36 protein-coding genes are annotated in these 44,404 nt (G+C 42.4%); 15 read left to right on the top strand and 21 right to left on the bottom strand.

The features are described 5' to 3' along the window. Nucleotides 1–742: 742 nt before the first annotated feature. The 3 genes from C900_RS25160 to C900_RS25150 all read right to left on the bottom strand — a co-directional run bounded on the left by C900_RS25160 (nt 743) and on the right by C900_RS25150 (nt 2,280). Nucleotides 743–1,015 carry a hypothetical protein gene (locus C900_RS25160; RefSeq protein ID WP_245558489.1) on the bottom strand — a complete coding sequence of 91 codons (273 nt, stop codon included), beginning with the start codon at nt 1,013–1,015 and terminating at the stop codon, nt 743–745. A gap of 161 nt (nt 1,016–1,176) precedes the next feature. After that, a complete protein-coding gene (locus C900_RS25155; RefSeq protein ID WP_009583207.1) occupies nt 1,177–1,482 on the bottom strand; it encodes a hypothetical protein in 306 nt (101 codons plus the stop codon). A gap of 519 nt (nt 1,483–2,001) precedes the next feature. Further along, nucleotides 2,002–2,280 carry an HTH domain-containing protein gene (locus C900_RS25150; protein WP_009583206.1) on the bottom strand — a complete coding sequence of 93 codons (279 nt, stop codon included), beginning with the start codon at nt 2,278–2,280 and terminating at the stop codon, nt 2,002–2,004. 174 nt (nt 2,281–2,454) lie between these two features. On the opposite strand from C900_RS25150, the gene C900_RS28985 reads away from it, so the two are divergent. Together C900_RS28985 and C900_RS25140 are read left to right on the top strand one after the other, a co-directional pair. Continuing rightward, complete coding sequence (locus C900_RS28985; protein WP_009583205.1) at nt 2,455–2,952, top strand: helix-turn-helix domain-containing protein; 498 nt, start codon at nt 2,455–2,457, stop codon at nt 2,950–2,952. 694 nt (nt 2,953–3,646) lie between these two features. Further along, nucleotides 3,647–4,612: a DMT family transporter gene (locus tag C900_RS25140; protein WP_009583203.1), complete on the top strand. Its 966-nt coding sequence runs from the start codon at nt 3,647–3,649 to the stop codon at nt 4,610–4,612. Between the two features lie 156 nt (nt 4,613–4,768). Here the strand turns inward: C900_RS25140 and C900_RS25135 are convergent, their stop codons facing one another. Beyond that, the gene (locus C900_RS25135; protein WP_009583202.1) at nt 4,769–5,143 is read right to left on the bottom strand and encodes a DUF2784 domain-containing protein; all 375 of its coding nucleotides are present in this window, start codon (nt 5,141–5,143) and stop codon (nt 4,769–4,771) included. A 104-nt stretch (nt 5,144–5,247) separates the two neighbouring features. Here C900_RS25135 and C900_RS25130 point away from each other — a divergent pair, with 104 nt between their 5' ends. Continuing rightward, complete coding sequence (locus C900_RS25130; protein ID WP_009583201.1) at nt 5,248–5,664, top strand: DUF1801 domain-containing protein; 417 nt, start codon at nt 5,248–5,250, stop codon at nt 5,662–5,664. A 49-nt stretch (nt 5,665–5,713) separates the two neighbouring features. After that, nucleotides 5,714–6,133 (top strand): hypothetical protein, encoded by a 420-nt coding sequence (locus C900_RS25125; protein ID WP_185114000.1) that lies wholly within the window; start codon nt 5,714–5,716, stop codon nt 6,131–6,133. A gap of 12 nt (nt 6,134–6,145) precedes the next feature. Here C900_RS25125 and C900_RS25120 read toward each other — a convergent pair whose 3' ends face one another. The 3 genes from C900_RS25120 to C900_RS25105 form a co-directional block, all read right to left on the bottom strand. Next, nucleotides 6,146–9,109, bottom strand: a complete 2,964-nt coding sequence (locus C900_RS25120; RefSeq protein WP_009583199.1) for a PD-(D/E)XK nuclease family protein — start codon at nt 9,107–9,109, stop codon at nt 6,146–6,148. Between the two features lie 515 nt (nt 9,110–9,624). Next, a complete protein-coding gene (locus C900_RS25110; protein ID WP_245558488.1) occupies nt 9,625–10,011 on the bottom strand; it encodes an endonuclease domain-containing protein in 387 nt (128 codons plus the stop codon). A 40-nt stretch (nt 10,012–10,051) separates the two neighbouring features. Then, nucleotides 10,052–13,216 carry a UvrD-helicase domain-containing protein gene (locus tag C900_RS25105; RefSeq protein ID WP_009583196.1) on the bottom strand — a complete coding sequence of 1,055 codons (3,165 nt, stop codon included), beginning with the start codon at nt 13,214–13,216 and terminating at the stop codon, nt 10,052–10,054. A gap of 96 nt (nt 13,217–13,312) precedes the next feature. Between C900_RS25105 and C900_RS25100 the strand changes: the two genes are divergently transcribed. Next, nucleotides 13,313–13,837 (top strand): hypothetical protein, encoded by a 525-nt coding sequence (locus tag C900_RS25100; protein ID WP_009583195.1) that lies wholly within the window; start codon nt 13,313–13,315, stop codon nt 13,835–13,837. A gap of 65 nt (nt 13,838–13,902) precedes the next feature. Here the strand turns inward: C900_RS25100 and C900_RS25095 are convergent, their stop codons facing one another. The 11 genes from C900_RS25095 to rocF form a co-directional block, all read right to left on the bottom strand. Further along, nucleotides 13,903–14,757 carry a universal stress protein gene (locus C900_RS25095; protein WP_009583194.1) on the bottom strand — a complete coding sequence of 285 codons (855 nt, stop codon included), beginning with the start codon at nt 14,755–14,757 and terminating at the stop codon, nt 13,903–13,905. A 397-nt stretch (nt 14,758–15,154) separates the two neighbouring features. Beyond that, nucleotides 15,155–16,891: a tetratricopeptide repeat protein gene (locus C900_RS25090; RefSeq protein ID WP_009583192.1), complete on the bottom strand. Its 1,737-nt coding sequence runs from the start codon at nt 16,889–16,891 to the stop codon at nt 15,155–15,157. 401 nt (nt 16,892–17,292) lie between these two features. Beyond that, a complete protein-coding gene (locus C900_RS25085; protein ID WP_009583191.1) occupies nt 17,293–18,969 on the bottom strand; it encodes a tetratricopeptide repeat protein in 1,677 nt (558 codons plus the stop codon). Between the two features lie 173 nt (nt 18,970–19,142). Beyond that, entirely contained in the window at nt 19,143–20,042 is a 900-nt protein-coding gene (locus tag C900_RS25080) for a 1,4-dihydroxy-2-naphthoate polyprenyltransferase (RefSeq protein ID WP_009583190.1), read from the bottom strand. Nucleotides 20,043–20,044: 2 nt separating this feature from the next. Beyond that, the gene (gene argS / locus C900_RS25075; protein ID WP_009583189.1) at nt 20,045–21,838 is read right to left on the bottom strand and encodes an arginine--tRNA ligase; all 1,794 of its coding nucleotides are present in this window, start codon (nt 21,836–21,838) and stop codon (nt 20,045–20,047) included. Nucleotides 21,839–21,890: 52 nt separating this feature from the next. Continuing rightward, nucleotides 21,891–22,145, bottom strand: a complete 255-nt coding sequence (locus C900_RS25070) for a type II toxin-antitoxin system Phd/YefM family antitoxin (protein ID WP_009583188.1) — start codon at nt 22,143–22,145, stop codon at nt 21,891–21,893. 40 nt (nt 22,146–22,185) lie between these two features. Then, nucleotides 22,186–23,730 carry a bifunctional GNAT family N-acetyltransferase/carbon-nitrogen hydrolase family protein gene (locus C900_RS25065; protein WP_040497537.1) on the bottom strand — a complete coding sequence of 515 codons (1,545 nt, stop codon included), beginning with the start codon at nt 23,728–23,730 and terminating at the stop codon, nt 22,186–22,188. 1 nt (nt 23,731) lies between these two features. Further along, nucleotides 23,732–24,706, bottom strand: a complete 975-nt coding sequence (locus C900_RS25060) for a deoxyhypusine synthase family protein (protein WP_009583186.1) — start codon at nt 24,704–24,706, stop codon at nt 23,732–23,734. An 8-nt stretch (nt 24,707–24,714) separates the two neighbouring features. Further along, a complete protein-coding gene (locus C900_RS25055; RefSeq protein WP_009583185.1) occupies nt 24,715–26,169 on the bottom strand; it encodes a Kelch repeat-containing protein in 1,455 nt (484 codons plus the stop codon). 5 nt (nt 26,170–26,174) lie between these two features. Further along, the gene (gene ctlX / locus C900_RS25050; RefSeq protein ID WP_009583184.1) at nt 26,175–27,131 is read right to left on the bottom strand and encodes a citrulline utilization hydrolase CtlX; all 957 of its coding nucleotides are present in this window, start codon (nt 27,129–27,131) and stop codon (nt 26,175–26,177) included. Next, a complete protein-coding gene (gene rocF / locus C900_RS25045) occupies nt 27,131–28,096 on the bottom strand; it encodes an arginase (RefSeq protein WP_009583183.1) in 966 nt (321 codons plus the stop codon). Before rocF ends, ctlX begins: the two co-directional genes overlap by 1 nt. Nucleotides 28,097–28,216: 120 nt before the next feature. Here rocF and C900_RS25040 point away from each other — a divergent pair, with 120 nt between their 5' ends. Together C900_RS25040 and C900_RS25035 are read left to right on the top strand one after the other, a co-directional pair. Continuing rightward, nucleotides 28,217–29,611 (top strand): type III PLP-dependent enzyme domain-containing protein, encoded by a 1,395-nt coding sequence (locus C900_RS25040; protein ID WP_009583182.1) that lies wholly within the window; start codon nt 28,217–28,219, stop codon nt 29,609–29,611. Between the two features lie 7 nt (nt 29,612–29,618). Then, nucleotides 29,619–29,894: a DUF6922 domain-containing protein gene (locus tag C900_RS25035; protein ID WP_009583181.1), complete on the top strand. Its 276-nt coding sequence runs from the start codon at nt 29,619–29,621 to the stop codon at nt 29,892–29,894. A 702-nt stretch (nt 29,895–30,596) separates the two neighbouring features. On the opposite strand, the gene C900_RS30465 is transcribed toward C900_RS25035, so the two are convergent. Further along, complete coding sequence (locus tag C900_RS30465) at nt 30,597–30,788, bottom strand: pinensin family lanthipeptide (RefSeq protein WP_009583180.1); 192 nt, start codon at nt 30,786–30,788, stop codon at nt 30,597–30,599. A 547-nt stretch (nt 30,789–31,335) separates the two neighbouring features. Continuing rightward, nucleotides 31,336–31,839 (bottom strand): D-glycero-alpha-D-manno-heptose-1,7-bisphosphate 7-phosphatase, encoded by a 504-nt coding sequence (locus C900_RS25030; RefSeq protein WP_009583178.1) that lies wholly within the window; start codon nt 31,837–31,839, stop codon nt 31,336–31,338. Nucleotides 31,840–31,972: 133 nt separating this feature from the next. Between C900_RS25030 and C900_RS25025 the strand changes: the two genes are divergently transcribed. After that, complete coding sequence (locus tag C900_RS25025; protein ID WP_009583177.1) at nt 31,973–32,725, top strand: polyprenol monophosphomannose synthase; 753 nt, start codon at nt 31,973–31,975, stop codon at nt 32,723–32,725. 520 nt (nt 32,726–33,245) lie between these two features. Here the strand turns inward: C900_RS25025 and dnaG are convergent. Continuing rightward, complete coding sequence (dnaG, locus tag C900_RS25020; protein ID WP_009583176.1) at nt 33,246–35,165, bottom strand: DNA primase; 1,920 nt, start codon at nt 35,163–35,165, stop codon at nt 33,246–33,248. Nucleotides 35,166–35,294: 129 nt separating this feature from the next. On the opposite strand from dnaG, the gene C900_RS25015 reads away from it, so the two are divergent. The 7 genes from C900_RS25015 to C900_RS24985 all read left to right on the top strand — a co-directional run bounded on the left by C900_RS25015 (nt 35,295) and on the right by C900_RS24985 (nt 43,951). After that, nucleotides 35,295–36,389 (top strand): Mrp/NBP35 family ATP-binding protein, encoded by a 1,095-nt coding sequence (locus tag C900_RS25015; RefSeq protein ID WP_009583175.1) that lies wholly within the window; start codon nt 35,295–35,297, stop codon nt 36,387–36,389. Nucleotides 36,390–36,398: 9 nt separating this feature from the next. Continuing rightward, nucleotides 36,399–36,704, top strand: a complete 306-nt coding sequence (locus C900_RS25010; RefSeq protein ID WP_009583174.1) for a NifU family protein — start codon at nt 36,399–36,401, stop codon at nt 36,702–36,704. Nucleotides 36,705–36,793: 89 nt separating this feature from the next. Continuing rightward, nucleotides 36,794–39,772, top strand: a complete 2,979-nt coding sequence (locus C900_RS28980; protein WP_009583173.1) for a T9SS-dependent choice-of-anchor J family protein — start codon at nt 36,794–36,796, stop codon at nt 39,770–39,772. Between the two features lie 50 nt (nt 39,773–39,822). Continuing rightward, entirely contained in the window at nt 39,823–40,902 is a 1,080-nt protein-coding gene (locus tag C900_RS25000) for a D-alanine--D-alanine ligase family protein (RefSeq protein ID WP_009583172.1), read from the top strand. Between the two features lie 76 nt (nt 40,903–40,978). Next, nucleotides 40,979–41,758 (top strand): PASTA domain-containing protein, encoded by a 780-nt coding sequence (locus tag C900_RS24995; RefSeq protein WP_009583171.1) that lies wholly within the window; start codon nt 40,979–40,981, stop codon nt 41,756–41,758. Between the two features lie 3 nt (nt 41,759–41,761). Next, entirely contained in the window at nt 41,762–43,648 is a 1,887-nt protein-coding gene (locus C900_RS24990; protein WP_009583170.1) for a T9SS type A sorting domain-containing protein, read from the top strand. 6 nt (nt 43,649–43,654) lie between these two features. Then, on the top strand, nt 43,655–43,951 hold the full coding sequence (locus C900_RS24985) for a rhodanese-like domain-containing protein (RefSeq protein WP_009583169.1): 297 nt from the start codon (nt 43,655–43,657) through the stop codon (nt 43,949–43,951). The last annotated feature ends 453 nt before the right edge of the window (nt 43,952–44,404 follow it).

Genomic DNA, 44,404 nt, shown 5'->3' with positions numbered 1-44,404 from the left:
TTCCTGTATTGCCATCTACGGCTTTGCTGCCGTCATAGGCGCTGTTGTAATTACTGCTGGTGAGGATGGGTTTGTTTTGCGCTATATTCTGAGCTATGGTATGGCGGGTAAGTGCTGATGTCCACAGCATAACGAGTAGCATCAATGCTTTGATTATTTTCATAGTTGGTTTTGTTTATGGTTTGATCAAATCAGGTAATACGCTTGATACCGGAGTGTCTCAGCCAGGGGCTGCTTCCATTTTCTCCGGTATCTTCAGAGATGCCTGGCACAGTAAACAAATAGCTCTATAGACCTGATCGGCAGTAGTCATTCCCCCATTGATTTAGAATTAAGCCATGCCAAACGCCAGACAAAACATATAGTAAATCAATAGCTAAGCGGGCAAATACCAAAAAAAGGCACCCGGACAATACTAGTACATATTAAAAAAATATTGTTTTTATGGCGTGAACATTCAATTGCAGACTTCTAAATTATATCCCGATAGTGATATAATGGTCGGAACAGGCCCCGATAGGGAATCGGAGCAAGCCATGGATGAATAATTGGCAGTTGTCAAAAAATAGTCATGAGTACTTAGTGTCTGTAAGAAAACGCCCATGTTTGCGTTACGCTTGTCCCAAAAATGCTCTTCCCGACAACTGTAACAACTGTACGGGACTACTGCTTTTTGGGGACTTTGCAAGCCTTGACCTTGACGTCTCCTTAAAGCCACTTAGAGTTTTCTTACAGACACTAATTAAGGCTCCGAAAACAGGGGGCCTTCCTTTAGCTTGTTAGGAAGCACCAAGTCGGCCAGCATATCATGGTATTTCTTTAAGACCTTGGCATATAGCCGTGAGTTCTCCGAAACGTGAACACACTGATACCGCGACACCAGGAAAAAAAGACTGAGGCTACACCTCGATACCTGTATTATCCTCTGATCCAGGTCTACAAGCACCACTCGCCAGCCTTCCTGTATAAAATAGGTACTTTTCATTACCCGGGTATAATCGTAGATCTTCACCATAATCATAATCTAAATATTGTCTCTAAGAAAACGCCAATGTCTGAGTTGCGCTTGCCCAAAAAGTGCTCATCCCGGCAACTGTACGACAACTGTTACTGAACTTCGTCCCGCCCTTTGGCGGGAAAGTTTTCTTAAAGCCACTTAGAGTTTTCTTACAAAAACTAATTAAGCGGGTAATTAACAATGTCCTGGATAGCCATTATATGTACTTTATCCCTCAAAACAACCAAATCCTGCAGATGGTCCTGAAACTGGCTATGAATTCTTCTGAATTCGGCCTCATAAAACTCGTGGCACTCCACTTTTTTGAGTAGTGGTATCAAGTCATCTCCATACAACTGATAAGCAAAGTCAACATTAGCCTGTTGATAGTGAGCTAATATATTGTTGGTTTCCTCTATTAATGTGTCGAGGCTTTTTAAGAGCAGGTTGTAGTTTGCTCTTGAACTTTCCCATTGTGTTTTCATATGCAGATATTTAGTTTTGAGATATCAGTATTGAGTATTGAGAAATCCGAAGACCGAAGTCGGAAGTCCGAAGTATCGCCAAATACGCCCGACTATAATACATTTCGTTTGCCTACTGCCGGCTATTCATCTCCATCCTCGTATGGCTTTTAGCTTTCCAGTCATTTCATGTGCAGATATTTAGCATTGAAACCTCATTATGTTGTTATTTTGTCGTCCATTTTACCACTCTTCACTCAAGACTCAAGACTAGCTACTCACGACTATATCAGTATTGAGTATTGAGAAGACCGAAGACCGAAGTCGGAAAGTCCGAAGTGTCGTCGAATACGCCCGACTATGACACACTTCGTTTTGCCAACTGTTTTTGCCTACTGCCAACTATTCATGTGTTGCTTGCTGCATGGGGAGATACAATTCGCACCTCCCCTACAGCTATTTCAACCTAAAACCCGCCTAAGGGTTATTTTAAAACATTCAGTCGTACTTCAAAGGCAAAGTAATATTCAAATTTCCGTTTCAAGGATACCCGTTTTCATCACCGGATTTATCCCACCGCTGATTAAACTTTCTATCTCTGAACTTGTAGGTATCTTTAATTTTGTCGAATACAATAGGAGCATTTACCGACTCAAAAAGATTTGAATCTATCAGCTTGTTGATTAAATCTATATCGCGATTCAATGTTCTTACTGATACTCCCAGGCGCTTTGCGAGCAACTTTGGTTTACCCGTATTTTGCAGATTAACCAATGATAATATTTTCATCCACCTGATGATTATATCATCCAATCTCATTAACAGCTCACTGTTATTGAATTACTCTGATTTTCTTTTCCTGTAATTTCAATGCGGATCAAATGCCAAATATTCTTCCTTTTCATTCTTTTTTATATCTTTAAATGTTCCAATACGAAGTTTTTCGTGTTGATGATCTTTTTATCCTTGTTGTAATGCTAAAATAATCATATTTTGACAATAAAGTCAATTTTTGCAAGAAATTTTAAATATTTCCGTGAAAAAGCTCGTATAGGACAAGAAGCTCTGGCGGAAAAAATAGGGGTCAATGTGCGTACAATTTCCGTCTACGAAACGGGAAAGGGGTATCCAAAAGTGGACTTACTGGTAAAAATAAGCCAGGTGTTGCAAGTTCCGGTGGAATACTTTTTTGCAGATGATCCGGAGGCAGTAGAAAGTGGCAGTTCAATTTCGGTAGAAGAGCCTGGCGTATCTTATAAGACCGCAAATGAGCACCTGAACAAAGTAAAGGACTACCGCAGCGTCTTAAATGCCTACCGCCAATTGGTTTCTGATGGAGATATAGAGACTTGTGAAAAGCTGCTGAACACCTGCATGTCTATCATTGATGATCTAGAGGTCGCTTACCTTGAAAATAATCAAGCAGAGGCCAAGCTTAAATTTGCAACTGATCTGATACGTAGTCTGGCCGGGGGGAAACAACTGTTTTAATTACATGGTCTGCTTTTTTTTAGATCAGCCTGCCTCATAGACTCGTAGTGATAGCGTCTTAGAAAGTCAACTATTACAGCTTTCAAAACAACCCACTCCAGAACAAATTACAGCCTCATTCTGAAATTTCCGGTGAGTAACTGAGAAAATTCCAGGATGACGTGGTGGTTTATGATTCTGTTACTCCTCGGTGGTTAATGATGACGTAATGTCATTATCCACAAAATCAACTGAGAGTTGTTATTCTCCTACAGGATGACGGCAAGATGCTGGATTTTATATCGATTTCGCGTTTCTCATCGATACTCTACAAAATAAAAAACAACAGAATTAAAATGATCAACAAAATCGCCACCCACTGAATGCCCCGGCTAAAGCCGGGAAACTCGTAGCCACAAATCGGGCACTCCTTGCTCTTAGCATCGATCTCCATTGCACACGAAGGACATTCTTTCATATATAGTATGAGATATTAGTATTGAGTATTGAGACTAACAATCTCAGTTCTCAGTTCTCAGTTCTCAGTTCTCAGTTCTTAGTTCTCAGTTCTTAGTTCTCAGTTCTCAGTTCTTAGTTCTTAGTTCACTGTTTGTCTGTACTTGTGGCACCACTATCTTCAAAAGCGCAAGAGTAGTGCTACGAATTCACGACCAACGACCAGCAGCCAGCAGCCAGCAGCCAGCAAAGATAACCAATGGTAGTTGAACCACGAAAGGGTGCCCGTTTTGTCAGAAGAAATTATCATTATATTTTTGGGTTTCAACAGCTAAATGCAGATATCCTTTTGAAAGAAAATCACTTCAAACACATCCTGGACCTGAACCTGGCTATGCTCTTAATGAGTACCTCGGGGGCCCTTGGCCGGTTTATAGATATGGCTCCACCCGTTACCATCTGGTGGCGATGTATTTTGGCAGCCATCTTCCTTTGGGTATTTTGCCGTTGGCGAAAGGTAGACCTCTCAGTCAATCTTTCGATAGATGGAAAGGCTTTTATTGTTGCTTCAATTTTACTTGGTGGCCATTGGATCACCTATTTCTATGCCCTACACCTGTCAAATGTTGCCATCGGCATGCTTTCCTTGTTTACCTACCCGGTTTTTACTGCTCTACTTGAGCCGATGTTGTTAAAGACCAAATTTCACCCAACTCATCTATGGCTCGGCATCCTGGCGCTCATTGGCATTTACCTGCTGGCTCCTGACCTTGACCTGTCGAACAGCCATACACGGGGTATTGCATTTGGCTTACTCTCATCACTGCTCTATGCTTTAAGAAATCTCCTGTTAAAGAAAAAAGTATCCCGGTATAATGGTTCTGTGTTAATGTTTTATCAGTTGGCGATCGTCACTTTGTTGCTCTGGCCGGTACTCTTTATTTTCGATTCCCTGGATATTACAAGACAGTGGCCTGCAGTCGTCACTCTTGCACTGATCACTACCGCTATTGGGCATACACTTTTTGTGGTGGGATTGAAACACTTTTCAGTAACAACAGCAAGTATTATCAGTAGCAGCCAACCTATCTATGGCATCATAATAGGTTTTATCTTCCTCAACGAAATTCCGCAATGGCGTACTGTTTTGGGTGGAGCGCTCATACTGGCTACCGTAATCATAGAAAGTACACGCTCATATAAAAGCACTGCAAAAAACCCGTGATTTGTTTTTTATGTGTATGTAATTTAATTTTCAATGGTCACATACCTTACATGTTGTAGTTCATTCGGCACCCAAGCATAGAAAACTGTCCGAAATGCTTTTGATCTTCGGCCTGTCCCCATCACTATATCACTATCGAGGTTGGTATCCTTATGGTCATTTCCTGTATATAAGGTCCCGGTTTTTAATAACAGTCATCGCCAGCGCGAATACGAGGCCGATTATGGCAATGACATCGACTGTATCTGCCGGAATATCGGCATTGAAAAGAATGTCAAGGTAATACTTAATGAATGAATTGGGGATCCCTTCCTCCCCCAGCTCTTCTTTTACATCCCAGTGCCAATCGGTGAGGAAACAATAGCCAAACCCGTAAAAGAAGCCGAGGATCACCCATGACCCCAGGGTAAGCAGGATAGTAACCAGGTGTATACGCTTTAACCTGTTGAAAGCCCAACCAGTAAGATTAAAGAGGGTGAGCCCTATATGCAGGACCGTAAGTACGATATCAGCGGCTTTCAACCAGATCATATCTTAAATTAAAGGAAATAAGCTTACCGTCATAAACGTGTTTTAATTAATATTAATTTTTATCTTGACTGAAGATAAATGTAGCTACTAACCTGACCAAATTTATGGCTGAACTAAAAACAAAAGTCACCGATGACAGTGTTGTGAGCTTTCTGGCTGGTCTCAAAGATGATAAAAAACGGGAGGATGCGCATAGAGTGCTGGCTATAATGAAGGAGATCACCAAGTCTGAACCAAAAATGTGGGGACCAACTATTGTCGGCTTTGGCAGCTATCACTATAAATATGCAAGCGGCCGAGAGGGAGATTGGTTTGTAACAGGCTTTTCCCCCAGAAAGCAAGCGCTCACACTATATATAATGGCAGGATTTAGCCAGTATGATGTGCTCATGCAAAAGCTGGGGAAGTATAAAACCGGAAAGTCGTGCCTGTACGTCAAAAAATTGGATGACATTGATGAAAACATTCTCCGGCAGCTAATTGAACAATCAACAAAATACATTAAAGAAAAGTATCGATGATTACAGGTAAGTCGCTATGAACGTTCACAGGCCATATACTATCCGTACCATGGGAGTAGTAATTGCAGCTTTTGCCGGGTTTGTCGTGTTTGGCGCCACTTTGGGCCTGCTTATTAATTTATCAATTTCAGGCATTGAACAGCCTGGGGCGCCTCCTCCCATGGAAAATCCTTTCTACAGACATTTTAATAGCATTGCTATTTTTTCCCTGATCATAGGGCTATCGCTGCTCATTGGCGGGATTTTTACTTCGAAATATAGAAATTGGGCACGTTTGCTGGTTATCATCAGCGCTATCGTACTAGTAATTGTGACCTGGGTACTTATGGTCCTGATTAGCTTTGACTTGGCGGGTGAATCAGATGTGGTTGATCTATGGCCTTATATTATAGGCATATTCTGGTCTGCTCCTGCCATATTGTTGACATGGTATTTAAACAAAAAAGATGTAAAAAAATACTTTCGTTAAACCTAAAATTGATCAACTCCGATCACAAATACCGGCATATGCACAAAACCTGCACTTAGACTCGTCATCCGTCTGTCCGAAAGGCACCTGAGGATTAAAGATCTCTGATAACAGCTCTTTTAGCAGGGTGGTGTATTTATTGAGATACAAAGCAGCATTTTCCACTTTTCCCGTACCCCGGTGCTGAAGCAATACATCTTCACCCATAAAAAGGGTATCTTTATTAAAAACTGCAGGTATCATCACTTCATCAGGCTGCTTTTCATATTGATATAGTAATGCATAATAAAATGTCTGAAATGCTGCCTTGTTTTTCTTCTTGCGATCGAACAGCTCTTCCATGTTTTCAAAAAGGTGCTTATCCTGACCTGTTTTGTAGTCTATCAGCCTCACTCGTCCATCCTTTTTGTCCAGACGGTCGATAGTACCACGTAAACCGATAATGAGTTCACTGTTCTGAGTTCTCAGTTCACTGTTCTGAGTTCTCAGTTCACTGTTCTCTGTTCTCAGTTCACTGTTCTCTGTTCTCAGTTCACTGTTCTGTGTTTTTGGTTCGCTGCTCTGTGTTCCGGGCGCGGGTATAGGTAGGTCGAGTTCGTATTTTTTCTCAGCGCCTACGAAGTCAAACGGGGCGTACTGCTCATCGAGATCCAGGATACTCTTTATAAAGTCCTTTACAATTTCTTTTGCGATGATGTTCTTTCCTTCAAAATAAAACTTTCTGTCGTCACTCACTGCGAATTGCTTTCTGAAAGCCTTCACCGCGGCCACTTCTATTCTTTTCCTTAGCTTTTTAACATCATCTTTATCAATAGTAGCCTGTCCTTTTTCATTAATATAATCTTCATACAACACCTCCATAGCATAGTGAAGGACATTACCTAACGAGCGGGCATCAACATCTTCGTCCATATCATCCTTTTCATAAAGGTCAGCGACATAGCGCAGGTAAAATTTCAGGCTACAATCCAGGTACGTACTTAATGCAGAGGGGGACAACCTTTTGGTGGCCGGGGTATCATTTTTGACATACCGGTGCAAACTTTGCATCACAAGCGCGTCTTTTTTTATGACAATGTCGATCTTGTCATCTACCTCCGCATAGTTAGACAGCACATGGGTTTTAATAGGCAACCCTGATTCATGTATCAACTGCTGTAGATACCTGCTCATCTCTTCTCCGCCAAGGTCATTCCCCTCGGTGTTATAAAAGAGTTCGATGTGCTTTGGTCGCTGCAATAACCTATAAAACAGATAAGCATAGATGGCATCTTGCTGATCGTAATTAGGCAGGCCGTATGCCTTGCGCAAATTATAGGGTATGAACGAATGCTTGCCCCCTTGCGAGGGAAAGAAGTCCTCATTCATGCTAAGCACAAAAACATGCTCAAAATCCAGGTTCCTCGTCTCCAGCACCCCCATGATCTGCAGTCCCCGTAGCGGCTCTCCGGTAAAAGGCAGCCTTTCTGTTCGCACCAGTTGTTTGAAGAGCTGACTGAAAGATTTGAGATCTGTTTTTTGATCAACAGCAGATAACAGCGCGGCATACCGGTTCAGTATCTGGTAGTAATGATGAATGTATTCCACCTCCACACTCACCTCTTCACTGGCCGATAACTGATGCAGGGCAAGCAAAATATCCGAAAGGTAGCGGATAAGATCATCGGCTGCCTGCTGGAAGATCAGCCTGATAATCTGCTCATCGATCAGGTCGGAAGTGGTTAAAAAAACTTTGTTATTTCGCTCGATGTCCTCGATCAGTCGCTGCATGCCAGTTGGGTTGTGAGGCATGATCAATGGATGTCTGAAAATGGCGAGGGCAGGCTTAAAGTTGAACAGAATATGCTCTTCCGGGTCTTTGCGAATAGTACGTTGTAGATCGAGAATATGCTCTATCAGGCTGTTGACCGGTGCATAAGCCAGGGGAAAGCCCATGGTCACATTTATGGCCGTCACCTCATCAGGAAGGGAATGCAGTACCGGGAAAAGCAAAGTCTCATCAGCCAGTACTACCGCAATCTTTCGGAGGTCCAGATCAGGTTTCTCCCGTAGCAGTTGTCCAAGCATCTGCCCTACCACCTTGGCCTGGCCAACATGCTGGGGAACACCGACAATATTTACCTCCTTATCGCCACTGCGAATCATGGAGGGATACTCCTTCCCGAATGATGATGTAAATACCTGCTTCGCCCTGTACTCTCTTAGAAAATTCCCTGCCTCCTGGTGAGAGTCTGAAAGGTAGTATTCGTCTAAATCCCAAATAATACGAGCCTGCTTATTGGTGATAAACCAGCTAATTATCTTTTCCTCGGTAAGGGTCAGCGCATTGAACCCGGCAAATATCACAGGGCCGGTGATATCTTTAAAAGGTATTTTATCCAGGTTCTCCGCTACAAAACGGTATTGCATGCCTTCATAGGCAAGCCCATCGTTTTTTAATGACCTTTGAAACTGAGTATACACTTTAAACAACCTGTCCCAGACGAATTCGAACCGTTCCTTTTGTGCTGATTTGCTCTGGTCAAATCCTTGCCAAAACCGCTGTATCACCTCCTTTTGCTCCGGAAGCAAAAAATCAAAGGTCAGATCAAGTTGCTTTTGTCTGCTGAGGTTAGAGTACAGATTTTCAGCGTTGACAAGGTACTTATCCAGGTCGTCAAAATCCTTGAGCAGCATCTGCCCCCAGTAATAGAACCTATCAAAGCCCTCGGTAGTCTTCATTACCTGAGCATAAACCTCAAAAAGACGATATACCAGGAAAAGCTTATCAGCAATTTGAGAAGGCGATTGTTGTGCAATAAAATCCTGAAAAGAAAGTATCCGGGGCGACCATACCGGCCCTGTGAGTTGCTGCTTTATATACTCACGAAAGAACAAACCGGCTCTACGGTTAGGAAATATTACCGTAACATCCCCCAGCTTATTGCCGTGGTCCTTTACCAGTTGCTCCGCTATTTCCTGTAGGAATGTTTTCATGGTTAAACTGATTGGGGTATTTTGAACACATGGACGGACCCGGGATAACTTTCTAGAGCGAACCTCTCATTCCCAGCCTTGTGCCGGGATCCGGAAGATCGGAGCAAATAGCCGCTGCGATCATTCAAACTCGAAGGTCTTCCAAAGCTTTCCTTTCCTAAGTTCGGGGCCCCGGAACAGGTCCGGGGACTAGTGCTTTCTTCTATTCTATTACTTTTTATCAATGTTTTGCTCCTTAAAATCGTCATATAGATCACGCCATTGCGGATTAACAGAATTAATCAGATTTTCCTTCCACTGTCGCCTATATCTCTTGATTTGTTTTTCACGTTTTAACGCGTCTTCTGCGGTCGAGTAAACCTCAAAATAGACCAATTTATCACAGTTATATTTATTACTGAATCCCCAATTGCTCCGCTATTTCCTGTAGGGATGTTTTATGATTAAACTCTCCCCTGTTCAAATTTTCAATTTGAACTTCCCCTCTCTAAAATTTAGAGAGGGGTTTAATTGGGTTATAAATATGCTATTATCTTTTCTATTACTGAGTTAAAGTTCTCTTCTACTTCGGAGTTTTTTACTCTTACAACTTTTAAATTCTTCGCTTTCAGAATTAAATCTCGCTGCTCATCATAGTCTCGCTGTAAATCGTGTATTTTCCCATCTACCTCTATAACTAAAGATGCTTCATGACAATAAAAATCAGCTATAAAGAAAGAGCGTCTTCCGTGCTGCTCGTAGGAAAGCGGATGCTGACGTAAAAATTTCATTTTCATCCTTTTACGATTTCGTAAAACCCTCCAAAGATCCGCCTCCGCAGGAGTCTGATTTTTGCGTAATTCTCTCGCCAGTATTTTTATTTCATTCCAAGTCATGAAATTGTAACGTAATGTGTATTCCACTTTTCCCCTCTCTAATTTTTAGAGGGGGGCCAGGGGAGAGTTAAACCCTCGCCACCCTGTTTTCCCCTAAATACCACAAATAACCTTCTGTCTTTGTATACCCCATTTCCAATAGCAACTGCTTATAATGCTCCATCTGCTTTGTATCCACACTTTTTTCTCTTCCTGTTTTATAATCGATGATCACGGCCTCTCCTTCCCTGATGAGCACTCTATCAGGGCGATATTCATCGGTCGGGGTGAGTATGGGCATTTCATTGAGCACTGTCCAGCCGTCCTCAAACCACGCTTTGGCATCCTGGTTGGCAAGCAATTCACTGATCAAAGTCTCGATCTCTATTTTCTGATCCTGGTTCAAGCCTTCTTCATAATACAAGGCCTCCATCGCCTGTTTTCTGTCTTTTAGGGTAACTATCTTTGAAAGCAGCCTGTGTATCAAAATGCCGTAGTTGATCTTGCTTCTGGTTTCACTGCCGGCAAAGCCCTCACCAGATTTTTTGACAGTTATCCTGTTTCTCCAGTTGAAGTGCCGGTACTCCTTTAGCTCTATCCCCGATATTTGTCTGGCCTGCTCCGCTGCTATCTGAAAATTCCTTTCTCCATATTCAAACAGATTTTTCTGGCTGTTCCAATATTCAAATAATTCAAAATCACTGTCATCGAGGGCAGACCTCAATACCTTAGCAATGCACTTTTTATGATCCGGAGCAAACACCCACAGGTTATGTATGGCACGGGTAAACACAACATACAGCAGATTCAGGTTATCAAGATGTGCCTTGATCTTCTCATCTTCGTAGGTAGCTTCGTAGTAGGTGTCTGCAAGGTCTTTCTTATATTTTAAAGGCAAATGCCCTACATCAAAAGGCTTTTTATCCGTCTTGCTCCACAAAATCGGGGAGCGCTGGTGGTCAATTTCCCAATCACAGAACGGCACTAATACAGACTTATACTCCAGGCCTTTCGCCTTGTGAATGGTGAGTATCCGCATGGCATCCAGATCATCCGCTACCTTAATACTTTCCTTTGAAGCCCGCTCTTCCCACCACTCCAGGAACGAATCGATATCTCCTTTTTCATTCTGAGAGAATTTTAGCACCAGGTCCTGAAAAGTCTGAAGGTATGCATACTGTCCGGCCAGGCTGTTGACCTCGAAAATATAAATGATCGTTTCTACAAGTTCATAAAAAGGCAGGTACAGCAGTCTATATTGCTCGTCAAAAAATGGAGCCGGGAGGTACTTTTTGTAGTCGTTAATACTTACACTTTGGAAAAGCTGACTGGGAGCTGTTTCCGTTTTCTTTATAGCCTTTTGATACTCATAAACCAGCTCTGCAATAACTACTTTATCCTTCTTATCGTGCAGGTGTTTTAGTGTTGCAATAATAATTCTGACAGCCGGTGATGCCGACAGGAACAGGGATTCATTGGAAACGACATCATACCTGTAACCCGCCTTACTGCTCCCTGATTGTTGGTAAGCAGTGAGATAGTCTGCCACATCTTTACCTTCCCTATTACGTCTTACAAGAATTGCAATATCTTTCAGTGGCACCCCTTTATCTTGCAGTTCCTCGATAAGCACGGGCAATCGTTCGGATACCTGCTCCTTCCAGCTTGAGCTATCTTCATCTTTTAGAAAAGTGATGTTCACATACCCGGAAGGATTGACAAGTTTCCTTTCTGATATCTTTTGATAGGTATCTTCATACACCTCCCTCAGGATCTGCCACTCCTTAGCCTGCACAGAGCCTCCTTCACGCATCATCGCACTGGGAATAAGCTTGAAAAGACTGTTGTTAAATTGTATTATATTAGCTTCGCTACGGAAATTTGTATCCAGCGCCTCATTTTTTGTACGCTCCCGGCCAATATCATTCTCTATCTTATTGAGTAACAGGTCCCAATCGCCACCCCGCCATCGATAGATCGACTGCTTGATGTCCCCTACCACCAGGTTTTTGTACCCCTGGGCCAGGCTGTCTTCCACCAAAGGCCTGAAGCTATCCCATTGAAAACCGGAAGTATCCTGAAACTCATCTATCAGGTAGTGGTTATAAAATGAACCAACTTTTTCATAAACAAAAGGGGTATCCGAATCCCGGATCAACTCCTTCAGAAACCTGGTAGCATCCGAGATCAGCATTACATCGTTCTCCTTTTTATAGTCCCGCAGCTTCCTGGTCAGGTCTGCCAGCAAGCCATAGCCATAGATGAACTTTTTGATCTGTAGTGCGGTAGTATAAATTTTGAAATGCTTATCACAATACTCCACTGACTCTGCCAGCAGGTTTTCAAGTCCGCCTTGCAGGGCTGTATCTATTGCCTGCGCTTTTTTTGATGTTTTAGAGTACCAGTTGCCAGTACCATCCAGGGCGGAAATCAATGTAGGAGTAGCAGTATACTCCTTCCTGTCAGATCGTATTTTACACAGGTGGAACATCACCCCTTTGGCTCCTCTAAAGAAATCGCCTATTTCAAGGCCATATTTTTCCAATAATTCGAAACCCTGACGTCCTATATTATCCATTTTGCCCTCGAAGGAATATATGATCTCATCCATTTCCTTCTTCAACTGCTTGGTAAGGCTTTTCTCCTGGGCGGCTATTTCATCCTCTATGCTTTTGAAGTTTTCGGCAAATATCTCCTGCGCCAGTTGCCGAATATTTTTCCTTACATCCCAATTATTACCTTCCTGCAGGTTTTCTCTCGCAAACCTGATCAGCCAGTTTCTTATTTGCTTGTTGTCAGTAACCTCAAGCAAAAGGTCATCGACTATCTGGATCAATATCAGATCATAATCCAACTCAAGGCGGTAGCTACCTGCCAGCCCCAGCTCCTTGGCAAAGCTCCTGATCACTTTTTGAAAGAAAGTATCAATGGTGCTTACCGAAAAATGGGAATATCCATGCAGAATCTCGGTAAGGAGATTTCGGCACCTGCTCTCAAAATCAGCGGGTTCCAACCCTGAGTATGACATCAGTTCACCGGCCATCTCATCAAACTCGCCCTGTCCGAATTCATCCAGCTTTTGGATGATCCTGTTTTTCATCTCCTGCATGGCCTTATTGGTGAATGTTACTGCCAGTATATGACGGTAATATTTAGGTCGTTTTAGCGCCAGCTTCAGGTATTCCTTGGTAAGTGTGTAAGTCTTTCCCGAACCTGCGGAAGATCTGTAGATAATGAAATTTTCCTGAGACATGCGTTTGTAAAAATAACCTAATGAAACTACAATAAAATACGGGAAGCACTTTTTCTTGAATTGTAGTATATTAGTGGTGAACTTATTAACATTGACATGAAGAGTATTTTAAAATCTTTTGCAGCGGCTGCTCTGCTCATTACAACAGCATGCAGCTCGGATGACGTAGAGGACCTGGTAACAACGACCATTACGACCTCACTCACAGAAGAAGCGCACATTACCGTAGGCGAAACGGACCCACTTGAGTATAGCGAAAGCTTTACTTTTGATGCTTCAGCGGCCGTAGCTAATCTTAAAATTGACAATTACGAGATTACAAAACTTACCATCGCTATTAGCAACTACACCGGCCTGGCAACTGAGATTAGCAAACTTACCTTCTCCATAGAGGGCACTAATCTGGAAAGGGGAATAGAAAACATTGACTTTGCCAGCTATAATAACAAAGGACCGATAGAAGTTCAGATAGACGACAATGTGCAGACAGCAATTGCTGGTGAATTTACAAAAAACAATAAGACCACCCTGAATGTTACAGCAGCTTTGGACGATAAGCCTGCAGATTTTGACCTGAAAATCACCATAGAAGGTAAAGTAAAAGGGTCACTGATGAAGTAAACTAAACAGCCATATTTAAAGCTTCCAAAAGCTTTCAAGCTTTAAATACGGCTGAACTACAGTTGCTATTTGTTCTTTCCTATAACGTAAGTAAGCACCGGCCGCTTGGTGTGGTTAACTACATCTTCAGCTATACTTCCTGTTAGCAGGTGCGCCAGGCCGGTTCTACCATGAGTAGCCATGGCTATCAGATCGGCATTAACGCTCTCAGCAAAGTAGATGATTCCCTCCTCTTCTGAACCCTCATTGTAGATATGGATCTTATAATTCTGAAGGTTGCACCGCTTTGCAAAAGCTTCCAGCTCAGGGCGGGCGGTCTTGTCAGACTGAAAGTTATTCGGTGTGTTTACGCGAAGGAGGTGTAAAGTAGAACCGTATAAGCTCTGAAAAGACTTCACAATGTTCACACATTGCTCCTCTTCATCTTCCAGGGCAGTGGCATAAACGATATCTTTGAAATCGAAGCTTTCAGCCTTCTTATGGATGGTCAGCACAGGGCATTTTGCATGCCTTACAACCTTTTCAGCATTTGACCCAATTAGAAATTCTTCCAGTCCGCTGCTTCCTTTTGTACCCATCACCACCAGGTCTACATCATGTTCTTGTATAATGTCTCTGATGTTATGATAGGGGCTGCCAATCCTTAATTGTTGCTCCACAATGATGTCGGCATATTGGCTGTTCGAAGACAGGTCAGCCAGGTCCTTCTTACCTTTCTCAATTAACTTCATCATAAACAGCCTGTCTTCCATATGTGGCATATCAATCTCTCCTGTATAGTGCATCGAAGCCACATTAGTATCCTCCACTACATGTAGTAATATCAGTTGAGACTGGGCTCTTTTAGCGATGTGGTAAGCCACTTCAAGTGCATAGCTTGCCTGATCGGAAAAATCGGTTGGAACAAGTATTTTTTTCATGGGTATGTATTTAGTATTGAGATATTAGTATTGAGTATTGAGACCAGAGTATCTCATTTTTTGTCGTTCGCATTGCCTTTCTTCTACCAATACTTACGACTAAGAACTCATAATTCTTTTTGTTTGCAAACCGCTTTTGCCAACCGCATCACTATCGGGGGTCCCTCTCGATCGCTGTCTGGCATGGTTATATCATTTCATGGTTATTAGGTCTTATAAATATCATAAATATCAGTTTTCTATCTAAGGATTATGAAGAACAAAAGTTATCTATAAACCTGATTTTTGTCATTCATCCACAATATAATCAATTTTGCGGGTAAAAAAAGAACCGCCCGATCATCATGTGACAACCGGGCGGTCAACCTGAAACCAAAGCTAAAACATTACTATTTACTTAACGCAGACCGCAAAAATTCATAGATATGGTTATTAGGTCGTCTGGCGTATCTTCTTTTATAGAAATGATCAGATCTTCTCTTTTTTCAGGATCCACCAGTGAATATTTTAAGGGAGTATCAGCATATTGCCAGGCCTCTTCAAACTGAAGTTTCACCTCTATAGCTTCGTCTGCCTTGCCTTGTTTATTGAGACTGTGATACAGTCCGTTAAGCGCATAGCCATTTTTCTTAAAAGTTCTCAGGTCATCGCGATATACCGATTCTGCTTTTTCATATGCCAGAGTTTCCATGTACAGGTCTCCTAAAACATGTCGCACAGAAAAAAACCAATCAGGAGGCTCCTGGTAGTTTAAAGAATCTTCAAGAGCCACTGCAGCCAGCAATAGCTGCTCTGCTTCACCAAAAGACCCTGCTTTTCTTAAGATCTCGGCCTGCAAAACGTTGTCAGCAATGCGCACCAGTTGATCTACGCTGTTGATATCCCACACGGTGATTTCTTTTAACTCATCATTTTGGCTTATTATTTCCAACCGCTCCAGTTCGCTTTTAGCCTGTACAGGCTTATCAAGATTGGAAAAGGCCATTCCCCTCGCGTAATGCCAGATAGCTTTAGGGTACAGAAGTTCAGGCTCGGGCAGTTGCAGGACCTTTTCCCACTGAGCAAACTTCACCAGCACATTGTACGGAATGGTTGTAAAGTGTTGCAGACCCGACCACTCCTTTTGCTTCATTACTTCTTTATCCACTTTTGACGCCAGGCTGAATGAAGCCTCAATAGCCTTAGCGCCACTGCCTTCAAGGGCCGCGCATGCGGTAAGAAAATGTATATTATGAGGATAAAGGGCTAATGGGTAGAGTCCCTGTACCTGACATGAAAGCAAATAAAGACTATCCACCTCGGCTGCCTTTTCATTGGCCAGCGTACCCAAATGGTAGTCGCCCGTACGGATGTAGGTGTGCGAAGGCATGTGTACCAAATGACCGGCACCTGGTGTTAACGATCCCAGCTTCTGCGCTTTTTCAAGTGCCCGTTCCGGGGTATTAGAGGCCTCGGTGGCATGAATATACAAGTGAATAGGCATAGGATTTTTCGGATTAATCTCCATGGCCTTTTCTATGATGCTTACGATCTCGGGAGTCCATGACTTGGGCTCTCCTTCTATTTTGGTGTATAGGTCCCACGGGTGCAGGTCCATGAGTGACTCTGCATATAACGCTGCTACATCATCGTCTTCAGGGAAAGCTTCATACACGTGGGCCATAGCTTCTGAATATGCTTTGTCTAATTCAGGCCTTTCGTCAAAATTCAAAGAATAACGCCTTACCATCGCTTTGATCAGGTATTTCTCCCTTTCAGTAACATTATCCGAAAGTTTCAACGCCTTTTGTGCCGCTTCATAAGCCTCTTTGTTTACCGATTCGTCCATTCCAACATTGTAATTGGGTCCCAGCACATAGGCCAGCCCCCAATGGCACATGGCACAATCCCCATCCTGGTTAATGGCTTCACGAAAGGACCTGGCTGCTTCAGCATGGTTAAATCCGTAAGCCAGGATCAATCCCTGGTTAAAGAATTTCTGTGCATAAAATGATCCTGTAGTGATCTTAAACTCATGTTCACCCATACCCTTCAGCAAGGGTGCCTGAAAATTCTTCTGAAAATTGCAGGCATTCAATAGCCAGGCACATAATACCGCGACAGCACCAAGCAATAAAATTAAAAGTCGTTTCATTGTAAAAAATTTTAAGTTTTGACCATGCCCAAAACGGATTTGAGCAACTAACGACAAACTTAACAGCATCATGAGATCACTGCACTATTAATAAAGGGGCAAAAGGTGGACAGTAAGAAAAAGGAGGTGAACAAAAGGTGAACAACCTGGTTGCTAGTCACTGGTTACTGGTTACTGGTTGCTAGTCACTGGTCACTGGTTGCTGGTTACTGGTTACCGATTATTGGTCATCGATCACCGATTCATACACGCAAACTACTCTCCTCCCGGGAGGAGAAACAGAGGTGGGTAAACTGGCTGCTGGTCACTAGTTGCTGGTACCGATTACTGGTTAGTGGTTGCTGGTGTTGTGAAACGGTGAACCGTGAACTGAGAACTGAGAACTGTGAACTGTGAACGAACTACAATTTCATTAAGAAATCCATAAGATTCTCTCCTGAAGCCAGATTTAATTTTTTCCTGAGCCTATAGCGAGCGGTTTTCACACTTTCAGCAGAGATTCCCAGTAATGCCGAGGTCTCTTTCATACTCAGGTTGAGGCGGATGAGGGCGCACAGCTTCAAGTCACTTCCAGTCAGGTCGGAGTATTGGCCTTTAAGCTGGTCAAAGAAATCCTGGTGTACCTGTTCAAAGAAAAGTTTGAAGTTCTCCCAGTCTTTGTCTACACCTAAAGTATTGTCGATTAGCCTGATCAATTTACCTAAGTCTTGTCTCGTTCCTGTTTCGGCAGATTTCATTAATTGCTGGATGGCATCCTTCAACTCCTGTATGACCTCATTTTTTTGTATAAAATTCATTGTATAGGAGGTCAACTCCTTGTTCTTATAGTTAAGCTCATGCTCCAACTCCTCCCTTTTAAGCCTGGCATTTTCCAGCTCAACTTTAGAGATCCTTTCCCGCGACTCGTATAGCTCCTTGTCTGTTTTTATCCTGTTTCTTTGATAGCGTATGATCAGGTAGCCCACAACAAAGATGAACACCACCCCTGCAAAAAGAAACCACTTGATCATGGTATCGTATCTCATTTTTTGTTCAAGCACTTGAATTTGGCTAGCCTGTAATTTCAACTCCCGCTCTTTTTCCAGGGTTTCGATCTGCGTTTGCATGTTTGCAATATGGGTAGCCATTTCCTGGTTGAAAAGACTATCTCTCATCTCATTGTATCTGTTGGCATATTTAAGCGCCAAAGCATAATTACCCTTTTGTTCGTATACCTGTTTCATGCCATAATAAATATCCTTCAGCCACTTTTTCAAACCCACCTCTGTGGCCAGTTCAAGGCCTCGCTCAAAAAAAAGGATAGCACTGTCATAATCCTTCTGTATCAGGTATAGATGCCCGAGATTTTCCAGGTTTTTGGCCATCCCATCTCTGTCGTTGATCCGTTTACTTAAATCATACGACCTGATAAGATATTGGAAGGCCCGTGGGTAATCCTGCTGCTCTTTAAAGAGCAACCCTAACCTGTTATTAGTTTCGGATATCCCATAGCTAAAGTCATTTTTCTGGTGGATATCAAGCGCCTTTATCAGATAGCTATAGGCTTCATCATATTTGCCAATGCTCAGATAAATAGTAGCAATTTTATTGTATGTAGTTGCTACTCTGTCAATTTTATTCAACTCATTAAATATTCCAACGGCATCAAAGTAATACTTGAGCGCCTTTTCATTATTGTGCTGATCGGCAAAAACAAGTCCTATATTCATCAGACAATTCGCCTGCCCGAGAGAATCACCAGTGCTTTTATAGAGGGTAAGCCCTTCAAATAAATATTCCAGTGCCTTTTTGTAGTTGCCACGAGCCCAATTAGCTACGCCAATAACCCTGTTAGCAAAGGCTTTTCCATTGCTAAAATTCAAATCTTTAGCAAGGCCCAGCGCCTCCTGCCCATAAATTTCAGATTTTGCAGGATCGATCACCCAATATTCAAAGCCAAGCCTGTTTAACAGGTTTACCCGGATCGTATCTGCCTGTTTGTAGTTATCTAATACATATCTCAGGCTGTCAACATCCTTTTGGCTAAAAGCCAATGAAGATAGTAAAAGAATAAGCGCAACAGTAAAATTAAGTCTCACAGTAAAGTATTTAGTAAGAAAACTCTAAGTGGCTTTAAGAAAACGTTCCCGCCAAAGGGCGGGACGAAGTCCCAAAAGCGGAGCGTACTGAGGTACGAGAGCATTTTTGGGGCAAGCGTAACGCAGACATTGGCGTTTTCTTACAGACACTATTTACACAGCTTATCGGAAGATCAGGCGACAAGGTTGCCGACTCCAAATAAAATCACAAACAGCAGCGTGCTCAAGGCCATTTGCTTCAAATAGGGATCAAGCGCCCCAGGTGTAGTTTTAGTCTTAACAGCCTTTCCATTGACCACAAGTAAAGGAACGGTAATCAAAAATAAAAGTTGAGTCCACGATTCGTAAAAGAGAAAGGTGTACAGCAAGGCCGCGATCATACCCAGCGTGAGCAGCGCCCAGTGGTACAATATTGCCTTATGTCTGCCAACTCTCACCGGTATGGAGTACTTACCGGCCTTCCTGTCAGACTCTATATCTCTGATATTGTTGATATTAAGCACGGCAACAGAGAAAAGGCCGCAGCTAATGGCCGGAAGAAGAAGGTATAGATTCACCTGCTGGCTATAAAGATAATAAGACCCCAGCACGCCAATAATACCAAAGAAGACCAGTACAGACAGATCGCCCAGTCCTATATATCCGTAAGGCTTTCTACCTGCTGTGTAGGCAAGAGCAGCAAAAATGGCCAAAATGCCCAACACAAAAAAGAACAAAAATGCTTCTCGCTGAAAACCAAAGGACAGGTAAAGTAAAAAGACACCACTACCCAGGGTAAGGATAATGAATATGGCAATGGCCCTGCGCATGCTTCCTAAAGTAATTTGCCCGGACTGCACCATACGCACAGGCCCCTCCCTGTCAGCGCCATCGGCACCATTTACCGTGTCACCATAATCATTGGCCAGGTTAGATAATACCTGAAGCAAAACGGTAGTTAGCGCACAAAAAATGAATATCAGCCAATTGAAAAAGCCATTTGCCGCAGCCAATAAGCTTCCCATGCCAATACTAGCGAGCGCTAATGGCAATGTCCTTAATCGAAAAGCTGTGAGCCACGCTTTGATATTCATAACTACATTCTTTCAGGAACGCTAATACCCAGCAGCCCCATCGCCCTTTTTATGGTTTCTGCCACCACCTTTGAAAACGCTACTCTGAACTTAAGAGCCTGCTCATCCTCTTCATTGAAGATGGACACCTCTTGATAGAAGCGGTTATACTCCTTCGCCAGGTCATAAACATATTGTGCTATAATATCCGGGGAGTGATTAGTCCCTGCTTCTTTTACCTTATCAACATATTCATTGAGCAGAAAGATAACGCTCTTTTCTGTAGGGTGAAGCTGACTAAGGGCGCTGAAATCCCCGGTTTGTGGGTGTAGCCCCAATTGGTCCGCTTTTCGCAGAATAGCCGATATCCGGGCATGCGTATATTGAATAAAAGGCCCTGTATTACCCTGAAACTGAATAGATTCATTAGGATCGAACAGCATCCTTTTCTTAGGGTCAACCTTAAGGAGGAAATACTTTAACGCTCCTATTCCCAATGTTTCGTATAATTCACCAGCCTGCTGCTCTGTAAACCCTTCTATTTTCCCCAGCTCTTCGGTGTGCACTCTTGCGGTATCGATCATTTCCTGCATCAGGTCATCGGCATCTACAACGGTTCCTTCACGCGACTTCATCTTTCCTGTGGGAAGGTCTACCATTCCATATGAAAGATGGTAACACTCTTTGGCCCATTTATAACCCAGCTTGTCCAGGATGATAAAAAGCACCTTGAAATGATACTCCTGCTCATTGCCCACGGTGTATATCTGCTTGGCAATTTTTGGGAAGTCGCGGAACCTTAATATAGCAGTACCGATGTCCTGAGTCATGTACACCGAGGTACCATCCGCTCTCAGCAATAGCTTTTGATCCAATCCTTCACCGGTAAGGTCCACCCATACCGATCCGTCTTCTTTTTGGAAGAAAATCCCCTGCTCCACGCCTTTCATCACTTCATCTTTGCCCAACAGATAGGTTTCCGATTCATAATATAGCTTGTCAAAATCTACCCCCATCTGACGGTAAGTACCATCGAAGCCTTTGTACACCCACTCGTTCATCTTCTGCCAAAGGGCATATACCTCGGGATCTTTTTCCTCCCATTTTCTCAATAGCTCCTGCGCCTCCTGCATGATCGGGGCTTCTTTCTCCGCCTGCTCTTTCGTGGCGCCTCCGTCAATCAATTCCGCTATTTGTTTCTTATACTCCTGGTCAAATTTCACGTAATAGTCGCCCACCAGCTTATCACCTTTCTTTCCTGTGGACTCTGGGGTCTCTGCGTTCCCGAATTTCAGCCAGGCGATCATAGACTTGCAGATATGAATACCCCTGTCATTGATGATCTGCACTTTGTGTACTTTATTGCCATTGGCTTTAAGGATCTCTGCCACAGACCAACCCAGAAAATTATTTCTCAAATGCCCCAGGTGAAGCGGCTTGTTGGTGTTGGGCGAAGAATATTCCACCATCACCTCTTTGCCATTTGAAGGTAGTACTCCGTAATCCTGGGTGTTGAATATCGAGGAAAAAACCGATAACCAGGTGGCATCGGTAAGCACAATATTCAAAAAACCTTTGACTACATTAAAACCTCCTACTGCTTCGGAGTTTTCTTTCAGATATTCGCCAATTACATTCCCTGTCTCCTCAGGACTTTTTTTAGACAACCTGGCATAAGGAAAGCAGACAAAAGTATGTGATCCCTCGAACTCCTTCCGGGTGGGTTGCAGAGAGATGTCTTCCGGGTTGAGCTCCGCATCGAAAAGGCTTTTAAATGCTTTGGAAATATCTTCTTTTAAGATGGATTCTATGTTCATTATTTATGTAACTATTACTTTACAGCGTATTCTTTTAAACGAATCTTTTTGGTCAGAGGAAAGTACTTTCTATTTCTTTGTTGACACCTGCTGAATTCCAATCTTCAGATTGCAATACCTTACCCCGATGTTGTCCTCCCCTCCTTATCCCAGTCTTTCCCGGCACAGGTTGTAGCATCACCAAAGAAGTGTCGTCTTTCGCTATAATAACCTCTTCTCCACCCAGAGACAATTCCAACAAGTCTGAAAGTTGAGATTTGGCCTGATCTATGTTAACTATTACCATCGCATGAAACAATTCCTTCAAATGAAGAAGGCAAAAATAAAAACGATTCGGAAATAAGCTGTTATTTTTTAAGCTTTATCTCGTACAGGTCTGTTCTCCGGTCTTTCAGATTACGCACGCTACCGCTGTTGTGCAAATATTTGAGATCGGTGAGGTCAACATCTGCCACTATGGTGTTTTCTGTATTAGGAGTCCCCTCTGCAACAATAGCATTTTGTGGAAAGGCAAAGTCAGAAGGAGAAAACACAGCCGATTGCCCGAACTGTATATCCATATTTTTTACTTTTGGCAAGTTACCCACGCTACCGGATATGGCTACATAACATTCATTTTCAATAGCTCTGGCTTGCGCACATATTCTTACGCGGTTATAGCCATTCTGCATATCCGTGGCAAAAGGCACAAACAGGATTTCCATGCCCTGGTCGGCCAGTATGCGGCTCAGCTCCGGAAACTCCGAATCATAGCAGATCAATATTCCAATTTTAGCGGTATCCGTTTCGAATACTTTCACTTCATTTCCACCGGTCATCCCCCAGTCGCTTCTCTCAGCCGGAGTTACATGAATTTTATATTGCGCCTCATAGCTTCCATCTCTACGGCACAGGTATGATACATTGTAAAGGCGTCCATCTTCATACACCGGCATACTACCTGCTATAATATTGATGTTGTAGGATAAAGCATATTTAACCATCTTATCCCGGATCTCATCAGAATACTGGGCCAGCTTCCTGATGGCCTTTGCCGAGTCATCCTCGTTAAACTCCGACATGAGAGGGGAATTAAACAGCTCGGGAAAGACAACAAAATCAGCCTGATAGCCGCTAACGGCATCAACGAAGAACTCTACATTTTCAAAGAAAGACTCAACGGATCTCACACTTCTCAACTGCCACTGCACAACACCGATCCGTGCAGATGACTTTTTGGTACCAAAGGTCTCCTCTTTCTCTTCATAGTAAATGTTGTTCCATTCTATAAGTACCGCATAAGACCCCGAAGCTTTATCGTAAGGAATATAATTCTTCAACACCTTTCTAACATGAAAGTCATTGCTCATCTGAAAGAAAAGCACAGGATCATAGATCTCCTTTTCCTTTACCCTCTGAATATACTCCTTGGGGGTATACTTATCGCTATACTTATGATAGTTGGGTATGCGACCACCGGCAACTATAGATCTTAGGTTCAGATTTTCGCATAACTCCTTCCGAACATCATAGAGCCGTCTGCCCAGTCGCATTCCGCGATAATCGGGATCTACACATACATCTATGCCATAAAGCACATCACCGTCAGGGTCATGTGTACCAAAATTGGAGTTATCGATAATGTCTTCATAGCTATGGCTATCTCCAAACCTGGCATAATCCACAATAATGGAAAGTGCAAAGGCAACCACCTCACCGTGATTATCTACACAAACTTGCCCTTCGGGAAAAATCCGTATAAGTTTTTCTATTTGTGATTTCAGCCATAGGTTTCCCTTCATCATCGGGTAACACCTCTTCATGATGTCCACCAGGCGATCGTAATCATCGACCTGGAGATGACGTGTGACTAATAAATGCTTTGCCGTTGTATCTGTATTTGTATCTGACATTTTACCATCCTAAAACATATCCGAAAACCAAAGGAGCTACAATCGTAGCATCTGATTCTATAACATATTTAGGAGTAGTGATGTCTAATTTACCCCACGTTATTTTTTCATTTGGTACAGCTCCGCTATAAGAGCCATAGCTGGTGGTGGAGTCAGATATCTGGCAGAAATAGCTCCAGAAAGGGATTTCCTCCATTTCCATATCCTGATAGAGCATTGGCACAACACAGATAGGAAAATCTCCAGCTATGCCTCCTCCGATCTGGAAAAAGCCGATTCCTTTATCTTCTGCGTTTTTAATATACCAGTCGGCCAAAAAGGTCATGTATTCAATGCCTGACTTCATAGTAGAAGGTTTAAGTTCACCTTTCATACAATAAGAAGCGAAAATGTTGCCCAGGGTAGAATCTTCCCAGCCGGGCACCACCATAGGAAGGTTCTTTTTGGCTGCTTCCAGCATCCAGCTATTTTTAGGGTCTATCTCATAATACTGCTCCATCACCCCTGAGTTGAGGAGCTTGAACATGAATTCATGCGGAAAGTATCGCTCACCATTTTCCTCAGCTTCCTTCCATATCTTAAAAATATGCTTCTGTATCCGCCTAAATGCTTCCTCCTCAGGAATACAGGTGTCGGTCACGCGATTCCAGCCTTTCTCCAATAATTCCCATTCATCTTTGGGCGTCAGGTCACGATAATTAGGCACACGTTTATAGTGCGAGTGCGCCACCAGATTCATAATATCTTCTTCCAGGTTGGCCCCTGTACAGGAGATGATCTGCACCTTATCCTGACGGATCATCTCGGATAGGGACTTTCCTAATTCGGCAGTACTCATAGCACCCGCCAGAGAAATAAGCATCTTTTTCCCCTCTTCCAGGTGCTTTTTATATCCTTTGGCAGCGTCTACCAGAGCCGCTGCGTTAAAATGCAAATAATGTTTTTCTATGAAATCTGTTATTGGTTTGTTAGCCATTATTCGTCTTAGTTTGGATCGTAGATAAAATAACCATTGTTTACTTCATGAAATATATAGGCTTTGTTTGCATGGATAAATGCCAAAGCCCCATTAATATAGGTACCACTCAGATGAAGCCTTTCTTCCTGCTCCCATTCTCCGGTATTCAAGTCATATGAATACATACGATTCATTGTATCAAATTGTGCTAAACCATAATATATCTTGTTGTTTATTGCAAATCCAACACCTCTTACAGGAAAAAAATTATCAGGAAAAGAAGATTCCTCTTGCCAAACGTCAGAGTTTGGATCATATTTCCATAAAATACCAGCGTTTGTACAATAAGCCAACCCTTCGTGTTCAACAGCTACATCAAAGTTGAAATTTCCGGGGGCATCATTGAGTTGATTCCAAGACAATGGCTGAGACAGGTCAAGTTGATATACAATGTGTGCATTAAGCACATAAATACTGTTATTAAGTGCAAAGCTCAGCGGATATGATGTACCAGGTTGAGGCAGACTATCAATTTTTTCAAATAATATGTTGCTATCATTAAATAAATAACAATCATTGGCTTTTTCTAAATTGACCTCACCAACTCCTAAAAAGCCTATTCCCATCACTGATTCACCAACACCATTCTCACGATTGATGATAGATTGATCAAAACTGGAAGAAATATCAGTCCACTCTCCGGTAGAAAAATTAAACTTGAGAGCTTTACCAACATCCCCTGATGATCTGCCAAAAAAATATGCGTAGTCTCCTAACTTAAATCCCTGACTCCTCACGTACAGGTCGTAGAAGTCATCAGGCACAAACTTCCACCTGGATATATAAACTTCGTTTTTACTCAACTCCTGATCAATATTATTGGCAGACAAACTTATAGTCATATTTTGACCAACAGGAAAATCATCCGGTATAGAGAAGTAAAAATTCGAATTGCTTATACTATCTATGTTTAGATTAATATCTCCAATAGTAACTGATACGTCACCCTGATCAGGAACAAAACTTGATTGTCCTATAAGAGAATATGCGACACCTTTGCTTAGAGTATCAGCTATTAATATCCATTCGGAATTTATATAATTTGTATTAGCTACGTTGGAATAAATAGTTTCGTTATCAACAGAAACAAAACCTCTTGCGTACACAATTGTATTTTCCTTTGATGATTCCAATACAACTGTTTCGGTTGTGTTCTTATAATCTGTAAGACCAGTGTATTCCAGACTTTTTAAAATAGTTGAAAAATCACTCTCTAGGGAAAGCTGAAAACCATAAGCATCAACTTCCATATCACCTGGATAGAAACTACCAGTTAATTCTATCGAGTTAAGATTCACTTGTTCAACTGCGGATAAAGTTACCGAAGCCTCTTTTGGCGGATCTTTATCCTCATCTTTACAAGATATTGCACAAAAGGCTATAAGAACCCCAACCAAGAATAACTTACATAAATAACTCATGAAACTTAAATTAATGAATGTTTTTTAGGTAAAAAAACCTCAGCCATCATACACCTCGCACTTCCTCCACCCAAAGCCTCAATGGTATCTAATGAACTGTGAATGATGGCGCAATGTTTCTCAATACTTTCTACTTGCTGGTCGGTCAGGCTCTTATAGGCCGATTCTGACATTACCAGGTACTTTTCTCCAGCAGTAGACTTTACCTGCAACATATTGCCTGCAAACCGATATTTCTGCTGCTCGGAGATTTCAATAATTTCCTTACCCGTACTCTCCAATGAAGATAACACCTTTTCTTTTTCCTCCCTATCGTCAATAGCATCCACACAAAGGATGGCAAATTCCTCGGCTACGCACATCATCACATTGGTATGATAAATAGGCACTCGCTTGCCGTTCACCGTTTGATTTGCAGTGAATTTTACAGGTTTATAGCCAAATTTCCTGCAAAATTCATCCAGCACCTCTTCGTTGGTACGTAAAGAAAGCGCAGCATATACTATTTTATTTTGCCGGTCCAGGATCATGCTACCTGTTCCCTCCAGAAATTTATCGTGGCGCTCATGGGTGGAAAAATCCTCTATACCTGATATCTTCAGGTGATATTCATTTTCCAACGTTGCCAGAATTTCGTCTCTTCTTTCCAGTCTTCGATTATGAGCATACATAGGATACAAGCCTACGCGGCCATCATCATGAAAGGAAATCCAGTTGTTAGGAAATATAGAGTCAGGAGTGTCCGGGGCAGGTGTATCGTCAATAACGATCACGTTGACCTGCCTTTCTCCAAGCTTGCTCACCAGCCCGTCAAATTCTTTTTGAGCCTTTTGTTGCACCTCCCCGGGCTCCAGATCATCCATCACCCGTTGGTAGTAATTATTCACAGCGGTTTGCTCATTGTACCGGAAGTTCACCGGTTTTATCATTAGAACGGTATGTGAGCACTGTTGTGTATCCATTACTTTTCTAAAAGGGCATTGGTAGTAGCCTCTAATATTTCGAAGGCATTTTCAGCCATTTTGTTTTCAGTATCTAAAGTGGGATTTACCTCCACCATCTCCCAGGCAATCACCTTCGGATCCTTAATGAGTATGGTGTTCAGCTCCTTGGCCTCCTCTACCGTAAGTCCATTAGGCACGGGAGTACCCGTACCCACTGAAAATTTAGAGTCCATGCTATCCACATCGAAAGAAATGTAGATCAAATCGCAATCCTTTAGCAATTCAAGAGCTTTGGCTGCAATGGCTGCAACACCTTCGGACCTTACTTGCTGAGTGCTAAAATTAGTGATATTATGCTGCTGCATGAGGAATTTTTCAGGTTCCTCAAAATCTCTAACGCTAATAAACACCACATCTGAAAGGCTGATTTTAGCGCCTTCTCCTCCTATCCTCTTCAATTCTTCCCACATCTCAACTGTTTCTCCTTTCGGATTATTGATCTGGCAGTCCTTATTATCAAGATTGCTGACCATAGCCAGGGGCATGCCATGCATATTACCTGATGGTGTGGTATATGGCGTATGCATGTCGGCATGCGCATCTATCCATATTACACCTAGTCTTTTGTCTGCAAACGTTTGTTTAATACCGCAAATAGTACCGGCTGCTGTTGAGTGATCCCCTGCCAAAACTATCGGGAAGTTATTAACCTTCAACACTTCCCCCACTTTTGAACAAACCCTCTTCTCCATTGTTAAAACACCGTCAATAAACTTGGCATGAGGATGGGCGTAGCCATCGAAAAGAATATCATTTACATTTTCTACTTCTTCGGAATCGAAACGGGTAAAATAGTCTGATTCAAGATCTAAACTGGCAATTTTTACTGCATCGATGCCTAAACTAGCGCCTCTCGTGCCTGCCGCGATCTCCGATTTTACCTCTACAAGCATGATATCTTTCAATGGCAATATTCTGTTCATAAAATAGTTTTCTTGATAATCTTAAATGGCAATGGAAATTGCTTTGCAAAGATTGCAAATTTATACCAATATTGCATTATTCATTAAAATACTTCCAAGCGTATATAGTACAGCTTATCTATGAAAAAATACATTGATCTGATTGAGCAGACTTTCGAATTCCCACAAGAAGAGTTCAAAGTGGTGAATAACGAACTTCATTTCAATGGGGTACCATTGATGGACATTATTGAAAAGTATGGAACGCCTTTAAAGCTCACATACCTCCCTAAGATCGGAGAGAATATTAAGTATGCAAAGCAAATTTTTAATAATGCTATAAAAAAGCATAATTATAATGGCACCTATACTTATTGTTATTGTACCAAGTCGTCTCATTTCAGCTTTGTTCTGGAAGAAGCGTTACGACATAACATACATATTGAAACTTCCTCTTCTTTTGATATTCCCATAGTACGAAAGCTGTACGAAAAAGGAAGGATAAAGAAAGACGTATATGTAGTGTGTAACGGCTTTAAACGCCCGTTGTACAGACAGTATATTAGCGACCTTCTTAACGATGGGTTTAAAAACTGCATACCCGTACTGGACAACCTTCATGAATTGAAGCACTATGAAGAAAATGTTAAAGGCACCTATCAGGTGGGCATCAGAATTGCGGCTGACGAGGAACCTAATTTTGAATTTTACACCTCAAGATTAGGCATACGCTACGGTGACATCAACACACTTTATCGAGAGCAGATCAAGCCTAGCAAAAAAGCGAAACTCAAGTTGCTTCATTTCTTTATTAATACAGGTATTCGCGATACCGCCTACTATTGGAGTGAATTGAGCAGGTTCATTTTTAAATATTGTGAACTAAAAAAGGAATGCCCCGAGCTTGACACCATAGACATTGGTGGTGGTTTCCCTATCAAAACTTCACTGCATTTCGAATTTGACTATAAATATATTGCGGAACAGATCGTGGAAAACATCAAATGGATCTGCGGAAAAAATAACGTACCGGTTCCCAATATTTTTACTGAGTTCGGAAGCTTTACGGTAGGTGAAAGTGGTGCGGTGCTTTATTCTGTAATGGACCAGAAACTACAAAACGATAAAGAGCTATGGTACATGATCGATGGTTCGTTCATCACGCATCTGCCTGATGCCTGGGGGCTCAACCAGAAATACATCCTGCTGCCCGTAAATAAGTGGGATGGCATGTTCCATAAAGTAAACCTCGGAGGGCTGACCTGCGACAGTATGGACTACTACAATTCAGAAGCCCATACCAGTGATGTATTTATGCCTATGCTTGAAGCGGAAAAAGAAGACAAGTTATACCTGGGCTTTTTCCATACAGGCGCGTACCAGGAATCTTTGGGTGGATACGGAGGCATTCAGCACTGCCTGATCCCTGCGCCAAAGCATGTATTAATAGATAAAAATTCGGATGGAGAGATTGAAACCACGCTTTTCTCGGAAGAGCAGGAGAGTGAGTCGATGCTGAAATTGTTAGGATACTGATAAAGTAATGAACTGGCAAAAGAAATTATTTTGGGATATTGACGTGACTACCCTTGATACCGAAAAGCATGCCGGCTTCATAATGGAAAGGGTTTTACATAGAGGAGATCTTGATGATTGGAACCAATTAAAAAAAATGTATGGTTGGGCAAGGCTAAAAGAAGAAGCGATTAAGCTCCGTAACCTTGACCTGAAAACATTAATCTTTCTAAGCACTATACTTAATATACCGAAAGACCAATTTAGATGCTATTCTCAAATACAGTTGAACCAAAACATTTGAACTATTAAAAAGTATATCATCTGAAGAGGTCTTTACTCACTTCTACTTAGTGTTTGTAAGAGAACCCTAAGTGGCTTTAAGAAATGAAGTCCCAAAAAGCGGGGCGTACTAAGGTACGAGAGCATTTTTGGAACAAAGGTAACGCAGACATTGGCGTTTTTCTTAGAGACACTACTTAGGAGGGGAAACAGCATTGGCATTGCAGATAGGACATAGAATATTTCGTGAACTTCATTAACACTGTCCTCCGCTGGCGGAGGTGGCCAAAGGTCGGAGGTGGAGAAACAGAGGTGGGCAAACTGGCTGCCGGCTGACTGGATTACGCGTTGTGCCTGTTAGTTTTTAGCTTGGCGAGAGAATTCGTGGCACCACTACTTGAAGATAGTGGTGCCACGAGTACTGAGACCGGCGAACTGTGAACGGTTTCATATATGTAAATCAATCTCCTCTCCTAAGGAGAAACCTATCCTCTTTAGTTTAGGATGTAATCGGTATGAAAGAGTGAACTTACTATAAAACGGCTTAGTAAGATGCTTCCAAAGCATACGGCATGAAAATTCTTTTGAAGTCAGTCCTTAACTAAAGAGGATTGCGTAACCCCAGAGGGGGGCCAAAATCTTTGTAGCCCCGAGTTTCCAGGACCGCATCGCTACCGGGATGCTTGGATTAAAGGCTATGGAGAGCCATCGGGGACAACAAACGTTAACAAAATCTACAAGTCCTTTGCCATGTAGGATTACAGTCGGAGCAGTTGGAAGCCAAATAGGATTTACAATCATCATAGGTACAGAAACCTGCAGATAAACCACCACCCCTAATCGTTTGGCTGTTAAAATCCTCTGCGTCAGTCACAAAACTTTTTACTTTCAGATCATTTAATTTTAGCTTTTTCATTTTTAGTTGGTTTTATTTTGCCCCTACTCTTTTAAGGCTTTTCGGGAGCTGCCTGGTATGTAAATTACCAGAACAGGCCAACTTCGACTTGTAAAAATATGCCATTTAATGGTAGATCTAGTCCATCTCCATTGGAAACGGCTCCTCCAATACTCTTTAGTTAAGAAAGTCACCCCGACCCTGGAGGGATCTATGAACGAATAACTGCTTCAAAGGTGCTTGGATCCCTCCCTTGGGGTACCAATGACAAGTTTTATTACACACTGATAGTCAGATGATAACATGTTATTGCTCAGTTTGTAGCATATGTCTTACCTTTTTGTTCCCGAAAGCGTTTGAAAAAACGGGGCTCAAACAGTGTGATTTATAACATGTACGTGTGGCATTGAAATTCTTAACGCCATTTTCTCAAGGCCGGTCGGTTAATTTGTCATTATCCACAAAATCAACTAAAAAGTTGTTGGCTACCTCGAGATGACTGAGCTTTTTAGAAGAGCTTTTCTTAACTAAAGAACATGACGGATTCTCAAACGGATCAACTAAAATATTATCCAAAAATAACCTCTAAAGCATCTGCCAGATTCTGAGCCCTGTAGTCCGCCATGCGGCTATCATCATTATCCACCTGAATGGTTTTAATGCCCAGCTTTTTAGCAGGTACCAGGTCCCTTTCCTTATCACCGATCATCCATGACAGGCGGGTATCTATGTTGAACTTGGCAATAGCCTTTTCAAACATCAGGGAACCGGGTTTTCGGGTCAGGCTTTCGCTAACGGACGGATGCCATGGGGCATAGTAAAAATGATCGATCTGGTGATTGAATGCCTTTTGCATGACCTGATGGCATTCGTGCATTTGCTCCCTGGTGTATATCCCTTTGGCTATGCCCGATTGATTCGTAATAACAATAAGCAGGTATCCGGCTCTTTTCAAAGAAGTCAACGCGTCAGCCGCTCCCGGAAGGATCTCCAGCTTATTGGCAGAATATACATAATCCACATAATCTCTATTCAAAACCCCATCACGATCCAGAAAAACACATTTATTCAAAATATCAGTAGTTTAAATTTTAAAAAAAGATTCGTAAAATTAGTACATACGAAATAAAAACAAATGTTAACTGTTAATGATTTAGTAAGAGATTTATTATTTTAGGGCACTCTAAAAAATACTCTGAAGCAGCGTGAACGACAGTTTAGTAATTATACCCACTTACAACGAGCGAGAAAACATCGAACTGATCATCAATGCTGTATTTTCACTGCCTCACAAATTTGATATTCTGATTGTGGATGATGGCTCACCTGATGGCACGGGAAACATGGTTAAAAACCTGCAGGGCAATGATCATGATGGAAGAGTGTTGCACCTTTTAGAGCGCCGGGGTAAGCAAGGCCTGGGAACAGCGTATATAGCAGGCTTTAGATTTGCGTTGCAGCAGAAATACCAATATATTTTTGAAATGGATGCCGATTTTTCCCACAACCCAAAGGACCTGATGAGGCTCTATGAGGCTTGTGCTACCGAGGGTTATGATATGGCCGTTGGCTCCCGGTACATCAGCGGAGTAAATGTGATCAACTGGCCCATGGGAAGGGTGATCATGAGCTACTTCGCCAGCATCTATGTGCGCTTCATCACCGGCATGCCCATCTATGACACCACCGCAGGTTTTGTCTGCTTTACCAGAAAGGTTTTGGAATCCATTAAGCTGGATGATATCAGGTTCATCGGCTATGCCTTTCAGATCGAGATGAAATTCACTGCAATGAAGTATGGATTTCGAATAAAAGAGGTGCCTATTGTTTTTACTGATCGTACCAGGGGTAAATCAAAAATGTCAGGCTCTATTTTCAAAGAAGCATTTTTTGGAGTGATCCAGATGAAAATAGTAAGCTGGTTCAAGAAGTATTATCCGGCTACAGAGATTAATTAGAGTCTCTAAGAAAACTCACAATTTATCGTCATTGCGAACGAAGTGCGGCAATCCCCTCTTTTTTTTGGTGTGCACTAACAGGGGATCGCTTCGTTTCCTCGCGATGACGACAAGAGTTTTCTTAGAGACTCTAATTAATCAATTAATCTCAAAAAATTACTTTATGAGGTTTCTAAGCGCCACTTGGTATAGCCCAAAGCTGGCGCGCGTTTAACGAAGTGTAACGCGTGACTCTCAATCAAAGCCATCCACTTCCAGCTAAACCTCAGCCATCCAATTTACTTCATTACCCACCCCTGTGTCTCCTCCCATGGAGACTCTCCAATGCTCTTAAGTTAAGGCGTCAACCCGATGAAAGAGGGAACTTACTAAGAAGCATAGACGAAACGGCTTAGTAAGATGCCTCCAAAGTCGGCATGACAACTCCTATTATCAGCATGCAATAAAAACTAATCATTGGTATCCTCATGAGAGCCAGAAAGCCCTTCTCCATAGGATGCCACACTATAACCGCTGCTTCCTACCTCGTAATAACAATACCCAACACCTTCGCCAGCTCCATTTCAGATTTTTTAAGCTCAGAATGTATTTTAAAATGTTTATCCTGATCCTCCTCGTTAGCGGCCCCTTTCATTTTCTTTAGGTTGTCCATGATCAGTTTTTGAATAACACGGAACTTCAGGCGCAGTACATTAGTGAAAACCACATTTTCAAGAATATCATGTTCATGTGGCACAAATATTTGAAACTTATCATTCCAGTTGGGGCTTACTTCGTGTCTTTCAGTCATCAAATCCACCACCTCCTTTTTAATCTCTGAAGAGCAGTGGCTGATAAAGTACTGACTGTCCACAACTTGCCCCTCCGTCAATTTCTTTTTAAAAATATCCAGTATTTCGCGGTAGACGGGTGTGCTGAATTCCACGTCTTCAAGTTGTTGCAGCAGATAATCATAAAGCCGGTATTCCTCCTCTATCTCATTAAATCCATAGTTGATCAAAAGCCTGATACTCTCGCGCTCCTGCAAAGTCACCATCTTTTCAGAGTCAAGTGTCTTTACTTCAGTAGCTTCTTCGATCAGCTCCGGAAGCAGGTCCTCTCCTGTCGACTCCTTTATCTTCTCCTTATCTTTCTTTCTACGGCCGGTGATCAGCAACTTGTTGAGCTCAGTGAGCAGTACAGACTCATCAATCCCCAGAAGAGATGAGGTCTCCTTAATATACACTGCCCGTTTCACCGGATCGGGGATCTTGGCAATACTGCCGACAATCTCTTTTATCGACTCTGCCTTTTTCAGCGGGTCTTTAACTGCTTCTTCAGCAAAAAGTCCGGCTTTAAAGGTGATCAGATCCCTGGTATTTTCCTTTAGATACTTTTTAAATTCAGAAGTGCCCAGCTTACGCGAGTAGCTGTCGGGGTCTTCACCGGCAGGAAAAACCACGATCCTCACATTCAACCCGGCTTCTAAAATCATATCCACTCCGCGCAAAGCGGCTTTCAGGCCAGCCGTGTCTCCATCAAAAAGAACGGTAATGTTTTCAGTCCAGCGATTGATAAGCCGGATTTGATCATCAGTAAGAGATGTTCCTGACGATGCAACCACATTTTCGATATCAGACTGATGAAGAGAAATAACATCCGTATATCCTTCTACCAGGTAGCAATTATCCATTTGCCGGATAGCCTGCTTGGCTTGAAAAAGCCCGTATAGTATCTTACTTTTATGGTATACTTCCGTTTCAGGAGAGTTGAGGTACTTAGGCTTTCCATCCTTTTTCAGCGTGCGGGCGCCAAAAGCAATGACTTTGCCGGTAACGTTATGTATAGGAAAGATAACCCTGCCCCTGAACCGGTCATACTTTTTATCATCCTTCTTGATCAGCAGGCCTGCTTTTTCCAACAGGTCTTCGCTATAAGCATTCTTTAATGCTATTTCGGAGAAAGCATTCCATTCATCCAGGCTATACCCGAGTTCGAATTTATCGATGGTTTTATCGGTAAAGCCCCGTTCTTTGAAATAGCTGAGCCCTATAGAACGTCCGTCATCGTGATTTTTGAGAATCTCCTTATAATAGTCCTTCGCATAGTTGAGAACGATGAAGAGACTGTCTCTTTCATTCTGCTGAAGCATCTGCTCGTCACTCTGTTCATCTTCTATGATCTCAATACCATATTTCTGAGCCAGATACCGGATGGCTTCAACATAGTTTAGTCCGTCATGCTCCTCTACGAAAGAAATAGCATCACCTGCTTTTCCACAGCCAAAGCATTTATAAATACCCTTTTGAGGCGCTACTGAGAAGGAAGGAGTTTTTTCATCGTGAAAGGGACAGCAAGCCCAAAGGTTCTGTCCTTTACGCTTTAAACTGACGTAATCAGACACCACATCCTCAATGTCCACTCTGTCTTTTACTGCCTGTATGGTAGCCTGGCTAATCACTTTTTCACTTCAGTTTAACTTCAAAGATAGAATTTTTCGACCCATTTTGTCTTACAAAAGTTACTAAAAGCAAAAGTTAAAGGCTAAATTTGCTGACAGATTATATTTTAATTTAGAGGGGAGATATTAATGAAATTTATAGAATCTGACGTTCTCAAGGCGCTTTCAACAGTTGATGATCCGGACCTGAAAAAGGATCTGGTGTCGTTGAACATGATCAAAGACATTGAAATATTTAGCGACACAATAAAATTTACTGTAGTGCTTACCACACCGGCATGCCCGCTAAAAGAACTGATCAGGCAAAATTGTGTTGATGCCATTCACGAACATATGGACAAGGACTTGGAAGTCGAAGTGGTAATGACATCAAATGTAACGACTACAAGAAGCAGCGCTCCGTTGCTCCCTGATGTAAAGAATATCATTGCCGTTGCATCCGGCAAAGGCGGGGTTGGAAAATCCACCGTTGCTGCCAACCTGGCTGTGGCTCTTGCCCGAGAGGGAGCTAAAGTGGGTATTATAGATGCTGATATCTACGGTCCGTCCGTTCCCACAATGTTTAATTGTGAGCAGGAACAACCTACCGTACGCCAGGTCAATGGTAAGAATGTGATCGTTCCCCTGGAACAATATGGCGTAAAACTGATCTCTATCGGATTTCTTTCCCCAGCGGATAGCGCTGTAGTATGGAGAGGCCCCATGGCCAGCTCTGCATTAAAACAGTTTATTGGTGACACTGATTGGGGCGAACTGGACTATCTGCTGATAGACCTGCCACCAGGAACCAGTGATATCCATCTGACCCTTGTACAGACAGTACCTGTAACCGGGGCGGTTATTGTCACTACCCCTCAAAAAGTAGCCCTGGCAGATGCTCAAAGAGGGCTTTCAATGTTTAAGCAGCCACAAATAAATGTTCCCGTATTGGGTATTGTGGAAAATATGGCCTATTTTACCCCTGAAGAGCTTCCTGATAACAAGTATTACATTTTTGGGAAGGGCGGAGGACTGAACTTATCAGAGAAATTCGATGTTCCTCTACTCGGACAAATACCTATAGTACAAAGCATCCGGGAAAGTGGAGACAACGGCTATCCTGCTGTATTGAAAGAAGGTATTACACAGGAAGCATTCACTGATCTTGCGGAAACACTTGCCAGGCAAGTAGCTATTAGAAATGCAAATTTTGAACAGACGAAGAAGGTAGAATTTAAAGTATAGATAGAACAAATGGAAACTGCAAATACATTATCAATAGATGATCTGATACAGAAAATAGATGCAGCTCTTGATAACATCAGGCCTTACTTAAGAACTGATGGTGGAGATGTTAAGATATTAGAGATTACTGATGATATGGTCGTAAAGCTGGAGTTAATGGGAGCTTGTGGTTCTTGTCCTATGTCTACCATGACACTCAAAGCCGGTGTAGAAGAAGCGATTCGCAAATCTGTACCGCAAATAAAGTCAGTTGAGGCTATTAACATCACCCATCCGGATGATCCCAACGCCAAGTTACCTGACAATTTGTTGTAGGATCAACGAGTAGATATTGAAAACGACCTGAACCCCTGAAAACATCTAAGTATATAGCATCATCTATAACAAGCCTCCTCCGAGGCTTTTTGCTGTTAAGCAGTCTTTATTTCATATCGACCCATACACTCGCTCAGCGCTGCGCCACAGTTGAATATCAAAAACTACGGCAACAGGCCAATCCCAAGCTTGAAAATGAAAGCGAATTTGAAGACTGGCTGAAACAAAAAATCGAAGAACGTAAGAATGCCAGCTACAGCACATCACGCGAGCAGGCTACAGTGTATAAGATACCGGTAGTAGTGCATGTGATCCATAATGGGGAAGCGCTGGGAGTCGGCAGGAATATTCCCGATGCACAAATCATCTCGCAGATCGAAGTGCTGACAGAAGATTTCAGAAGAATGAATACCGATGCTTCCAACACACCTGCCTCCTTTATACCGGTGGCAGCCGATGTGGAGTTGGAATTTGTATTGGCGCAGCGGGATCCTGAAGGGCTGCCTACCGATGGCATTGTGCGGGTAAACGGGCAACAAAGTGAATGGGCTCTCACTGAAAACTATGAGCTTAAAAGCTTAAGCTATTGGCCCGCTGAAGATTACCTGAATATTTGGGTGGCGGATATTAGCGGTAACTACCTGGGTTATGCGCAATTTCCGGTTTCAAATTCGCTACCAGGATTAGAAAATGGCAGTAACAGCAGGGTAACCGATGGGGTTGTAATTGATTTCCGCACCTTCGGCTCCAAAGATAAGTATCCTCCGGCCAACCTGGTCAATGCTTATAACCTTGGCAGAACTACTACCCATGAAATAGGCCATTATTTTGGATTGCGACATATTTGGGGTGACGACAATGGCGGATGCAATGGCACTGACTATGTGAATGATACTCCCAATCAGGGAGGAAGCACTTCGGGGTGCCCTGCAACCTCTCCTACTTCCTGCACCTCTGAGGATATGGTACAGAATTACATGGACTACACAGATGACGCCTGCATGAACCTGTTTACTTCAGGGCAAAAGACCAGGATACGGACCATACTCGATAATAGCCCCAGAAGGGCCAGCCTGAAAGCATCAAAAGGCGCCATTGCCCCGGTGGTCGTCAGCAATGACCTTGGAATAAGAAAAATAATCAACCCAGGTGACTTTGCCTGCAGCGGCTCCTTTACACCATCGCTTCAAATCCGCAACTATGGAGACAATGCAATTACAAGCTTTCAGATTACCCTTACCCTCGATGGCGCACCAGTAGAAACGGCTTCATTTTCCACTAATCTGGATCCCCTGGAGATAGATGTTGTAGAATTCAGCCCTATAAACATAAGTACTGGTGATCACACACTTCATTTCGCGGTTACACAGGTAAATGGCACTGCAGATGGAAATACCGAGAATGATGAAAGCAGCCGTCTGGTCACCGTTCCTGCCATTTCAGCGATGCCCATCACTGACAATTTCAATACACTAACACCTGGAGAAGTACCTTCCTCATTGGATATACTGAATCCTGACGGACTTTATACATGGGAAACAACCAATGCTGATGGTGGAAATATATCTTTATTTGTCAATTTTTATGACTATGAAATCGAAGGGGAGTACGACACGCTGCTTTCGCCCGTCTTTGATCTAACCACAGTGCCGTTCGGAATTGTGGCTTTTGACAGAGCATATGCAAAGTACCCAACTGTCTCCGATGAAGGATTAATTGTGGCTCTTTCGACCAATTGCGGAAAATCCTTTGATCATATTCTTTACGAAGCCTATGGCGATGCACTGGCTACAGTTCCACAACAATCGGCTGAGTATAAGCCCGCAGCTCCAAGCGACTGGAAAAGAGAAAGTATAATCCTGGGTGAATTTCAGGGTATGTCAGGCATTAGAGTGGCATTTATTTCGAAAAATGGATATGGAAACAATCTATATCTTGACAATATTCTAATTGATGGGGAGGCCGATACTACAAAACTGAAAGATCTGGCAATACTTAGCTTGATAACACCCTCAGTAGTATCATGCTCTAAGGATGCTCAACCTGTGACACCTGTAATACAAGTTAAGAATGATGGTTATACCACTGAAAATGAAATTAACCTTACCTATCAATTTGATGATGGAAAGTTAATGACGGCCTCGTTTAATATAACTCTTGCCCCCGGAGCCATTGCAAACCTGCCATTAGCGGAAATGTCCTTTGATGCCGGTGAACATAGCTATGTTGTCAATCTCAACAACAGCAACGACAACGATCTGTCAAATGATGAGATCTCCGGAAGGTTTTATATCAATAACGAAAAAGATTTTATTCCCATAAAGGAAAACTTCGAAGATTTTGACCAATCCAACTGGGTTATTATCAGTAATGATGAACCAACTACCTGGCAAACCATCAAGACAAATAAGGGTACTTCATTATTCCTGGATTCGGAAAACTATACCGGGGCAGGTCAGGATGAATGGCTGGTAAGCCCGGTTCTTGACTTCAGTTCCTCCCAGGAAGCTACACTGTCGTTCAATATTGCATATTCGTATGTGGAGAACACCAAGGACGGCCTTACTGTTCTCGTAAGTACCGACTGTGGCGTTACCTACGAGGATGTTATTTTCAGTAAGTATGGAGAAGATTTGCACACAGGTACGTTTACAGGAGCCCCGGAATCAGATAGCGTATGGTCAAAGATAGATATTAATATGATCAACTACGTTGACGAAGAAAACCTGCGCATTGCATTTATTTCGACAAACAGCAATGGTGGGAATATCTACCTGGACAATATTCAAATTTTTGTTACTGACCATTTGGTATCCGGTGATAATGTGATCTACCCCAATCCATCGCTTGACGGTTCTTTTAATGTTACTTTCGATCTACCTGAAAAGGAAACCGTAGAAATTATTATTTATGATAGAAAAGGACAGATCATAACCCGAAACACTTTCGAAAATACTTTGAACCAGACCTATTCATTTAATTATGAGAATCAGGCGCCGGGTATCTATTTTGTAAAAGTGGTGAGCAAGTCATCGTCCTATGTAAAAAGAATAGCGCTTTTCCCATAGTTTTTGATTTCCTCGTATATTTGATCCACTGCATAATTTTTTCATAATACATGAGCAAAAAACAATCCGTAGCCATACTTTTTGGCGGTAAATCTGTAGAGCATCAGGTTTCTATTAATTCGGCAAAGAACGTTTATGAATATATAGACAAGGAAAAATATGAGCCAGTCCTTATTGGGATCTCTCCTCAGGGAAAGTGGTTTCAGAAAACCGAAATTGATGATAATTTTGAGTTGAAAGACGAACTTCACCTGATCCTGAGGGCTGACCAGGGGGGCTTTTATAACCAACATACCCGGCAATCGATTATCCCTGATCTGGTATTTCCCGTTCTTCATGGCACTGATGGAGAAGACGGGAGCATTCAGGGTATGCTTCGCGTAATTAATAAGCCATTTGTTGGCACAGGTGTATTAGGATCTGCGATCTCCATGAGTAAGCTGTATTCCAAGCGTTTGTTACAATCGGCAGGTATACCTGTGAGTAAGTTTTTATCTTTTGAATATCATGAAAAAGATAAAATTAACTATGCTCATATCTCAGGCGCACTGGGTATCCCATTTATGGCAAAAGCAGCAAATCTGGGATCCTCAGTTGGTATACACAAGGTAAAATCAGAAACAGATTTTGCTACAGCGGTTGCTGATATTTTTAATTTTGACAGCACCGTTATTTTTGAGCAGTTTATTAAAGGCCGGGAGCTGGAATGCTCTGTTATGGGAAATGAAACGCCACAAGCCTCTTTACCAGGTGAGATAGCCGTGAGCCCAGACTATGAATTTTACACTTACAAAGCAAAATATCTGGATCCCCAAGCCGCAAAACTGGTCATCCCTGCAGAAGTAGATACTCAGGTATCAGAAAAGATCCGTGAACTGTCAATCCGAAGCTATCTTACATTGAAATGTGAGGATTTTGCAAGAGTAGACCTCTTTTTGACTGATGCAGGAGAGATCATGATCAACGAGATCAATACTATTCCCGGTTTCACTAATTCGAGTATGTTTCCCATGATGTGGAAAGAAAGAGGCATCTCCTTTACAGAATTAATTACCAGGCTAATAGAAATGGCAGAAAAGCGATATGCCCGCAGTCAACAGATCTCCAGCCAATTCTCAGTCGAAAAATGACCTTTTGACTTATAAAATTTCGCCACATTATAAGAAATGATTAAGTTTAACCGTTAAGTAATATCAGTTTTATTCTATGAAATTCAGGATCAATACATTTAAACACTTTCTTATTCATTTAATTCTTGCACTGGTATTACTTTTTGGATTGGCCTTGCTGTTCTTTTACGTCTATCTTCCTTCCAGTACTAACCATGGTGAAACTATTACTGTTCCTAACCTTGAGGGCATTCATATGGACGAGATTGACGAGTTTTTAACACAAAGAAACTTGAGATTTGAGGTAAATGATTCCACATATTCAGATGAGTATCCACCGTTAACAATACTAAAGCAATATCCGAAGCCGGGTAGCAAAGTAAAAGAAGGTAGAAAAATATTCATTTCGGTAAACAGGGTAAGCCCTCCCACCGTGCCTGTTCCGGAGCTTGTGGACAGGTCACTTCGTAATGCGGAAGCGGTATTAAAGAGTAATGAATTGAAAAGAGGAAATATTACCTATAGGCCCAGCCCTTTTTTAAACCTGGTGCTGGAAATACAAGTGGAAGGCAAACCCATTAAAGCCGGGGAAAGGATTCCTAAAGGTTCGGTAATAGATCTTGTAGTAGGCGATGGCTATGCCCAATCTAACTTTCCTGCTCCCAAGCTGACAGGAAACGAGTGGGAGGACGCCAGGTTCATACTTATGGGATCAAACCTTGAGATAGGTCTGATCACCGTGGAAGGCGACACCGCAGGTGTTGATGCCATAGTTATCAAACAAGAACCGGAGGCAGGGAAGCAGGTGCGGATCGGGGATGCTATTGATTTGTGGTTGGCGCCCGAAGGTGAAGAGGAAGATCCTTCAGAGAACTAGCATATGCAAAAGCTCATTCGACATATTATCATCTTATTTATACTTGCTGTCGCGCAAAATGGCTTCTCTCAACTCAAGACCTACCCTATACCACCGGCAGAAGGTGAAAGCACAAAACCCAGGAAAGGGGCAAGAACACACTCCCATACACTAACGTTGCCGTTTTGGGATGATTTTTCGGCCTCAACCGGTGCTCCGGATACTAACCTCTGGCAAACGTCTGAAAATGTATTCATCAACCAGGGATTGGCTCACCACCCCCCTACCCTGGGAGTAGCGTCTTTTGACGGTTTGGACCAGACCGGGCAGGGCTATAAGCAAGATCAGGCCAGTGTAGGTAAAACAGACAGTCTTACCTCCCACCCCATTGACCTAAGTGCGCTAACGGTAGCTGGCAATGTTTACATCAGCTTTTTCTATCAATATGGAGGTTTCGGTGAAAACCCTGATAGCAGCGATTCACTGCGCCTTGAATTTAAAAATGAAAACGGCCAATGGGTAAGTGTATGGCCGGGTTCAGCAGGGCTTGACCGCACCGGGGAGTTTGTGCAAGCTATTGTACAAGTAGATGACCCCTTGTTCTTTTACGATGGTTTCCAGTTCAAATTCCAAAGCTTTGGCCGCCAGTCCGGCCCGTTTGATGTATGGAATGTGGATTATGTGTATGTGAATGAAGATAGATCTGCGACAGATCTCTATTATCCTGACAGGGCTATTAGCACTCCGTTAACAAATCTATTTCAAGATTATTCTGTAGTGCCTATTAGTCATTTTGCTTTTGAAAATTTAAGTATGCCTCAGTTTGAAGCCTATAGCCTTGATAACCCTGAAGATACTCCTCAGCCATATGATTATGGGCTAAATATTAAGATTACCAATTATTCTAATGGAATGGCAACAATCACTACCAGAGGCAATGATGACATAAAACCGGAAGAAAGTCCGTTGGCTCCTCTGGAGAGGGACATTGTAACTATTCCTGACTATTTTCAAGATGGTGACATCGACAGTAACGCTGACTCTACTGCCATTGAGGTTGTTGTTATTTTGGATGCCGGTGACAACATTCCCATATCCAGCAATGGAGATTATATTCCTGAAAAGTATGCCCCTATAGACTTTAGAAGTAATGATACAACACGAACCTCCCTCCTACTGTCTAATTATTATGCCTACGATGACGGAGGGGCAGAATCAGCAGCCGGGCTTAACAGCTTCGATGATCGGCTAGTCTATAGGTATGACCTGATCCAAAGCATGACCGATACGGTGGTAGCCCTGGATATATATTTTCCCTATATTGGCACGGAGCCCACAGGCAAGGTTATTGAACTGTTGGTGATGGCGGCAGAGTCAGGAAAACCTGGTGAGCTCTTACACCAGGAAATGATCAATATATCAAGAACCCCAGGGTTAAACTCCTTTACCCGTTATGAACTCAGAAAATCGGTGAACGTCACTGATTCGTTTTTCATAGGCTACAGACAAAAGACTTCGGGAGACCTTGGAGTGGGCCTGGATAAAAACAATGATTCCGGTGACAGAATTTACTTTGAACTGGATGGCACCTGGCAACAAAATACTACTGTAAAAGGCAGCCTGATGATGCGGCCTGTTTTTGGCCCATCGAGTGGTCCGGTTACCTCTACTGATCCGGATAAGGATCTGTCCCTTCAGGTATTCCCTAATCCATCCAATGGTATATTTAAAATAAAAGGAAAATTTACTGAGCTGAAAGTCTACGATCTGAGGGGCGTCAGCAAAAACTTTTCTTTGTTTTTTGAAAACGATGAAGCAATTTTGAGCCTTGAAAATCAAGCTGATGGGATTTACATCCTTCAGTTTGTAAATAATAATAGCGCTAAAACAATCAAGGTAATAAAACAATAGTTCCTAATGCTCGAGATCACCGCAGTTGAATTAAAACAAAGACTGAAAAACAATGAAAACCTGGTCATTATTGATGTGCGCGAAGATTGGGAATATGATGAGGTAAATCTCGGAGTAAGGAATATTCCCCTGGGCGACCTGCCTCAGCGCCTCGAAGAACTACCGGACAAACAAACAGAGATAATTGTACACTGCCAGTCAGGCCGCAGAAGCGGACAAGCCCAGAAATACCTGACACAGCAGGGCTATTCTAAGGTGATCAGCCTGAAAGGCGGCATTGAGGCTTATCTGAGACACGCATGATCCTCTCCTTCTGCTTCTGCCCAAAAAGAACCACAAGTAAACCATCCTTGATAATTGGTTGGTTTGCAAATTGATTGTTTATAGCTATAAAAGTAGTTTTGGAGATTAAGGTAACGTGAGTTATATAGTAGAACCAATTAAATTGTATTCGTATCTCCAAACAGACCTTTAAAGGTCATTCTGGCTACCAATGACAAGTTTCATTACACATTGATGAAAACTCATCCCTTCATCGCCTGGTCATCTCGACTGTAGGGAGAGATCTATTCACCTTAGCACCTCTTCCCTTTAAAAGAGACTCACCCTAGTACAGAGCATTGCCTACTTTTATGGCAAATAGCAGAGTGAAAATCATGATCAAATGCAGATGCTAAGCCTTGATCTCTATCTGCATAGATCCCTCCTTGGGTACCAATGACAAGTTTTCATTACATGCTGATAGTCAGATAATTA

Source organism: Fulvivirga imtechensis AK7 (assembly GCF_000331535.1).
GTDB lineage: Bacteria > Bacteroidota > Bacteroidia > Cytophagales > Cyclobacteriaceae > Fulvivirga > Fulvivirga imtechensis.
This window is presented reverse-complemented; position numbering and strand designations above follow the sequence as displayed.

What these genes read in the sequence shown, in the direction of transcription:
- C900_RS24995 (WP_009583171.1), top strand. Translation starts at nt 40,979, where the DNA reads ATGAAATTCAGGATCAATACATTTAAACACTTTCTTATTCATTTAATT.
- ctlX (WP_009583184.1), bottom strand. Translation starts at nt 27,131, where the DNA reads ATGGATACACAACAGTGCTCACATACCGTTCTAATGATAAAACCGGTG.
- C900_RS25080 (WP_009583190.1), bottom strand. Translation starts at nt 20,042, where the DNA reads ATGAATATCAAAGCGTGGCTCACAGCTTTTCGATTAAGGACATTGCCA.
- C900_RS25090 (WP_009583192.1), bottom strand. Translation starts at nt 16,891, where the DNA reads ATGAAACGACTTTTAATTTTATTGCTTGGTGCTGTCGCGGTATTATGT.
- C900_RS25100 (WP_009583195.1), top strand. Translation starts at nt 13,313, where the DNA reads ATGAAGAGTATTTTAAAATCTTTTGCAGCGGCTGCTCTGCTCATTACA.
- C900_RS25125 (WP_185114000.1), top strand. Translation starts at nt 5,714, where the DNA reads ATGGGAGTAGTAATTGCAGCTTTTGCCGGGTTTGTCGTGTTTGGCGCC.
- C900_RS25065 (WP_040497537.1), bottom strand. Translation starts at nt 23,730, where the DNA reads ATGTCAGATACAAATACAGATACAACGGCAAAGCATTTATTAGTCACA.
- C900_RS25040 (WP_009583182.1), top strand. Translation starts at nt 28,217, where the DNA reads ATGAAAAAATACATTGATCTGATTGAGCAGACTTTCGAATTCCCACAA.
- rocF (WP_009583183.1), bottom strand. Translation starts at nt 28,096, where the DNA reads ATGAACAGAATATTGCCATTGAAAGATATCATGCTTGTAGAGGTAAAA.
- C900_RS25055 (WP_009583185.1), bottom strand. Translation starts at nt 26,169, where the DNA reads ATGAGTTATTTATGTAAGTTATTCTTGGTTGGGGTTCTTATAGCCTTT.
- C900_RS24985 (WP_009583169.1), top strand. Translation starts at nt 43,655, where the DNA reads ATGCTCGAGATCACCGCAGTTGAATTAAAACAAAGACTGAAAAACAAT.
- C900_RS25105 (WP_009583196.1), bottom strand. Translation starts at nt 13,216, where the DNA reads ATGTCTCAGGAAAATTTCATTATCTACAGATCTTCCGCAGGTTCGGGA.
- C900_RS25010 (WP_009583174.1), top strand. Translation starts at nt 36,399, where the DNA reads ATGGAAACTGCAAATACATTATCAATAGATGATCTGATACAGAAAATA.
- C900_RS25155 (WP_009583207.1), bottom strand. Translation starts at nt 1,482, where the DNA reads ATGAAAACACAATGGGAAAGTTCAAGAGCAAACTACAACCTGCTCTTA.
- C900_RS25035 (WP_009583181.1), top strand. Translation starts at nt 29,619, where the DNA reads ATGAACTGGCAAAAGAAATTATTTTGGGATATTGACGTGACTACCCTT.
- C900_RS25160 (WP_245558489.1), bottom strand. Translation starts at nt 1,015, where the DNA reads ATGGTGAAGATCTACGATTATACCCGGGTAATGAAAAGTACCTATTTT.
- C900_RS30465 (WP_009583180.1), bottom strand. Translation starts at nt 30,788, where the DNA reads ATGAAAAAGCTAAAATTAAATGATCTGAAAGTAAAAAGTTTTGTGACT.
- C900_RS25060 (WP_009583186.1), bottom strand. Translation starts at nt 24,706, where the DNA reads ATGGCTAACAAACCAATAACAGATTTCATAGAAAAACATTATTTGCAT.
- C900_RS25130 (WP_009583201.1), top strand. Translation starts at nt 5,248, where the DNA reads ATGGCTGAACTAAAAACAAAAGTCACCGATGACAGTGTTGTGAGCTTT.
- C900_RS24990 (WP_009583170.1), top strand. Translation starts at nt 41,762, where the DNA reads ATGCAAAAGCTCATTCGACATATTATCATCTTATTTATACTTGCTGTC.
- argS (WP_009583189.1), bottom strand. Translation starts at nt 21,838, where the DNA reads ATGAACATAGAATCCATCTTAAAAGAAGATATTTCCAAAGCATTTAAA.
- C900_RS25000 (WP_009583172.1), top strand. Translation starts at nt 39,823, where the DNA reads ATGAGCAAAAAACAATCCGTAGCCATACTTTTTGGCGGTAAATCTGTA.
- C900_RS25120 (WP_009583199.1), bottom strand. Translation starts at nt 9,109, where the DNA reads ATGAAAACATTCCTACAGGAAATAGCGGAGCAACTGGTAAAGGACCAC.
- C900_RS25135 (WP_009583202.1), bottom strand. Translation starts at nt 5,143, where the DNA reads ATGATCTGGTTGAAAGCCGCTGATATCGTACTTACGGTCCTGCATATA.
- C900_RS25015 (WP_009583175.1), top strand. Translation starts at nt 35,295, where the DNA reads ATGAAATTTATAGAATCTGACGTTCTCAAGGCGCTTTCAACAGTTGAT.
- C900_RS25140 (WP_009583203.1), top strand. Translation starts at nt 3,647, where the DNA reads ATGGTAGTTGAACCACGAAAGGGTGCCCGTTTTGTCAGAAGAAATTAT.
- C900_RS25150 (WP_009583206.1), bottom strand. Translation starts at nt 2,280, where the DNA reads ATGAGATTGGATGATATAATCATCAGGTGGATGAAAATATTATCATTG.
- C900_RS25095 (WP_009583194.1), bottom strand. Translation starts at nt 14,757, where the DNA reads ATGAAAAAAATACTTGTTCCAACCGATTTTTCCGATCAGGCAAGCTAT.